Below are 50,436 nucleotides of genomic sequence, written 5' to 3'. Positions count from 1 at the left end.
CGACAACACCAAGCCCGAATCAGCCACTACAAACGACGCGGTCACACACCACCCGAAGCTGCCCACCCGTCACGACAAAGACCGTTGCAGTACTACCCCGCGGCCTCGACGGGGCTGCTCTCGTAGGCGGAGCGGGCCGTGCTGAGCAGATCGCGCCAGGACGTGACGGCCGGGCGGCGGCGCAGGAGGGCGCGGCGCTCGCGCTCGGTCATGCCGCCCCAGATGCCGAATTCGATCTTGTTGTCCAGCGCGTCGGCGAGGCACTCGGTCCGGACCGGGCAGCCGGCGCACAGGGCCTTGGCCCTGTTCTGCGCGGAACCCTGGACGAACAGCTCGTCCGGGTCGGACACGCGGCAAACGGCCTGGGCGCCCCAGTTCTCCACCCACGCCCGCACTGCCACATCAAGCTTCATCCGTGCCTCTCTTCCGCTCAATCCCCGCGGTTGACGTCGCCGTCTGATACGGGTTCCCGGGCGGAAGCGTTCAACTCCGGTCACGAGAGGCCAATTTATTTCAGCAATTGTCGGGGTCGGAGTGTGACATGACGGCACATCACGCAGCGGAACGCCCCCGCGAAGCGCCCGGCCCCGGCCGCACGGGCGGTCGGGGCCGGGCGCGCGCGGGCGCCGGTCATCCGGCCGAGGGGGCGAAGTCCGTGGACAGGGCCACCTCGCGCCAGGTGTCGATGTCGCGCGCGACCTCGGCGAGCTTGTTCTCGACGTCGGCGACGCTGGCCTTGCCCAGCGGCACACGGGTTGGCATCCGCTCCGCACCGGCGATGGTGATGATGGCAGCCGCCGCCTTCACCGGGTCGCCGTCCTGGGCGTGGTTGCTGTCGTCGGCCCAGGCGCGCATGCCGCCCGAGCTCTCCTCGTAGTCGCCGATGACCCGCTCGGTGCGGTGCAGCGAGGAGGAGTCGAGGAAGTCGGTGCGGAACGGGCCCGGCTCGACGGAGGTCGCCTGGATGCCCAGCGGGGCGAGCTCCAGTCGCAGGGCCTCGGTGACGGCCTCGACGGAGAACTTGGTCGCGCAGTACAGGCCCCAGCCCGCCCAGCCCACGAACCCGCCGACCGAGCTCAGGTTGATGATGCGTCCGGCGCGCCGCGCCCGCATGACCGGCAGCACGGCACGGGTCACCGTCAGCAGGCCGAAGACGTTGGTGTCGAAGACCGCCCGCGCCTCGGCGTCGCTGGTCTCCTCCACCGCGCCCAGCAGGCCGCGGCCCGCATTGTTGACCAGGACGTCGATGCCGCCGAACCGCTCGACGGCCGCGTCGACGGCGGCCTTCGCCTGCCCTTCGTCGTTGACGTCCAGCGGCACGGTCAGCAGGCGGTCGCCGTGCCCGGCCAGGGCGTCCCGCGGGGGGCGCGGATCGCGGGCCGTGGCCACGACGTTGTCGCCCCGGTCGAGGGCCTGCCGCGCGATCTCCAGACCGAAACCGCGGGACGTGCCGGTGATGAACCACGTGGTCATGTGAAGTGCTCCTCTGGGTACGGGGATCGGCCGGTTCACCGATCCGCACCCAGCGTGCGGCGGCCGCCGACGGGGGGCCAGAGACGCTTCGACCGTAGGAGACGCCTGCCTGGGACCGGCGTTACCAGGCAGCCGGGGAGCGTGCGCCGGGGCCGCGGGCGTGCGTCAGCGCCGCGCGGCCGCCGGGGCCGAGGACCACGTGGCCAGGAAGCGCAGCGCCTCGGCGGACGGCGTGTCCGGCTGCGCGGTGTAGACGAAGACCGTCCGGTCGGGCTCGTCCCCCAGTACAAGGCTCTGGAAGTCGAGCGTCATCGCGCCCGCGACCGGGTGCCGGAAGCTCTTGGTGCCCACCGCCCGCGTGCGCACCCGGTGGTCCGACCACCAGCGGCGGAAGTCGCGATCGGCGGCGGACAGCTCCGCGACGAGTGCGAGCAGCCGCGGGTCCCCGGGGTCGTGGGCCGTGCCCATGCGCAGATATCCCACGCACTCGCGCGCCACGTGCCGCCAGTCCGCGTACAGCTCACGGTACGAGGGGTCCAGGAACGCCAGCCGCACGAGATTGCGCTCGTCCTCCGGGAGGGCGCCGAAATCGGTCCCCAGGAGAGCCGCGCCGAGCGCGTTCCACGCCAGTACGTCCAGCCGGGGCCCCAGGAGCAGCGCGGGGAAGGCCCAGCCGTCGAGCAGGGTCCGGGTCTGCGGCCGCACGGCGGACGCGGCAGGCTGCGGCGCCGGCGCGTGGGACGCCGCGCCCGCCTCGGCGACCCGCAGCAGGTAGTCCCGCTCGTCGGGGCGCAGCCGCAGTGCCCGCGCGAGCGACTCCAGCACCGTCGTCGACACGTTGGCCGTGCGGCCCTGCTCCAGGCGCACCACGTAGTCGACGCTGACGTTCGCCAGTTGTGCCAGCTCCTCGCGCCGCAGTCCCGGCACCCTGCGGTGCCGCCCGTCGTCGGGCAGACCCGCCTCGACGGGGTGCACCCGCGCGCGGCAGGCCCGCAGGAAGTCACCCAGGGTCGGGTTCGAGGCATTGCGCTGACTCATACCTCGATTATCGGCGCTCGGCCGCGCTGCCGGAACGGGCCGCCGGGCAGGCCGGCCCGGCGGCCCGGTCTCAGAAGGCCGCGTCCGCGAGCCGGGCGACCTGGTCCGGATCGGGCGACCAGCAGTAGAGCATCACCTCGTCGGCGCCGAGGGCGGCGAACGCGGCGACGGCCTCGCGGACCGCCCGCTCCGTGGTCAGCAGGCCGGCGGCGATCCCGGCGGCGTGGCCCGTGAACGCGTAGTAGGCGCCGATGCCCGCGCGCGCCTCCTCGACCACGGCCTCCGTGCCGAGCGCGACATTGACCTGGGCCAGCAGGCGCGGGCCGCCCACCCGGCCCTGGGCCGCCCAGGCGCGCTCCACGTCCCGAAAGAGCCGGTCCATCGACCGCGGGGGCAGCCCGGCGCTGATGAAGCCGTCACCCCAGCGGGCGACGCGCTCGGTCACGGCGGCGGCGAAGCCGCCGAAGAGCACTTCGGGACCACCGGGTGTGGCCGGCGCGGGGCCGATCGGCCCGATGCCCTTGCCGTGGTCCTCGCCCGCCCAGGTGCGGCGCAGCGCCGCCATCTACGCGTCGAGCCGGCGTCCGCGGCGCTGCGGGTCGGCACCGGCGGCGAGGTAGTCGTCCTCGCGGCCGCCGACCCCGATGCCCAGGGTGAACCGGCCGCCGGAGAGTCGGTCCAGCGTGGCCGTCTGCTTGGCCAGGAGCCCGGTGGTGTGCAGCGGCGCGATGAGGACCTCGGTCTGGAGCCGGATCCGGGTCGTCGCGCCGGCCAGCAGGGCGAGGGCGACCAGCGGTTCGGGATTGCCGTACACCAGGCGGTCCAGCAGGCCGAGCGTGGTGAAAGGACCCGCGTCGGCGCGCCGCTCCCAGGACAGCAGTCGGGAGGGGTCGTCGACGGGGAGGCCGAGGCCGATCTTCATGGTGCGGTTCTCCTTCGGGAGGGCAGGTGTCACCACTGCCGCCCCTCCGAGGCCCCGCACCCGTGGCGCGTTCGTGCTCCCGCCCTGCGGCGTCGTTCCAGGGAGCATGCTGTGTGAAGTGCCCTCACCGTATCCGGGCGTGCCCGGGCCGGCCAACGGGATTTCCCCCTGGCCGGCCGGCATGGCACCGTCAGGAACGGGCCTCCTTCCAGGGGGCGCTGGTCTCGAAGTAGGTGTCGTAGAGCTCCTGGACGTCCAGCAGGGACTCCGGCGGCACCTTGCCGTAGGCGATGCGCTCCAAGTGGCGGAAGTACTCGAAGCGTTCGACACCCGGGGTGATCACGATGAGGATGTCGGCGCTGTGGCCGGGGGCGGCGGCGAAGGCGTGGGCGAGGCCGGGCGGGACGATCACGAGGTCGCCGCGCTCGGCGGTCACGACCTGTTCGCCTGACAGGAGTTGGGCGGTGCCGTCGAGCAGGTAGAAGAGCTCGGCGGAGTTGGCGTGGTGGTGCGGATTGGCCCCGTTGGCGCCGTCGGTGAGCGTGACGCGCTGGGTGGACAGCGCCCCGCCGGTGGCACTGCTGTCGGCCAACAGCCGGATGGTCGTGGGGGCGTGGCCGATGACCTCGGCATCGGCGGTGCGGACGACCACGGACTCGGTGAAGCCGGGAACGATCAAAGACACGGCCGGATCCTTTCGGCGCAGGTCGGTGGGACGACGGTCAGACGGCGAAGAGCAGGGCGGCGCTGATCAGTACGACCACGGCGGTCGCGAAGTGGATCCCGAACGCGACGGCCTTGGTGCCGCCGTTGCGGAGCACTATCAAGGTGTCACCGAGCGGCAGCAGGGCGACGACCAGCATGTACCACGCCTCGGCCTCGGCGCCCACGAAGGCCAGAAGTGCCAGGCCGAGCAGGCCGTAGGCGCCGTCGCGCAGGCCCTTGACGGTCAGGTAGGCGCCGCCGGCTGCCTCGGCCGGGACGCCGTAGCCGGCGGCCGCCGCGCGCGGGGCGAAGAGGAAGCGGCCCCCGATGAAGAGGACGAACAGGTTGAGCACGACGGCGAGCGAGTAGGCGACGGTGCTGAGCATGTTTCCCCCTGCGTGGGCTAGCGTTGCTAGGAACAAGAATGACGCTAGCAGAGCGTCGACATGAAATCTAGCGCTGCTAGAATCGAGGCCATGACCATCCGGACGCGCCGGGAGCGCGAACGTGCCGAGCGGGAAGCGCTGATCATCACGGCGGCCCGCGAACTCGCCGAGGACGAGGGCTGGGACGCGGTGACGACCCGGCGGCTCGCCGAGCGCGTCGAGTACAGCCAGCCGGTTCTGTACAGCCACTTCAAGGGCAAGGACGCCATCATGGCGGCGGTCGCGGTGGAGGGATTCGCCGACCTGGCCGAGGAGTTGCGCGCGGCCCGCGTCGCGGCGCCCGGGGCCCGCGGCGCGCTCGCCGGTGTGAGCGCGGCCTACACCGGCTTCGCCGAGCGGCGCCCGGCCCTGTACGACGCGATGTTCGGCCGGGCCGTGGACCTGCCGTTCGCCACGCCGCAGGCTCCGGCGGCCCTCCATGCCTGCTTCGGCGAACTCGCCGAGGCCGTCCGCCCGCATGCCGGACAGGACGATCCGGGCCTGCTGACGGAGACGTTCTGGGCCGCGCTGCACGGCCTGGTGACCCTCACCCGGGGCGGGCGCCTCCCCCGCGAAGGGCACGCCGACCGCCTCGCGCTCCTGCTGGCCCGGTTCACGAACTGACCGCCCCCCGTGCGCAACCGGCCGCTCCCCCGAAGGCGTCCTGCGCGGTGGGGAGCCGTGTGGGGGGCCGCATGCAGTTCATCGAGGTGACCGAGCTGGCGGGGGTGCGTTCCGCGGTCGTCCGCTTCCGCAGGCGCGGCAGTGGGCTGTCCTTCGTGCTCTTCCCGATGGTGCACCTGGGGGAACGTTCCTTCTACGACCAGGTCACCGCCCGCCTGCGCACCCTGTGCGACCTGGTGATCGCCGAGGGCATCAGGGGCGAGTCGCCCACCACGGAGGCGCTCACGCAGTCCTACCGGCGGCTGGACGGCGTCGAACGGCTCGGCCTGGTCGTGCAGGACATCGACTACGACGCGCTGGGCGTGCCGGTGGTGTGCCCGGACATGACCGGCGAGGAGTTCGAGAGCAGGTGGCGGCACGTCCCGTTCAGGGAGCGGGCCGCGGTGGCCGCCCTGGTGCCCGTCTACGCGGCGGGGATGCGGCTGCTCGGCACGCGGCGGTTCATGGCCCGGCACCTGCGCACCGAGGACCTGCTCACCGACGCCGAGGAGGCCGCCGCCGACGTCATGACGGGGATGGAGGACGTGATCCTGCACCGGCGGGACCGCCTCCTGCTGGACGCGGTGAAGGAGTTCCACCGCGCCCATGGCGGCCGCAAGGAACCGTTCACGGTCGGCATCGTCTACGGCGCCGAGCACATGCGGGCGGTGGCCCCGGCACTGGCCGACCTCGGCTACCGCACGGCCGAGTCCGAGTGGCTGACGGTGTTCGCCCTCGACCCGCCGCGCCGCCGGCCCTGACCGCCGGTCCGCCGACGCCCCGCGGCTCACGCGTCGCGTTCCCGGGCGATCAGCTCGGCCGCGCGTTCCCCGATCATCACGGACGGGGCGTACGTGTTGGCGTGCGTGATCGCGGGCATGACGGACGCGTCGGCGACGCGCAGCCCCGTGGTGCCGTGCACGCGCAGATCGGGTCCGACGACCGACTGCTCGCCGTCGCCGGCACGGCAGGTGCTCGCGGGGTGGTTGATGGAGACCGTGGACTCCTGGGCGGACCGCAGCAGTGACGCGTCGTCCGTCCTGGTGGGGAACGACGCGGGACCGATGAGCGCCCGCATGATGGGGCTCGCGCACATCTCCAGGGTCCTGCGCAGCCCTTCCACGACCACCTCGCGCTCCGCCGCCGCGGCGTAGTAGCGCGGGTCGACGAGCGGGGCGGCCGCCGGGTCCGCGGAGGCGAGCCGCACCGTGCCCCGGCTCCGCGGCGCCACGAGCGTGACCAGGCAGGAGAAGCCCGGTGTGCTGATGCCCAGCAGGTCCATGAGCATCGGGGTCAGCTCGATGTCCGGGGCCTGCGCGCCGTCCGCGTGCCGCGCCGGCGCGATGCGGGCCGGACCGTCGACCTCCCCCCGCTGTCGTCGGCGCCGCCCTTCCGCGCGCCGGACGACGAGTCTCCTTCGCTGGCGCTCCGGACGAGCCCTGCGCGGGCAGTAGTGGATCGCCGGTTCGACGTCCGGCCCGGACCGGCTCCTGGGAGCGCGGCCGGGCCTGGACGAACGGCCGGAGGTCGTCCACGTCGCCCAGGACCGGCCGGCGAGACTGCACCTCGTGGCCAGTGGCTGCGGGCTGACCACCCTGCCCTCTGCGGCGGGCCCCAGGAGCGCCAGCGCCTGCTGCCGGAACGGCTCCCGCGGCCGCCGGCCGAACCCGCGGCCCTGGACCCCGGAGCGCTGCCGGAACCGTGAAGCCGGCTACACGGGCTCCGGCGCGCTCTGCTTCTCGTCGAACGTCATCTCCGGCGGCGGGGTGCGGAACCCCCGGGTCAGCCACGCCAGGTACACCACCCCGAGGAACAGCCAGATCGCGCCGAGGGTCAGTGCCTTGCCGTCGAGGTGGAACAGCAGCCACAGGTCGATCAGCGCGCCGGCGGCGGGCACGACGGCCCAGGCGAAGGGGCTGGGGGCCTGCCCGGCGCGGCGCTTGCGCAGGTACGTCGCGATCACGCTGAGGTTGACGAAAGTGAAGGCGGTGAACGCCCCGAAGTTGATGAAGGACGTCGAGGTGGCCACGTCCAGGCGGAGCGCGACGAGCCCGACGGCACCCGTGAGCAGGACGTTGAACGCGGGCGTGAGGTAGCGGGGGTGGACGTAGCCGAAGAGCTTGCGCGGCAGGACGTTGTCGCGGCCCATCGCGAACAGCAGGCGGGAGGTGCTGGCCTGGGCGGCGACACCCGAGGCGAACTGGGCGACGACGAGTCCGGCGAGGAAGACCGAGGAGAAGAGGTCGCCGCCAATGGTCCTGGCGATCTCGAAGGCCGCCGAACTGGGGTCGTCGAAGTGGCTGCCGGGGTGGGCGAGTTGGGTGGTGTACGCCAGGGCGATGAAGATGCCGCCGCCGATGAGCGCGGTCAGCATGATGGCGCGCGGCATCGTCCTGCGGGGCTCGATCGTCTCCTCGGTGAGCGTGGTGACGGCGTCGAAACCGAGGAAGGAGTACGCCGCGACGGCCGCACCGCCGGAGATGCCGGCCAGGGTGGTGGCGCCGTTGTGGAAGGGGGTGGTGCTGAACAGGCCGCCCGCGCCGCCTGTGTGGAAGACGTGGCGCAGCGAGAGCAGCGCGAAGATGACGATGACGAGGATCTGAAAGGCCATCAGCAGGGAGTTCGCGCGGTCGGCCGCCTTGATGCCGAGCAGGTTGAGCAGGGTCGTGACGGCGATGAAGGCGATGATCCACACCCACATCGGCACCCCCGGCCACTGCGCCTGGAGGTAGGCGCCGCCGATCAGCCAGATGACCATGGGCAGGAAGAAGTAGTCCAGCAGGGTCGCCCAGCCGACGAGGAATCCGGCCCGCCCGTCGATGGAGCGCCGGACATAGGTGTAGGCGGAGCCGGCGACGGGGTGCTCCGCGGCCATCTTGCCGTAGCTGTAGGCGGTGAACAGCATGGCGACCAGCGCGAGCGCGTACGCGGTGGGCACCGCGCCGCCGGTCTTGTCGGCGACGACGCCGAAGGTGCCCAGCACGATCAGCGGCGTCATGTAGGCCAGGCCGAAGGAGACGACGGCTCTGAGCGTGAGGGTGCGGGCCAGCGCGGGCGCGGCTTGCTGGGTCATGGGTGGGCTCCGGGGGGTCAGCCGCGGCGGGCGGGAGGCCAGCTGCGCGGGTCTATGCGGCCGTCGTAGAGGGGGAGTTCGATGGGCCGGTCGGTGTCGGAGAACTGCGACCACATGCGGTTGAGCCCGGCGGTGCCGTAGGTGCGCACGCGCGTCACCTCGTCCAGGTCGAGCACATCGGTGAGGACGGCCGCGGCGCTGTCGGGCGTCCCGGTGCGGACCCGGCCCTCGGGGTCGACGACGAGGCTGCGGCCGGTGCCGACGGGGCCGGCGGTGTTGACGCTCGCGACGAAGACCTGGTTGGTGATCGCGGTGGCGCGGGCGAGGACGAGTTCCTGGTCGCGGTCGGACGTCGTGGTCATCACGGGATTGACGATCATCTCGGCGCCCATCCACGCCAGATGGCGGGCGACTTCGGGGAACCAGGCGTCGTAGCAGATGGAGAAGCCCACCCGGCCGGCCTCGGGGATGTCGAAGACCACGAACCGGTCGCCCGGGGTGTAGGGCTCGCGGGGCCGCCAGGGGAAGATCTTGCGGTACTGCGCCACGAGCCGCCCCTCCGGGGAGAAGGCGAGCGCAGTGTTGAACAGCTCGCCCTCCGGGCCGCGTTCGCAGATGCTGCCGGGCAGCAGCCACACGCCGAGGTCACCGGCGAGCTCGCCCAGCTCCCGCACCAGCCGGCCGTCCAGCGGCTCCGCGGCATCCCGCAACTGCCGCTCGCTCTCCGCCCCGCCGCCGTCCACCCCGAACAGGTGCAGTTCGGGGAAGACGAGCAACCGGGTCTGCGGGAAGCGCTCCAGCAGGGCGCCCGCCTCCGCCGCGAAGCCGGGGACGGGTGCCCCGGCGGGACGGGGCGGGGCCTGGGAAAGAGCCACGGGCAGTGGTCGGGACATGGGCTCACCTGCTTCTTCCGAGTGCAGTGGAAATTAGAGCATTCTGATCAGATAAACAAGAGTGCTCAAGGTGAGATGTTTTCCGGTACTACAGTCGGTCCCATGCCCGACACGGAGAACGACACGGCGAACGCCGCGGCGCGCGGCGCACAGGGCGACGGCGGCGCCGGACCGGCGCTCAGCACGCCCGCCCTCAGCGGCATCCGCCGGCTGTCCGCCCTGGACACCGTGCGGGCCCGGATAGCGATGGCCGTCGACCTCGGCCTGCTCGCGCCCGGTGAACGGCTGCCGCCCACCGCGGAGATCGCCGCCGCCCTGGACGTGGGTGAGATCACGGTCCGCCGCGCCCTGGTGGCCCTGTGCGACGACGGACTGCTGGAGCGCCGCCGCGGCCGCAACGGCGGCACCCTGGTCGCCGAGCACCCCGCCAGGGACGCGGTCGGCGCGGTCGGCACCTACCGCTCCGACACCGCCGCCGTCCGCCGGCTGATCGACCACCGGCTCGTCCTGGAGTGCGGCATCGCCCACCTCGCCGCCGGCCGCGCCGGCGAACCCGCGCTCCGCGAACTCGACGCCCTGGTCGACCGGATGGACCGTGCCACCGGCTGGGCGGAGTTCCACAGCTGCGACGAGCGCTTCCACCTCGCGGTGGCCGCCGCGACGGGCGTTGCCGCCGCCGTCGACCCGTACGCGGCCGTCGTCCGCGACCTCTACCGCTACTACCTGCCGTACCCGATGGCCGCCCTGCGTGCCTCCAACGAGGAGCACCGCGCACTGGTCCGCGCACTGCGCAAGGGCGACGCCGCCGCGGCGGCCGAGGTCGCCCGGCACCATGTGGAGTCCCTCCACCGGACCATGTTCATCGGCCTCGCACAGGCCGGAGACCCGGTCGCCGGGCCCTGAACGGCCGGCGTCAGCCCGCGGTGCCGTGCACGAAGCACCACCGCCACGTCTCACCCGGCTGGAACGAGCGGATCACCGGGTGCCCGGAGGCCGCGTAGTGCGCGCTGGCGTGCTTGCCGGGCGAGCTGTCGCAGCAGCCCACCCGTCCGCAGGCCAGGCACAGCCGCAGATGCACCCAGTCACGCCGGCCGTGCGCCAGGCATTCGGCGCAGCCGTCCGCCGGCGGCAGGGGCGCGATGTCCGCCGGCGCCTCGTCGAGTTCGGCACAGTCCATGCTTGCCACCCGCGTCTCACCAGGTCGACGGCCCGCCCCGGGCCCGGGGCCGGTGGCTTTCCAGGCTACGCGCACCCGCCCTGGCCCGCGGGGCGGGCGGCGTCCCGGGCGACCTCGACCACCACCCGGCCCGGGACACCACCCGCGCCCGGGCCCGGCGGCACGCGGCCCGCGGTGTCCATCACCGCGTCCGCTCCCCCGGACACCGGCGCCCTGACGCGAACGGCCCGTCCGGGGCCGCGGGATGGCCGCTTTGACAAGCATGCATACCCTGAAGGTATGGATCGACTGGAGACCCGTGAGCTGGTCTACTTCGTCGCCGTCGCCGAGGAGCTGCATTTCGGCCGTGCCGCCGAGCGGCTGGGCATCGCACAGCCGCCGCTGTCGCGCGCCATCGGCAGGCTGGAGCGGCGGGTCGGGGTGCGGCTGCTGGAACGCAGCAGCCGCCGCGTCGAGCTGACGGAAGCGGGCGCGGTGTTCCTGGAGGAGAGCCGCAGGTCGCTGGACGGCCTCGACGCACTGGTGCGCCGCACGCGGCGGGCCGCCGCACCGGCCCGCCTGGTGCTCGCGGTGCGGCCCGGCACCGCGTCGGGGCTGCTCGGTGAACTGGTGCGCGGCGGCGAGGGGCCGGCGGTCGACCTGGTCTTCACCCACAACCAGCCCGCCGCGCTGCGGGACGGCAGCGCTGACGTCGCCGTGCTGTGCGCCGGCACCGACGACCTGACCGGGCTGCGGACCGCCGACCTCACCGAGGAGGAGCCGGTCGCCCTGCTCCCGGCCGGGCACGCCCTCGCGGCGCGCGCGTTCGTGACCACGGCCGATCTGCGGCACGAGGCGGCCTACCAGGGCGAGTGCCCGGCCGCCACGCTGGACGAGATCGTCGACCGCGTGGCGCTCGGCCGCCTCGTCGCCGTGGTGGGCTCGACCGCCGCCGGACGGATCGGGCCGTCGGCCGTGGCCGTCCCGGTGGCGGACCTGGCGCCGACGCGGGTCGTCCTGGCCTGGCCCGAGCGGGTCTCCCGCCCCGACGTCGCCGACTTCGTCCGCGGTGCCCGGGCCGCCGCCGCGGCTCAGGACGTGATGCGCCCGAGGAAACCGCGCATGTAGCCGGCGATCGTGTCGAGCTGGCTCTCCAGGGCGAAGTGCCCTGCGTCGAGCAGGTGGACCTCGGCGTCGGGGAGGTCGCGGAGGAACGCGCGGGCGCCGTCCGGGCCGAAGATCTCGTCGCCCGCGCCCCACACGGCCAGCAGCGGGACCTGGCTGCTGCGGAAGTACTCCTGGACGGCCGGGTACATCTCCGCGTTCCGGGGGTAGTCCCGGAACAGCCGCAGCTGGATCTCGTCGTTGCCGGGCCGGTTCAGCAGCGCCAGGTCGTGCAGCCAGGTGTCGGGGCTGACCAGGCTCGGCTCCGGGACGCCGTTGAGGTACTGCCAGCGGGTGCCCTCCTCGCTCAGCGCGAACCGCGCCCCCTTCTCGTTCTCGGGGTTCGGATCGGCGGCGAAGGCCCAGACCGTCTTCCAGAACTCCTCGACGAAGCCCTCGGTGTACGCGTTGCCGTTCTGGCTGACGATGCCGGTGATCCGGGCGGGGGCGCGCAGCGCGAGGCGCCAGCCGATCGGGGCGCCGTAGTCCTGGACGTACAGGGCGAAGCGCTCGACGCCGAGGTGTTCCAGGAGCCCCTGCGTGATGTCGGCGAGGGCGTCGAAGGTGTACGGGAACTCGTCCGGGGACGGCATGGCGGACTGGCCGAAGCCGATGTGGTCGGGCGCGATGACCCGGTACCGGTCGGCGAGCAGCGGGATCAGGTTGCGGAACATGTGCGAGCTGGTCGGGAAGCCGTGCAGCAGCACGATCACGGGGGCCTCGCGCGGTCCGGCCTCCCGGTAGAAGACCTCCTGCCCGGCGACGGTGACGGTGAGATGACGTACGGGAACCATGATCTGACCTCCGAAGACTCTCTGTGCGGTTAGCTCCAGCCAAGCCCATGCACACTAACCTGTCAATTCGATTGATGGGGTTAGGAGTGTTTGCGTCTGGCCTTGACCCGCCCCGGTGCTTTCCAACCTGGATGACGCCTTAAGCTGGTGAGACCTCCCCGCACCGGGGGGGGACGGAAGGGAGACCGGAATGGCCGACAGCGAGTTCCTGCTCGCCCTCCTCAACAGCCGGCCGGTCGTGCACGGCGAGCAGCAGGACGCCCTGGCCGGGGACGACGCCGGTACGGCCTGGCTCCGCGACCGCGGCGGCACGGGGACCCCGGCGGAGCTCACCGCGGTGCGACGGGCCCGGCACCTGCTCGACGAGGTCGTACGCGGCGAGAGCACCGCCCAGGTCCTCGCCGAGGTACTGCGCGGCGTGCACCAGGTGCCCGCGTTCGGCACCGGCGCCCTCGACTGGGAACTCGTCGTCCCCGACGACGCCCGCCTCGCGGTGCACAGCGTCCTGGCCTGGGACGAACTGCGCCGCACCGCCCCCGGGCGCCTGCGGGCGTGCGCCAACCCGGAGTGCCGGCTCTTCCTCGTCGACCGCAGCCGCGCGAACCAGGCCCGCTGGTGCTCCATGGCCACCTGCGGCAACCGCATGAAGGCCCGCCGCCACTACGCCCGCGGCCGCGCCACGTAGGCCGCGCCGCCCAACACCGGGCCCCCCGCGACCTGTTGACCCTGGGCCGCACGCCCCGTGGCATGATGCCGCGATGGACGCTCAGCGGCGGACCCCGCCCTCGACCACGGCAGGCGACCGCGCCTCCCTCGTCGGTTTCCTCGACCACCAGCGCGAGACCCTCGCGATGAAGTGCGCCGGACTGACCGGCGACCAGCTCCGCGAGAAGGCCGTCCCACCCTCCGGGCTCTCCCTTCTCGGACTGGTGAGGCACGCCGTCGAGGTGGAACGCACCTGGTTCCGGCTCGTGTGGGGCAAGGCGGAGATCGGGCCGTACTGGGGGCCGGCGAGGAACGGCGCGCACGCCGAGTTCGATGTCGAATCCGCCGACCCCGACGAGGCGTTGGCGGCCTGGCACCGGGAGTGCGCGCACTCCCGCGCCGTCGTGGACGCCGCCGCGTCCCTGGACGAGGCCGTTCGATGGCGCGACGAGACGTTCAGCCTGCGCTACATCGTGACGCACATGATCGAGGAGTACGCGCGCCACAACGGCCACGCCGACCTGCTGAGGGAGCGCCTCGACGGCAGCACGGGCGAGTGAGCCCGCGGCCCCGCTCGGGGCGCGGCGGCTCCCGGACGCCGGGGCGTCCGGGGTCACCCGGTGAGCGGGCCGTCCCACAGCTCGTAGGTCGAGGAGTGCGGCCACCACGGCTTCCGGTTGAGGTAGGTGATCGTCAGCGTCGTGTAGCGCCGCAGATGCGGATCGCCGGGCCAGGCCACGTTGCCGGAGAGCCGCACCGTGACCGCGAACGTGTGGAAGGTCCCGGCGGCGCAGTACGGATCGCAGTCGTTGACCTCCTCGTACCCCGAGCCGACGGCCGAGTCGCGGTCCCAGCTCGTCCAGTAAAGGCCGCCGAGGCGGTCGTTGCCGTCTCCGCAGGCGAGCAGGACGTCGCCCGGGATGACCCGTGGCTGGCCGAAGCAGTTGACGAGGACGGTGGCGTACGTCGCCGCGCCGGGGGTGTTCCGCGGGCCGGCGGCGGATGCCTGCGTGGGCGCGAGTGCCATCGCGGTGGTGAGACCGGTGGCGGCGGCCGTGAACGCGAGGGTGCGGAGGAGTGGCATGGCGTTCTGCCTTCCTGGCCGCTGCCTGGTGCGGTAGCAGTCGGGTGCGAAGGTCGGCGACGGGTCCCGCCGCCGGTGGTGCGTTCGCGAGGGGGCGTGACGGGTGTGACGGCCCCCTCGGGCGGCAGTCGTACCACTGCGAACTCACGGTCCTACAGGGGGCGGCGGCTCGCAACCCGGCTCCGCCACACCCCCGTCGGCACCCTGATGACCTGCCGTTTCCCGGGCTTTGGCCCTCCCTCAGATCCCGGCCGAACCCGGTCGCGCACCGCGCACCCGCGGTCACCCGCCGTCATCGGCGGGACGCGCCCCGCACCCCGTGCTCCGCGAGCGGACCCACCGTCAGACCCGCCGCACGGCACCCGGCAACGAGTTCCGGCAGGGCGGCGAGCGCGGCCCGCCAGCTGCCGGGGGCCGAGGCGCGGTCGGAGTCGTGGAGGAGCACGGTGCCTCCCGGACCGAGGCCGGCACGTACCGTCCTCAGCACCGGGTTCAGGCCCGCCCGCGCGGCGGCGGCGCGCACCGCGCACCCGCGGTCACCCGCCGTCATCGGCGGGACGCGCCCCGCACCCCGTGCTCCGCGAGCGGACCCACCGTCAGACCCGCCGCACGGCACCCGGCGACGAGTTCCGGCAGGGCGGCGAGCGCGGCCCGCCAGCTGCCGGGGGCCGAGGCGCGGTCGGAGTCGTGGAGGAGCACGGTGCCTCCCGGGCCGAGGCCGGCGCGTACCGTCCGCAGCACGGACTCCGCGGTGGCCTCGGCCGTCCAGTCGCGGCCCCACGCCGTCCACAGCACCGGGGTCAGGCCCGCCGGCGCGGCGGCGGCGAGCCGGCCTCCGGTGAGGATGCCGTACGGGGGCCGGTACCAGCGCGGCACGATGCCGGTGGTGTCGCGGACCGCCGCCGCGGAGCGCAGCAGCGCGGCGCGGTCCCGTCCCGGGGCGGGCAGCCAGGGACGGGTGTGCGTCCAGCCGTGGACGGCGAGTTCGTGGCCTCGGCGCACGGTCTCGCGGGCGACCGCGGGATGCCGCAGCACGCTCGCGCCGAGGACGAAGAAGGTGGCCCGGACCGACAGTTCGTCGAGCGCGTCGAGGAAGCGCGGTGTGGAGCGCGGGTCGGGGCCGTCGTCGAAGGTGAGGGCGACATGGTCGGCGCGGCCGAGTCCGGCCAGCGCCGGGAAGGCCCGGCGGCGCAGCCCGGGCAGCCAGGTCGCGGCCGGGACGATGTGCGTGGCCGCGAGCAGCAGCGCGGCCGCGCCGGCCCGGCCGGCCGCCGCGCTAGTCACGGCGCGCCGTCCGCGCCGGGGCCGGCGTGCGTTCGCGCTCGGGCGTGTCCCAGCCGCCTGCGAGCGCGGGCGACCGGGAGAGCCCGACCACCCCGGCCGCCATGAGCGCGGCCCCCACGATCTCCGGGACGAGGTGGGCCCCCAGCGCTATCCGCTCCTCGAACAGCACCCACCCCAGGGCGACGCTCAGCAGCGCGTCCCCGAGGGTGAGGGCGGGCTGCGAGGCGGCGAGGGTGCCCGCCCGCAGGGTGGCCTGGAGCATGACCAGGCTGAGCAGGCCGACCGCTGCGGCGGCGTACAGCTGCCAGGCGGTGACCAGCGCGCCGAGGCCGTCCGGGATGCGTCCGGTGACGTCCTTGATCAAGGCCGCGGTGCAGGCGAAGCCGGTCGCCGTGGCGCAGCCGAGCACGACGGCCCGGGCCGCCGCCCCGCGCAGCGCGCGCCCGGCGAGCCACAGGACGGCAGCCAGCACGGCCAGCGGCGGGCCGGCGCGCAGCCAGGCGCCCGTGACGGCCGTGGGCTGCCCCTCGGAGGGCGCTGCGGCGGCCAGGAACACGGCGAGCCCGGCGGCCAGCGCGAGGAACCAGAGCCAGGTACGGCCGTCCGGGCGGTGGGAGAAGACGACGCTGCCCGCCATCAGGGTGAACAGCAGCTCGGTCGCCATCAGCGGCTGGACGACGGAGAGCCGGCCCACCGCGAGCGCGGTCGCCTGGAGCACACCGGACAGGGCGAGCGCGGCCATCCCGGCCGCCCACAGGGGGCGTCCGACCAGCCGCAGCACGGGCCGCACGATCCCGGGCCCGCCCCGCCTTCCGCCGCCGCGGCCGGGCGCGCCGTCCCGCCGCTGCTCGTCCTGCTGCAGGTTGGCCTTGCGCTGGAGCACCGAGGCCGCGCCGTTCGCGCAGGCCGCCAGCAGGGCCAGCACGATCGTCAGGACGTGCGCGTCCACGGTCTCATCCGTACTTGCCGGCCATCCGGCGGTAGACCCCGGGCAGCAGGCCGCGCACCATCACCGGCACGCGCAGCCAGCCGGGCACGTACACCTCGGCGCGGCCCCGGCGCACCGCGTCGCTCACCGCGGCCGCGACGCGCTCGGCGGGCACCGGCCGGGGCCGGGACCGCTTGTAGGCCACGCCCCGGTGGGCGAAGAAGGGCGTGTCCACCACGCCCGGGATCACGTGGGTGACCCGTACCCCGCTGCCCGCGAGTTCGTACCGCAGCGACTCCGCGAAGGTGCCGAGGGCCGACTTGGCCGCCGAGTAGACCGCCTCCTCGCGCACGCCGACGGTCCCGGCGAAGGAGCCGATCATCACGATGTGCCCGCTGCGCCGCGCCAGCATGCCGGGCAGCGCGCGCCGGACGAGTTCCATGGCGGCCAGCACGTCCACGTGGAAGACCCGCTCGACCGCGTTCTGCGGCATCGACACGAACGGCCCGGCCCAGCCGATGCCGGCGCCGACCACGAGGAGGTCCATGTGGCCGGTGGCGAGCAGGGCGTCGCGCACCAGCCGCTCGGGGCTCCCGGGGTCCTCCAGGTCGGCCCGCAGGGCGGTGGCCGCGGTGCGCTCCGCGACGGCACCGAGCCGTTCCCGGTCGCGGCCGCTGACCAGCAGGCGCCATCCGTCGGCCGCGAGGCGGTCGGCGACGGCGGCGCCGATGCCCGACGACGCCCCGGTCACCAGCGCGACGGGGGCCGGCGCGCCGGGCGGCACCGGCCTGCCGGACAGAGCGCGTTCGGCGCTGATCGCTTTGGACGGGTGAGTGGTCATGGGCGTCGCTTTCTGTCGCTGCCGCGGACGCGGGGCAGATGGCGCTCCGTTTCCCCGGAACGTGTCCCTCCGGTCTCAGTAAAGCGCCCGAACGCCACCCCGGCTCTGCGAGCTTCACCGCCGGAGCGGTGTTTGCCGCGGCGGCACTTCGGATACTCCGATACATCGACGAAATCCGCAGTTCCGCGGAGGTGATCCGGTGACCGGTGCCGACATGCCGCACCGACCCCATGAGGAACCCGCGCGCCCCCGGGTCCTCGTGATCAGCGCGTCCATGGGCGCGGGCCACGACGCGGTCGCCCGCGAACTCGGCGCGCGGCTCGCGGACCGCGGCGCGCACACGGTCCGGACCGACGTCCTCGACCTGCTGCCGGCACACACGGGCGCGGCCCTGCGCTCCTTCTACCGCGCCTCGATCCTGCACCTGCCGCTGCTCTACGCGGGGATCCACACCGCCTTCCTGCGGTCCGGAACGGGGCAGCTGCCGGGCCCGGGCGGGCTGGCGGCGCTCGCGGAGGGGCGCCTGTCGGAGGTGGTCGGGCGCGAGCGGCCGGACCTCGTCGTCCCTGTCTTCCACCTCGCGGCGCAGCTCACGGGCGGGATGCGGGCGAAGGGCTCGCTGCGTGTGCCCAGCGCGGTGGTCGTGACGGACTTCGACGTCCACCGGCAGTGGCTGCACCCCGGCAACGACCTCTACTGCTGCCTGACCGGGGACGCCGCGCGCACCGTGCGGAAGGCCACCGGACGGCCCGCCGCGGCGACCGGCGCCCTGGTGGCGTCCCGTTTCCTGGCCCCGGCCCCCGGTGCGGAGCGGTGGCGGCGCACCTTCGCGTCCCGGGCGCCCGGGCGGCCGGTCGTGCTGCTGGCGGCGGGCGCCTGGGGCGCGGGCACCCAGCTGGCCGGCACCGCCCGGCTGCTGGCGGGGGCCGGCTACCTGCCGGTGGCGATGTGCGGGGGCAACGCGCGGCTGCGGGCCCGCCTCGCGCGGGTCGCGGGCACCGTCGCGCTCGGCTGGGAGGACGACGTCCCGGGCCTGATGGCCGCGGCAGACGCCCTGGTGGACAACGCGGCCGGGCAGACGGCGCTGGAGGCCCTGGCGATGGGGCTGCCGGTGATCGGCCACCGGCCCATCCCGGGCCACGGCAAGGCGGGGGTGCGGCGGATGGCCGCACTCGGGCTGACCCGCTGGGCTCCCGACCCCTGGTCGCTCGTCGACGCCCTGGACCGGGTCGCCGATCCCGGCGGCCCCCGTGTCCGCGGTGCCGCGGCGGCGGAGCTGTTCGCCAGGGACACCACCGACCTGCTGTTCTCCGTTTGTTCACGTGTTCCGGCGACACTCAGTGGGGCCGAGTAGCTGCGCCCGGAGCCTCGTCCTCCGTAGCATCAGCGCATGGCCACCCTCTGGGAACTCATGAACGACTGCATTCCCAACGATCACGCACGGCAAGTGACCTCGCGGTACTACCTCGACGAGGCCATGACCGCCAAGGACGCACCCGACCGGGTCGTGGATCTCGGCTGCGGTCGGGGCACCTCGGCCGGGGTGTTCCGCAAGCACGACCCGAAGGTGCGGTGGGTGGGCGTCGACATCAGCGGCTCGCCCGAGGCGCAGCAGCGCGCGGCGAGCCGGGACCCGATCGTCTACTACGACGGCATCCGGCTGCCCTTCCGCTCGGGCACGATCCCGCTGGTCTACTCGCACCAGGTCTTCGAGCACGTCTCGCACCCGCGCGAACTGCTCGCGGAGATCGGCCGGGTGATGGAGCCGGGCGGCGTGTTCATCGGCAGCACCTCGCAGTTCGAGCCCTACCACTCCTTCAGCCTGTGGAACTACACGCCGTACGGCTTCCGCGTCCTGGTCGAGGAGGCCGGGCTCGCCCTGGAGGAGATCCGGCCGTCGCTGGACGGGGTCGCGCTGATCATGCGGGCGTACCACGGCCGGCCGCCGGAGTACTCGCGGTACTTCCAGGAGGCGTCGCCGCTCAACTCGGAGATCGACGCCTGGGGGAAGACGACGAAGCGCCGCACCGCCCTGGTGAACCTGCGCAAGCTCACCTACTGCGGGCAGTTCGCCTTCCGCGTGCGCAAGCCCGAGGTCACGGCCGCCGGCTGAACCGCGACCACCACCGCGGTCGGGGCCCGGGCGCCGGGAGACGGAGTCCGAGCCCCACCGCGTACGCGACGAGGCTGTCCTCGGGACCGTTGACGAAGCGCTTCATCACCCGCTGGACCGGCCACACGACCGAGCCGTCCGGCAACCGGAGCGCGACGTTCACCTCGCCCCGCGGATCGTCGTCGTCGGCCTCCCACGTGCCTCCGGCGGCGCGGCGGACGGTCTCGCCGACGTAGGCCCCCAGGGCGAAGAGGACCGCTCCAAGGCGCTCCGCGAGCGGGCCGCCCGCGACGGCGCTGCCCCCGTCGCTGTTCGCGGTCATGAACCGCTCGACCTCGATCAGGCTCGCCGGCGTGAAGTCGGCGCGGTAGCCGTCACCGCGCAGGGCCCGCGCCACCCATGCGGCCTGCACCGGCAGGTCCACTAGGAGCGGGGTGTCCGGCCCGGTGCCGGAGTCGTCCGTGGTCTTCCCCATGAGGCCTCCCCCTCCGCGGTACTCAGGGTCCGCACCGTATCCGCCGCCACCGACAGCGCGGCCCTGCCGGTCGGCCGCCGCCGATGTCACATTCCGGCGCGGCTGTCCCGTCGTATCCGTGTGGGACCTTCCGCGGCCGGATGCCGCGGACCCCGATCAGGGGTGACACGGGAAGGGCGAGGACATGCGCATCGCGGTGGCAGGCGGGACCGGCTGGGTCGGCCGGAAGGTCGTGGAGGCCGTCCGGGCGGCGGGGGACGTGCCCGTGGTGCTGGCACGCTCGACAGGCGTCGACCTCACCACGGGGGCGGGGCTGGACGCGGCACTGGACGGCTGCGCGACGGTGATCGACGTCAGCAACGTGGTGACCACCGGCAGGCGGAAGTCGGTGGCCTTCTTCGACGCCGCCACGACCCGCCTGCTGACCGCGGGCGCCCGCGCCGGGGTCGCCCACCACATCGCGCTGTCGATCGTCGGCTGCGACCGGGTCGGGCTCGGCTACTACATGGGCAAGCGGCGCCAGGAGGAACTGGTCCGGTCCGCGGCCGTGCCGCACACGGTCCTGCGGGCCACGCAGTTCCACGAGTTCGCCGCCCAGATGCTGGTGCGCCGGGGCCCGGTGGTGGCGGCGCCGCGGATGCGCAGTCAGCCGATCGCCGCACGCGAGGTCGCCGACGCGCTCGTGACGCTGGCCGGCGCCGCCCCCGCTGGCCTGGCGCCCGACCTCGCGGGACCGGAAGTGCTGGAGATGGACGACATGGTGCGCCGGCTGGCGAGGGCCCGCGGCGACCGCCGGCTCCTCGTCCCCGTCCGGCTGCCGGGGGCCGCGGGCCGGGCGCTCACCGGAGGGGCGCTGCTGCCCGCGGCGGACGGCCCCCGGGGACGGCAGACCTTCACGGACTGGCTGACCACACCGGACGCCCGGGCGGAGGGCCGGTGAACAGCCGGGCGGCGGAGCTGTCGGTGGCGTACAACGCGGCCCGGCCGCGGCTGGTGCGGGTCGCGTACGCGGTGCTCGGCAGCCGGGCCGAGGCCGAGGACGCGGTCTCCGACTGCTGGCTGCGGCTGGTCGCGGCCGACGCCCGCACCCGCGTGGAGGACGTGGAGGCCTGGTCGACCGTGGCGGTGGCCCGCGTCGCGTTGGACGTGCTGCGTTCCGCGCGGGTCCGGCGCGAGCTGTACCTCGGGCCGTGGCTGCCCGAACCCCTGGTCGAGGCGGGGCCGTTCGAGGGGGACCCGGCCGACCGGGTCACCCTCGACGACACCATCAGCTACGCGCTGATGGTCGTGCTGGAGTCGCTGAGCCCGGCGGAACGGACGGCCTGGGTGCTGCACGACGTGTTCGGCATGCCGTTCACGGAGGTCGCGCGGACCGTGGGCCGGACCCCGGCAGCGGTGCGCCAACTGGCCGTCCGCGCCCGCCGGCACGTCGGCGAGCGGGCGCCGCGCGCGGAGGTGGGGGCCGCCGAGCACGCGGCCGTGGTGACGCGGTTCCTGGACGCGGCCGTCGGGGGCGACCTCGGCGGCCTGCTCCGGGCCCTCGACCCGGACGTCGTCCTGACCACCGACGGCGGCGGCCAGGTGTCGGCGGCGCTGCGCCCGGTGCACGGGGCGGACCGGGTGGCCCGGTTCCTGCAGGGTGTGGCGGCGAAGACGCAGCCGCACGAGCGGATCGGGGTCATCGCCGTCAACGGCGCGCTGGGGATCGGGGTGTTCGACGGTGAACAGCTCACCACGGTCGTGTCGTTCACGGTGGCCGAGGGGCGCGTCGTCCGCGTCGACGTCGTCCGCGCCCCGGACAAGCTGCCGCCCGTGTGCCCCTCCTGACCGGGGGCGGCCTGCGGCTTCGACGAACGGAGAGACCCCCATGACGCTCACGCTGCGCCGCGCCCTGCTGGCGCTGCTCGCCTTCGCCGGCGGGTACACCGGGATCTGGGCCTGTGCCGCCCCGCGGCACTGGTACGCGAACTTCCCCGGCTTCGGGCGCCATTGGCTGCCGCCCCTCGGACCGTACAACCAGCACTTGATCGTGGACGCGGGCGCCATGTTCGTCGCGCTGACCGCGATCGCCCTGCTCGCCCTCGCCCGCGCGCGCGACGACGGGACGGTCCGCACCACCGCCACCGCGTGGCTGGTGTTCAATGTGCTGCACACCGTCTTCCACATGACGCACCTGCACATGTACGGCACGCTCGACAAGGCCCTCAACGCCGCCGGCCTCACCGCCGTGCTGGTCGCGTCCCTGGCCCTGCTGCTGCCGGTGCCCCGCGGCGCCGTACCCGCCCGGCCGCGGACGGGAACAGGGCCCACAGCGGCCGACCGCACCGGCTGACCCCGCGACCGCGCGGATGCCGGGTCACCACGCGGGAACACGGCCCGGCACCGCACCTTCGGGCCCACGGTTCGCTCACCGTGCACGGCACGCTCGGCAGGCCCTCAACGCCGCCTGCTCGTCCGTGTCCCCCGCCTTGCCGCTGCCCGTACCCCGCACCCCTGCGCCCGCCCGGCCGGAAGCCGGGACGAGGCCCGCGGCGGCGGACCGCGCGGGTGCCGGGTCACGACGGGGGACCACGGCCCGGCACCCGCTTCTTCGAGCCTCACCGGCACGCCGCGATTCATGCGTCGCCCCGTGTCATTCCGGGCGCACGGCGCCTTCCGGGACCCCCGCTTGCCTCCTGGGCGCGGGTTCGACATAAGGTAAGGCTCGCCTAATGATTCACAGGCGCACCACAGCTACAGGAGCCTCCACATGTCTCTTCGGCACCGCGGTACCGCCGCAGTCGCCCTGGCCGTCGCCGCCGCACTGTCCCTCGCGGCGTGCGGCAGCGATTCCTCCTCGAACGGGAAGGAGGGCAGCGCCGCCGCGTCCGCGACGGCCGGTTCGGGGTCGAAGGACTCGAAGTCGGTCGCGCAGGGCGGTCAGGACTTCGCCGACGCCGCCGAGAAGACGGCCGCGCTCGGCACCGACGCCAAGCCCGGCCAGTGGCCGCGCACGATCAAGCACGCGATGGGCAGCACCGAGCTCACCGCGCAGCCCAAGCGCGTGGTCGTGCTCGACGTGGGCGAGCTCGATAACGTTGTCTCCCTCGGGATCAAGCCGGTCGGCCTCGCCCCCACGGAGGGTTCGCCGGAGCTGCCGTCGTACCTGAAGAAGGACGCGGGCACGCCGAAGAACATCGGCACCATCAACAGCCTCAACCTGGAGGCCATCGCCGCGCTCAAGCCGGACCTGATCCTGGGCAGCCAGCTGCGTGCCGCCGCCTCGTACGACGAGCTGTCGAAGATCGCGCCGACCGTCTTCTCGATCCGGCCGGGCTTCACCTGGAAGCAGAACTACCTCCTCAACGCCGCCGCGCTCGACAAGACCGCGCAGGCGCAGGCGAACCTCGCCGCGTACGAGAAGCGCGCCAAGGACTTCGGCGCCCGGCTCGGCGCGCACAAGCCGACCGTCTCGATGGTCCGCTACATGCCCGAGGGCAAGATCCGGCTGTACGCGAACGACTCCTTCATCGGCACGATCCTCAAGGACGTCGGCATCCCGCGCCCGAAGAACCAGGACATCGAGGACCTGGCGGCCGAGATCAGCGCCGAGAACATCGACCAGGCGGACGCCGACTGGATCTTCACCGGTGTCTACGGCGACCCGAAGGCCACCGACAAGTCCAAGGCCCAGGGCAACCCGCTGTGGAAGAACCTCAAGGCGGTCAAGGACGGCCACGCCTTCGACGTGGCCGACGAGACCTGGTACCTGGGGCTCGGCGTGACCGCCGCCAACGCGGTGCTGGACGACCTCCAGACGCACCTGACGGCCTGACGGTCTGCCGGTCTGCCGGTCCGACGAAGAGAGAGTGAGCGCGGCGCATGTCGCCACCCACCCGCCGCCGTGCCGCCTGGCTGCTGGCCGGCGTGCTGATGCTGCTGACCGCCGTCCTGCTGAGCCTCGCCGTGGGCAGCCGCCAGATCGCCCCGGGCGAGGTGGTCCAGGCCCTGGTGCACGGCGGCACGAGCAACGACGCCCAGGTGGTGCGGTCGTTGCGGCTGCCCCGCACGGTCATCGGGGTCCTGGCGGGCGCCGCGCTCGCCCTCGCCGGGACGGTCATGCAGGGCATCACCCGCAACCCGATCGCCGAGCCGGGCATCCTGGGCGTCAGCCAGGGCGCGTCGGTGGGTGTGGTGTGCGCGATCGCCTTCTGCGGGGTGCACACCCTGAACGGCTATGTGTGGTTCGCGTTCACGGGCGCCGCGCTGGCGGCGGTGGGGGTGTACGCCGTCGCCAGCGGGGGGCGCGGTGGCGCCTCACCGGTCAAACTCGCCCTCGCCGGTGCCGCGATGAACGCCTTCCTCGCCTCCCTGGTCTCCGGGATCGTCACGACGAACGCCCGGGCCCTGGACGAGTTCCGCTTCTGGCAGGTGGGCTCCATCAGCGGGCGCGGCAGCGAGATCATCGGCCAGATCTGGCCGTTCCTGCTGGCCGGCGTGGTGCTGGTGGCGGCCATGGCCCGCGGTCTCGACGCCCTCGCGCTCGGCGACGACGCCGCCAAGGGCCTCGGCCACAACGTGGGCCTGCTGCGCGTCCTCGGCGCGCTGGGCGCGACGGTGCTGACGGGCGCCGCGGTGGCCGCGGTCGGCCCGATCGCCTTCACCGGTCTCGCCGTTCCGCACATCGCCCGTGCCCTGGTCGGCACCGCGCACCGCTGGGTCCTGCCGCTGGCCGCGCTGCTCGGACCGGTGATGATCCTCGGTTCCGACGTGATCGGCCGCATCGTCTTCCCGCCCTCGGAGGTGCCGGTGGCCGTCATGACCGCCCTGATCGGCGTGCCGTTCCTGATCGCGCTCGTGCGGCGCAGGGCGGTGGTGGCGGCATGAGCCTCGACGCCCCTCGGGCGACCGGCACTTCGGCCCGCTCCTCCGTCCGCCCGGCCGGCTACGCCGTCGTCCGCGGCGGACGCGCCAGCTTCCTCGTGCACCGCCGCGCGGTCGTGGTCGCGTCAGTGCTCGCCGTGCTGCTGTCCTGCGCGGTGGTGGCGTACCTGTGCGTGGGCGAGGCCTTCGTCTCCCCCGCGCAGGTCGTCCGCGTCCTGCTCGGGCGACCCAGCCCCGACGAACTGGTGGTGGGCACCTTGCGCCTGCCGCGGCTGGTCGTCGGGCTGCTGGCGGGGGCCGCGTTCGGTGTGGCGGGGGCGCTGGTGCAGACCGTCGCACGCAACCCGCTGGCCAGCCCCGACGTCATCGGCGTCACGCACGGCGCGGGCGCGGCCACCGTCGCCGCCATGAGCTTCAACGCCGTCGCGTACGACGTGCTGCCGTATGTCTCCGTCGCGGGCGGCCTGTCGGCGGCGCTGATCGTCTACGTCTTCGCCTGGCGGCGCGGTCTGCACTCCTCGCGGTTCGTGCTGGTGGGCATCGGGGTGTCCGTCGCGCTCGGCTCGCTGACGCAGTTGTTCCTCACCAAGGGCGACTACTTGGTGGCCCAGCAGGCCAAGGTCTGGCTGACCGGCTCGCTCAACGGCCGCGGCTACGAGGAGGCCGGGCCGCTCGGGCTCGTCCTGCTGATCGGCGTCCCCGCGGCGCTGTGGGCGGCGCGGGTCCAGCGCGGCGCGTCCTTCGACGACGACACCGCGACCGCGCTCGGCGTGCGCCTGGACCGGGTCCGCCTCGGCCTGACCGCGCTCGGCGTGGTCCTGGCGTCGGTGGCGACGGGCGCGGCGGGACCGGTCGACTTCGTCGCGCTGCTCGCCCCGCAGATCGCCCGCCGGCTCACGCGCACGGCCCAGATCCCGCTGCTGTCCTCGGCGTTGAGCGGCGCCCTGGTCGTCGTGGTCGCGGACCTGCTGGCCCGCCGTCTGTTCTCCCCGATCGAGCTGCCGGTCGGCGTGCTCACCGCCGCGGTGGGCGCCCCGTACCTGATGTGGCTCATCGTCCGCACCCGCAGCCGTTCCGGAGGCACCTCGTCATGAGCCCTACGCCCACCAGTCGCCTCGCGGCGCAGGACCTCACCCTGGCGTACGAGGACCGCACCGTCGTCGAGGGCCTGGACCTGGAGATCCCGGACGGCCGGGTCACGGTCGTCGTCGGGCCCAACGCCTGCGGAAAGTCGACCCTGCTGCGGGCCCTGGGCCGGCTCCTCAAGCCGCGCCGCGGCACGGTGCTGCTGGACGGCACCGAACTCGCCCGCGTCCCCGGCCGGCAGATCGCCCGGACCATCGGTGTGCTGCCGCAGTCCCCCACCCCGCCGGACGGCATCACGGTCGCCGATCTCGTCGCCCGCGGCCGCCAGCCGCACCAGCGGTGGTGGCAGCAGTGGTCGGAGGCCGACGAGCGGGCCGTCGCCGACGCCTTGGAGCGCACGGACACCGCCGACCTCGCCGACCGCCCCGTGGACGAGCTCTCCGGCGGCCAGCGGCAGCGGGTGTGGATCGCCATGGCCCTGGCCCAGGACACCGACCTGCTGCTCCTCGACGAGCCCACGACCTATCTGGACATCGCCCACCAGGTCGAGGTGCTCGACCTGGTCCGCCGGCTCAACCACGAACGCGGCCGGACCGTCGTCGCCGTGCTCCACGACCTCAACCAGGCCGCCCGCTACGCCGACCACCTGGTCGCCATGAAGGCCGGCCGCATCGTCGCCCAGGGCCCTCCGGAGGACATCGTCACCGCCGAACTGGTCCAGGACGTCTTCGGCCTCGCCTCCGTCGTCGTCCCCGACCCCGTCACGGGAGGGCCGCTGGTCGTCCCCACCCGCGCCTGGCAGCCCGCGCCGCCGCAGGGGACCCGGGCCGGCTGATCGCGCCCCGGCCCGTCACGACCCGCCGCCGCCCAGCCGCAGTTCGCGGCCCGGCCAGCGGGAGCGCAGGCGGCGGTCGTGGGTGGCGACGACAACGGCGCCGGGGCCCGCGCCAAGTGCCTCCTCCAACTCGTCGCACAGCCGGGGCGAGAGGTGGTTGGTGGGCTCGTCCAGCAGGAGGAGTTCCGGCGGGTCGGCGACGAGCAGCGCCAGTGCCAGGCGGCGCCGCTGGCCCACGGAGAGGTGGGCGACCGGCTTGCCGAGTTCGGCCTCGGCGAGCAGGCCGAGCGAGAGCAGGGGCACGGCCTCGGCGCGCTCGGGGCCGAGAGCCGCGTCGTAGGTCTCCGCGGCCGTGCGGTCCGGCCGCGCGAAGGCCGTGTCCTGGGTGAGCAGCCCGACGCGCAGGCCGCCGCGCCGCCGGACGGTGCCCGAGCCGGCGACCGTCCGGCCCGCGAGTACGGCCAGCAGGGTCGACTTGCCCGCGCCGTTGGCACCGGTGACCAGCAGACGGTCGTGCGCCGCGACGTCGAGGAGCGCGAGGCGGAGGCGGCCGGGCACATGGAGGTCGCGCAGTACGACCAGCGGTCCTCCGGCGGAGGAGGGCACGGCGAGGCCGCCGGTGCGCAGCCGCAGCGGCTCCGGCGGGGGGCCGGTCCGCTCGCGCTCCAGCCGGTCCAGACGGCGGGCGGCGTCGCGGACGCGCCGGGAGACCTGGTTCTGCACGCGGCCCGCGCGGTGGCCGTACCCCATCTTCTCGTTGTCGCGTTTGACGTGGTCGTGGGCGACCTGGTGCGCGGTCACGGCGACCTGGCCGCGCAGGGCGGCGATCTCGGCCTGCTGCTCGGCGAACCGGCGCTGCCGGCGCTCCCGTTCGGCGTTCCGGTGGGCCAGGTAGGCGCTGTAGGTGCCGCCGAAACGGATGGGGCCGCCGGGCGCGGGGTCGAGGTCGATCAGGTCGGTGCAGACGGCGTCGAGGAAGGCCCGGTCGTGACTGGCCAGCACCACCGCCCCCGGCAGTGCGCGCAGTTGCTCCTCCAGGAAGGCGGCCCCGGCGTCGTCCAAGTGGTTGGTCGGCTCGTCGAGCAGCAGCGCCGGAGGCCTCCTGACCAGCAGTGCGGCCAGGGCCAGCCGGCCGCGGCCGCCGCCGGACAGATGGGCGAGGGGCAGGTCCCGCGGGACGTCGCCGAGGCCGAGTCCGGCGAGGACGATCCACGCACGCCGGTCGGCGTCCCAGCTCTCGCGGTCCTGGGCGGCCTCCAGCCGCCCGGCGTACGCGTCCAGCAGGGCGCCGTGGGCGGGGTCGTCCGCGGGGGTGCCGGCCAGCGCACGGGTGAGGCGGTCGAGTTCGGCCAGGTCCTCGCGGGCCTCGCGCAGCGCGTCGTCGAGCACGTCGGCGACGGTCGCCGTCGCCGCGAAGGGCAGTTCCTGCCGCAGGAAGCCGAGGCCGGGCGGGCGGACGACGGTGCCGGCGTCGGGTTCCTCCACCCCTGCGAGGAGCCTGAGCAGGGTCGACTTGCCGGAGCCGTTCTCGCCGATGAGGCCGATCCGGCGGCCCGGCGGGGCGGTCAGGGAGACACCGTCGAGGACGCGCCGCGTCCCGAGGACGCGGACGAGGTCGTGGGCGGACAGGGCGTGTTCGGGCATGCGGACCACCGGGAGGGAGGAGAAAGGGGGCGCCCGGCCCCGGCCGTGGCACGGCGGTGCCACGGCCGGGAAGGGCAGTGGGCAGGAGCAGGAAGCGGGGGGTGCGCGCGGGCTACGGCCGCACGGGCCCGGTCTCCGTGAGCCGCCCGTCCGCCAGGCGCAGCCAGCGGTCCGCGCCGATCGCGGTCAGGAACCGCACGTCGTGGCTGACCACGACGAAGGCACCTTCGTAGGCGTTCAGGGCGCTCTCCAACTGCCCCACGCTGACCAGGTCGAGGTTGTTGGTGGGCTCGTCCAGCAGCAGCAGATGAGGGGCGGGTTCCGCGCACAGGACGCAGGCCAGGGTGGCGCGCAGCCGTTCGCCCCCGGACAGCACCCGCACCGGCAGGTGGGCGCGCGTGCCGCGGAAGAGGAAGCGCGCCAGCAGGTTCATCCGGTCCGCCTCGGGCATCGCGGGCGCGGCGTCCGCCAGGCTCTCGGCCACCGTGCGGTCGGGGTCCAGCAGGTCGAGGCGTTGCGACAGGTACGCGACACGACCGTCGGCATGCCTGACGCGCGCGCCGTCCGCGGCACCGAGCTCGCCGCCGACCAGGCGCAGCAGCGTCGACTTCCCGGCGCCGTTGGGGCCGGTCAGCGCGATCCGTTCCGGGCCCCGGATCGTCAGGTCGGCCCCCTCGCCCGCGAAGATCTCCCGCCCGCCGTGGCGGACCCGCATCCGCTCACCGGTGAAGAGCGTGCGCCCGGCCGGTACACGGGTGTCGGGCAGTTCCAGCGCGATCCTCGTGTCGTCGCGCAGGGCGCGGCCCGCCTCGTCCAGCCGGGCCTTGGCCTCGCTGACCCGGGCGGTGTGGGTCTCGTTCGCCTTGCCCGCGGACTCCTGGGCGCGCCGCTTGAGCGTCCCGGCGAAGATCTTCGGCAGTCCCGCGCTGTCGAGGGAACGCGCGGCGGCACCGGCCCGGCGGGCGGCCCGCTCCCGGGACTGCTGCAACTCCCGCTTCTCCCGCTTGAGTTCCTGTTCCGCGCTGCGGATGTTCCGCTCGGCCGCCTGCTGCTCGGCGCGCACGGCCTCCTCGTACTGCGTGTAGTCGCCGCCGTGGAAGCGGATCTCCCCCCGGTCGAGTTCGGCCACCCGGTCGACCCGGTCCAGCAGTGCGCGGTCGTGGCTGACCAGCAGCAGGCAGCCCCGCCACTCGTCGAGGACGGTGTGCAGGGTGCGCCGGGCGTCCAGGTCGAGGTTGTTGGTGGGTTCGTCCAGCAGCAGGACGTCGGGGCGCCTCAGCAGTTGCGCCGCCAGGCCCAGCGTGACGGCCTGCCCGCCGCTGAGCGTGTGCAGGCGCCGGTCGAGGGCGACATCCCCGAGGCCGAGCCGGTCGAGTTCGGCGCGGCTGCGGTCCTCGATGTCCCAGTCGTCGCCGATGGTGGTGAAGTGCCGCTCGCCCGCGTCCCCGGACTCGATGGCGTCGATCGCGCGGATCACGTCGGCGACGCCGAGGACCTCGGCCACGGTCAGGTCGCCGGTCAGCGGCAGGGACTGCGGGAAGTAGCCGAGCGTCCCGTCCACGGTGACGGAGCCGCCGCGGGGCCGCAGTTCCCCCGCGATCAGTTTGAGGAGCGTGCTCTTGCCGGCGCCGTTCGGCGCGACCAGGCCCGTGCGGCCGGAGCCGACGGTGAAGGACAGGCCCTCGAAGACAGGGGTGTCGTCAGGCCAGGAGAAGGACAGGTGGGAACAGACGATGTACGCGTCGGACATGGGTGAGCCCTCGGGAGAACGCCGCGGGCACGCCGGAGCGGCCCTGCGGAAAAGGAAGCGGGAAGGAATGACGAAGGGGCCACGGCGGCTGCGCCTTCTGCGCGCCTGCCGATGGCCGAGGACACCCGGTATCACCCGGAGATGTCGTCGTCACCCGCCACGTACGGACTCCCTTGGTCTGCTGATCCGCTTCCGATCTGCTTCGCGGACGTTCGCGGGCCAGCGTAGCAGCCGGTCCGGAAACGGGCCCGCCGTTATCGTCGCGCCGACGGGCCGCCGTCGAACGCGGCCACGGCCTCGAACAGGCGCAGTCCCTGCTCCACGACGTCCTCGCGGGACAGCGGAAGCGTGCCGTCGGCCCAGTTCAGGAGGATCTGTTGGACGCCGCCCACGATCGCCAGGGCCATGACGCCTGTGTGCGTCCCGGGACCCGGCGGGTCCTCCAGGAGCAGCTCCTCCACCATGCGGGCCAGATTCCACATCCCCCGTCGCCGCTCGTTCGCGGCCAGCGGACCGGCCGCGAGGGACTCGACGAGCTTGACCCGTCCCTTGCGGGGGTCGTCGGCCACGCCCGCGGCCAGCACCCGCAGCATGCCGCGGGCCCGCTCCCGGCGTGTTCCGGGACCGGTGGCGGCGGCGCGGCACCCCGCGGCCTCCTCGTCCTGGATCTCGGCCAGGACGGCGGCCATCAAGGCGTCCAGGGAGGGGAAGCTCTCGCCGAAATAGCGGTCCTGCAGTCCGCTGCGGCGCAGCACGGCGCGGATGGACGTGCCGGGGTACCCCTGGGTGTGGAACAGCTCCAGTCCGGCGTCCATCAGCCGCCGGCGCCGGGCCGCGGCGCGTTCCCCGGCGGTCATTCCGTCGTACGTTCGCATACCACCAGATCCCTCCGGCCCATCCTAGCCAGGGGTCCCTTTTCGGGCTCAGCGGATCGGGGAGACCCTCAGTACCCGCCGAACGCCATGTGACGAGTGGGCCTCGTGGTCTGCGGGATACACGCTGACGGTGCCGTCGGGAAGGTGGCGGCCGACGATGTGGTAGTAGTCGGTCCGGTTCCGTTCGCCGAGGACCGGGTTCGGCTCCTCGTGGCTGCCCTGCGGGTAGTAGGGGAAGCACGTCGCCCACGGCACCGGGATCATGGTGCCGCGGTCACCGAGGAACGGCTTGGCGCCCTGCCGGTCCGCCGGGAGCCGCCCGGCACGACGGCGCGTGCCCTGCCAGACCAGGTACTGGGGGACGGTGATGGAGCCGATGTGCCGTCCGTCCGGTCGATGCGTCTCGGCGTCCTCCTTCTGAAGGTCCTTCAGCTGCCATTCCGCGCCTATGCCGCGGTACTTCAGTCCTCTCCCCGCTGGTTCGGGCCCATCGGAATCGTCCAGGACGAAGCCGATCAGCCAGTCGGCGTCCTGGCCGTCGTCGTGCCTGGCGGCAAGGCGCGCCCGCTCGGCCTCGACGGCGACGGAGTGGACAGCGGGCCGGCCCGTCGCCCTGGAGGCCCAGTCGGCGATCCGCTGCTGGAGGGAGGGCTGAGGCGGCGGTGGATCGTACGGGTACCGGTAGGGGCCCAGGGGAACCCTGTCGGTGATCCCGGCCCACTCGACCGCGTCGATCAAGGCGAGAAACCGCAGCCATCCACCCAGACTGCGGACGCTCGGAGTCATGACCAGATCATCCCGGCAGCCGGCTCCGGCCCGTCGGACGAGCCAGGCCCTGGCCTCGGGCTGCACAAGCGCGTCGAGGGCCGCGCGGTCCGGCATGCCGTGAACGGGGAATCCCATGCTGCGCAGGACTGCGGCGCAGGCCTCGTACTGCCGGTCGACGCGCTCGTCGTAGGCATGTCCGCGCTTCGCCACCGTTACCCCCCTGCTGACGGAACTCCCGCCCCGCCCCCCGACGCCGGATCTCAATCCTTCCCTGCGCGGCCGGGTATGTATGCCGGTCCGGCGGCAGCACCGAGCAGGCGGATCGGCATCGCCCGGGGGCCATCAGACGGCACGTGCCCCCACACGGGGCTCGCAGGGGCTGCCTGCGCTGTCGGGACTGTCGGGGCGGTCCAGATACACCCACCCCAGCGGGTTCCAGCGCAGACGGTGCACCTCGACGGCGTCGATCGCGGCATTCGCGCGCGCCGCGCACTCGTACGCCGCGGTGGCGCGGCACGCCGCGATGTCCACGGCGTCCTGCGCGTCGGCCGCCTCGCCGCCGACGACGTAGTAGTGGCAGCCCGCGGCACCGTGCGGCGTGCTGAAGCGGAAGCCCACCAGCCATCGGTCCCCGTGCGCGGCCGATCCGGCCCGGTCCTTCGGTGCGATGGTGGCGAACATGGGTGCTGCGCTCCTTGGTCACGTGGTCGCGGGGTGGCCGCTCCGGGCCGCTCGATGTCCAGTTCAACAGCACGAGGGGCCCGGAGCATCGCGTTCTTGCTGGTCTCGCTATGCCTGGGAACGGCAGTACCACCCTCGGCGGGCGGGGCCGCGGCCCCGCCCGCGCCGGGCGGTCAGTCCCCGGCCCGCACCGTCGTCCGCGGCACGTTGTACCCGTCCACCCGCAGGGCCGGCCGGCCCGAGGGCAGGGCGTGCTCCGGCCAGGACAGGGTGAGGGTGCGCGACTCGCCGGGCAGCAGCCACAGGTAGTTGTCGCCGTACAGGGTCGGCAGCACGCGTTCGCCGCTGCCGGCGTCCAGGAGCGACAACCGCACCATGGCCGCCACCGACCCGCCCCGGTTGGTGACCGTGGCGGTCGTCCCGCGGCGCTCACCGGACCGGGTGACCTTGCCGACAGTGGCGGTGACCCGGGTGCTGTGCGCGGAGTTGAGCGCCCGCATGGCGGACGGCTCGCGGTAGCGCCAGTAGGTGTTCTCCGACAGCACGGTGCCGCCGCGCTCCATCCGCAGCCGCAGCAGGTGGAAGTCCGGCAGGCCGTCCTCCCACCCGGCGGTGAACGCCTCGGTCGTGCCCGAGGAGGCGACGTCGAGGGTCGTGCGCAGGGTCTTCCCGAGCCGGCGGCCCTCGAGGTCGAGGAGCTGCGCCGTGACCGTGACCCCCTTCAGCGCGCGCGGGGTGTGGTTGACCGCGACGACCTGCCAGGAGCCGGGGACGGCCTGGACGTGGACCGCCTCGCAGGCGGAACGGGCGCCGTAGTAGGTGCCGTTGACGTCGAAGTCGTAGTCGTAGGTCTGCCACACCGTGCTGTGCCACGCCGGGTGCGACATCCACAGCAGCAGGCCGCTGGCGTTGTCCCAGAGGTTGGCGTTCCACGCCTCGAACATCGCGCGGGTGTTCTCGTAGTTGACGAACTGCGCCTTGCGCGTGAAGTCGTCGAGGTCGCGGGCCGTGTCGAGGCGGGCCTCGATGGCGGCCTGGTAGTTCTGCGGGGCCTGGTTCCCGCGGGTGCTCCAGTCGTGGTAGTACCAGGCGCCGCCGGCCGGCCACTCGGGCTCGGAGCCGACGAGGTTGCGCATGCTCTCGGCGGTGGACACCACGGGCATGCCGATCTCGGTGTGGAAGCCGAAGTCGCCGCTGCCGTAGGTGGACGCGGAGAAGTAGCGGTTGGGGTCGACCCAGCCGTAGGGGCCGCCGCCGGTGACGATGCCGCCCGCGGAGTTGTTCTGGTAGAGGATGCCGGGCGCCTCGTCGTGGACGGCGTCGCGCATGCCGTCGTCGATCGCCGCGGGCGGGTTGCCCTCATTGGCGCCGCACCAGACGACGACACTGGGGTGGATGCGGTAGCGCAGCACCGTGTCACGGGCGAGGGAGTTGAACGCGTCGTGGTTCGGCGGGTCCATGGCCCACGCGTTGGGGAAGTCGTTCCACACCAGCAGGCCGAACTCGTCGCAACCGGCGTAGAACTCCTCGCGGTTGCTGCTGGCGACCCAGTTGCGGATCATCGTGAAGTTCATGTCGCGGTGCATGCGCAGCGCCGCGTCCATGCGCTCGGCCGGCATGCGGCGCAGCAGTTCGTCCCAGCCCCAGTTGCCGCCGCGGCAGAAGACGCGGACGCCGTTCACGCTGATCTTCAGCGGGTCCGGGGTGTTGTCCACGGACGTCACGTCGGTCCAGGAGTCGCCGTCGTCGGAGACCTGGACGGTGAACGTCTTCGGGTAGGCCGACTCCCAGACCACGGCGACCCGGTCGAAGGGGACCGAGGAGCCCAGGTCGACCTGGATCCACTGGTTGTCCTCGTAACTCGAGGACCAGCGGCTGCCGGGGTCGCCGTCGGTGGCGTTGGAGGCGGGGTTCGAGGAGTCCTCGGTGGAGGCGGTGGTCCTCTTGCGCAGGGCCAGGTCGGTGCCGGGTGCCGCGCTGTCGACCACGGACAGCGTCCACAGCGAGTTGCCCCAGCTGGTGGCCCGCGCACCGCACTGGAGGCGCACGTAACGCGCGGTGCGGGCGTCGAACTCGACGTTCTGGAGGCTGGCCGAGCCGCTCTGGAACGGCAGCGGGACCGCGCCGTTGTCGACGGACTCCGCGTCGGTCCAGGAGTCGCCGTCGTCGGAGAGCTGGACCACGAAGGTCTTGGCGTAGGCCCGCTCCCAGGTCAGGTCGACCCGGTCGAAGGAGACCGAGGAGCCCAGGTCCACCTGGATCCAGTGGTCGTCCTCGAACGCCGAGGACCAGCGGGTGCCGGCGTCCCCGTCGGTGACGTTCCCCGGCGCGTTGCCCGGGTCGTCGACGGAGGAGGCGGAGGCGTCCTTGTGCAGTGCGAGGTCCACGTCGGGGACGGAGCTGTCGACCACCGACAGGGTCCACAGCGAGGAGCCCCAGCCGGTCGCCCGGGTCAGGCAGCGCACCCGCACGTAGCGGGCCTTGCGGCGGCCGAGGTCGACGGACTGCGTGTAGGAGTCGCTGCCGGAGGTGAAGCGCAGCGGGATGTCGTAGTCGTAGCCGAACTGGCGTATGCCGAAGCGGGTGCCGCGGCGGTCGCTCTCCGCGCCGCCGACCGTCGCCACCAGCGTCAGGTCGTGCAGCGCGGGGCTGCCGTAGCCGTTCGGCCACCACAGCTCCGGGTCGCGCAGCCGCAGCCGCGGGTCGGTGGCGGGGGTGAACACGACGTCGGTGCTCTTGCCTGCGGGCACGGTGACGGTCCGGGACACCCGCACCCCGCAGAGCGAGGCGCTGACGGTGACGCTCCGGTCGGTGGTGTCGGCGTTGCGCACCGGGACGGTGATCGTCAGCTCGGCGGTCCGGGTGTCCGGCAGGTCGGGCAGGACGGTGTCGACCCGGGGGTCGCCGAGGACGGCGTGGCCGGTGGAGCGCAGCCGTACGTGGTTCCAGATGCCCGCGGCCCGGTCGCGCACGGCCGGCATCCAGTCCCAGCCCGAGGAGGCCAGGTACGTCGGCGAGTTGCGGTTCATCATCGTGGCGCCGGCGTCCACGAAGGCCAGGCCCGCCTCGCCCTTGTCACCGGGGCTGCCGGGGAGGGGCATCGGGGTGATGCGCACGGCGAGCGCCTGCTCGCCGCCGGCCGCCAGGTGGGCGGTGATGTCGGTGGCGGACCGGGCGAAGGGGAACTCCATGCTCGCCACCGAGGCGCCGTTGAGCCAGATGTCCGCCTTGTGGTTGATGCCGTCGAACTCCAGCCAGATGTGCCGGCCGGCGCCCGTGCGCAGCGACCGCGGCAGGCGGAACTCGCGCCGGTACCACCAGGCGTGCCGGGACAGCGCCTCGGGGACGTGCAGGTTGTTGAAGCCGGTGACCGGGTCGGGCAGCTTGCCCTGCTCGACCAGCGAGCCCAGGACCGTGCCGGGCACGGTGGCGGGCAGCCAGCGGCTGGTGTCGACGTCGGCGCGGGAGAGGTCGGCGCCCTCGGCTCCGGCCCAGTCGTCCATGGTGAGCGTCCAGCCGGACTCCAGCGGCACGGTCCCGTCGGCGGCGGCCTGCAGCTCGGGCGCCTTGTGGTCGTGCACGCCCCAGTCGGTCCAGCCGGTGGCCTCCGGGCGGTGGCCGCGGGCCCGGCCGTGCACCTCGAAGCCGTTGAGGCCCAGCGGGTTGGCGTTGGAGCGCTTGTGCACGGTCAGCCGGACCCAGCGGGCGGTGACGGCCCGGGCGAGGGCGATGTCGACGACGCCGCCAGTGCCGGAGTCCGTCCGGTGGACCGCCGTCCAGGTGCGGTGGTCGCGGGAGGTCTCGACGACGAAGTCCACGGCGCAACTGGACAGGATCTCCTGGCCGGTGGTGCTGTCGCGGGGGTTGCCGCTGTTGGACGGGACGAAGGGCGGGTCGCCGGCCGTGGCCTCGAAGGTGAGGCGGATGGCGGTGACCTCGCAGTCGCCCTCCAGGTCGACCGAGATCCACTGGGGGTCGCCGGCCGCCGCGCGCCAGCCGCTGCCGCGTACGCCGACGGCGTTCAGGCGGTCCACCGCGAACTCGCCCGGCGTCGGCGCGTAGTCGGTGGACGACACCGCGACCGGGCGGTGGGCCGCCAGGTCGCCGGCGGCGCTGCCGCCGCCCGTCACGGCCTGCTCGGCGGCACGGGCGGTGCCGGGGAGCGCGACGCCGATACCCAGGCTCGCGAGCAGTGTGGTGCCGGTGGTGACGACCGACCGGCGGGAGGGGTGGGACGCGTGAGTCGACATACGCAAATGGTCCAATCCGGGCACCCGGTGACGGGTTGGTAGACGACCCGGTCCGCTCGGGCCGCCTGACAACGTTGCCATCTGACAACGTTGCCATAGGCTGTAATCCCCCGGGGCCGCTGTCAAGGGGTACGGCACGAACGCTGCCCGCGGGCGATCCGGCGGGAGCGTCCGGCCAAGCGGCGCGAGGCCGTTGAGCCGCCTCGTCTCTGTGGCCGAAAACCGACGCCCCGCCGGGACGACCCACGTACCCGCCGACGTCCGGACGCCACCGCGCACGCCTCCCCCGCGCACTCCGCCGACACCGCCCGACTCGCGGCCATGGCAGTGCGTTCACCGATCCCACCTGCTGCTCTTGCCGCCAATGAGGGCTCCCGGGGGCCGGCTTCACCCGCCCCGGCGCCCGGCTCCCCCGCCGCAGCGGCTCGCGCGGAGCACGGCACGTCGGCGACACGCTCCTCGCACCGACGATTTTCGGCCACACGTGATCACGATCAGAGACCGCGTCCGGGCCGGAAACGTGGGCGTTCGGCGCGTCGCGGTGTCCGGAGAAGGGAGCCCGCGGAAACCAAGGCACCGGCGCCGGAGCCGACCGATTCCGAAGGTTCGGGAAAACCCCTTGCCCAATGGTCAAGAAACGTTGACCATTGGGCACATGCCAACGGACGATCTTCCCGAGACCTTCCACGTCACCTCCGACGAACAGCTACGCGCTGTCTCCAGCCTCACGCGCCACCGGATCATGGCCGTGCTCCGCTTCGAGCCCGCGACGATCACGCAGATCGCCGAGCGAGTGGGCCTCGCCAAGGGGAGTTCGAGTTACCACGTACGGCTGCTGGAGCGGGCCGGCCTCGTGAAGGTGGTACGAACGCGCAAGGTCCGGGGGGTCACCGAGCGGTACTACGCGATGGCCGCGCGATCGATCGTGCTGCCGGATCCGGGCGAGGGAGGGCCGGATGTGCTGATGCGGCACGCGGTGGCGGACCTGGAGGCGGCTCCGGTGGACGGCGAGCGGCACGTACGGATGGCGCATCTACGGCTCACGGAGGAGCAGTTCACGGAGCTGGGGGCGCGGTTGCAGGCACTGGCGGACGAGTACCGGGAGCTGTCCGATCCGTCGCTGCCGGACGCGTCACTCGCCTTCGCGCTCTTCCGTCCGGCGCCGCTCGGGCAGGTCGAAGGAGGCGCCGAGTGAGGGCGGGAACCAAGGAGTTGCCGACCGGCTTCGGGCGGCTGTGGACGGCGCAGACGGTGTCCGCATTTGGTGACGGGATATCACATGCGGCGCTGCCACTGCTCGCTCTGACGCTGACGCGGGATCCCATGGCGCTGGCCGTCGTCACGGCCTCCGGAACGCTCCCGTGGCTGCTCTTCGGGGTGCTCGGCGGTGCGCTGGTGGACCGCTGGGACCGTCGGCGCACGATGTGGGTCATGGACGCGGCGCGTGCGGTGCTGCTCGCCGTACCGGCCGCAGCAGCCGCGCTCGACATGCTGGGCATTCCGCTGCTCGCGGCCGTCGCCTTCCTGCTGGGCATCGGCGGGCTCTTCTTCGACACGGCCGCCACGGCGTATCTGCCGGATCTGCTCGGCCGCGACCCCGCGGTCCTGGAGCGGGCCAACTCCCGTCTGCGCGGGGCCCAGACCGCCATGTCCGGCTTCGCCGGGCCGCCCGCGGGCAGTGCGCTGCTCGTGCTCGGGCGGGCCGTTCCCCTGCTGGCCGACGCGGTGTCGTTCGCGCTCTCCGCACTGCTCGTACGGTCGCTTCCCGCCCTGCCCCGGCCCGTGCCGGAGGTTCACGCATCCCTGCTGCGGCAGGCCCGGGCCGGGGCCTCGTACGTGTTCCGGGACCGGCTGCTGCTCGGGCTCGCGCTGCGTCCGGCGGTCGGGAACATCGCCTTCCTCGCCGTGGAGACCGTACTCGCCCTCTTCGCGCACGAACGGCTCGGCATCGGCGCCCTGGGTTTCGGCCTGCTCCTCACGGCCGAGGCAACCGGCGGTCTGCTCGGCGCCGGCATCGCCTCCTTCCTCGGCCGGCGACTGGGCACCGGCGCCGCGCTCACCTGCACGGCCGCAGTCGAAGGACTCGCCATCGCGGCCCTTGCCGCCGCCCCGGACCCGTACGTCGCCGGCCTCGCGCTCGCCGTCTGCGGAGCGGGCATGGGCGCCACGATGGTGCTCGGCCCGTCCCTCCGGCAGGCGATCGTGCCCGCCGACCTGATGGGGCGAGTCGCCTCCACCTCCCGCATGCTCGCCATGTGCGCCGCCCCGTTCGGCGCGTTCCTCGGCGGCTGGCTGGCCACCGCCTACGACGTACGCACCCCGCTCTACGCCGCCGCCGGCCTCCTCCTCACCATGACCGCCGTCACGTCGACCATGACCGGCAACCGCAGGGTCGAGGCGGCGCTGCGTGCGGCCGCCCCGGCCCACGATCCGGACGACCGGGCGTCCCGGGACACCGTGCGGGAGGGGGCCGTCTGAGGGCTCCGCGAGATCGTGGAGCCAGTGCCGGGCCCCGGCGGGGCTCGGTGCGGCGCCGTCCGTCCCGCGGTACTCGGCAGCCCGCTACGGCGGATCGCACGCGCGAGCCGGCGACGGGACCGTGAGCCGCCGGTCGAACCGACGACAGCAGGTGCCGTCGACCGGACGATGGGGAGCACGCCGGTGCGGCAGGACACCGCCGCGCACCGTGCCGCGAGCGCAATGGCGCTCGCTGGACGCCACGGCCTCGGCACCGCCCCCAGCCGTCAGCCCGACGAGCGCGAGGCTCCCGCCGAGGTCGTGTCCGGCAGTTCCTCGACCGCCATCGACCCGCCCGCTTCGACCCCGGGGGACGGCACGCGGCGGAACGCGGTCCGCAGCGCGCTGACGGCGGGCTCCGTCCAACGGGCGGCCAGGGGGCCGGCGATGACCAGGATCAGGACGTACGCGGTGGCCAGCGGGCCGATCCGGGGCTGACTGGCGACAGCCAGGCCCGCGATGACGATCGAGAACTCGCCGCGGGCCACGAGAGTGCCGCCGGCCCGCAACCGGCCCCGGGTGTGGATGCCGGCCCGGCGCGCCGCGTACCAGCCCGTCATGATCTTGGTGACCGTGGTCACGGCGGCCAGCGCGAGCGCCGGCAGCAGCACCGGCGGGATGGCGGACGGGTCGGTGGACAGGCCGAAGAACACGAAGAAGACGGCGGCGAACAGGTCGCGCAGCGGCATCAGCAGCCGGCTGGCGCCCTCGGCCGCCTCCCCGGACAGCGCGATGCCTACGAGGAACGCGCCGACGGCGGCGGAGACCTGGAGCTTCTGCGCGAACCCCGCGACGACCAGGGCCAGTCCGAAGACGACGAGCAGCAGCATCTCCGGGTTCTCCGAGGAGACCGCCTTGCTCAGCAGGCGTCCGTGGCGCAGTGCCAGGAAGAGTACGGCGCCCACGGTGCCCATGGCGATGGCGAGGGCGAGTCCGCCGGCGGCCAGGCCGATGCCGGCGAGCAGGGTGGTGAGCAGCGGGAGGTAGACCGCCATGGCCAGGTCCTCGATGACGAGGACGCCGAGGATCACGGGGGTCTCGCGGTTGCCGAGCCGTCCGAGGTCGGTCAGCACCTTGGCGATGACGCCCGAGGAGGAGATCCAGGTGACGCCGGCGAGCGCGACGGCCGCCACCGGGCCCCAGCCCAGCAGCAGCGCCGCGGCGGCGCCGGGCACGGCGTTGAGGGCGAAGTCGACCAGGCCCGAGGGGTACTGCGTGCGCAGGCTGGTGACGAGTTCGGAGGCGCTGTACTCCAGGCCGAGCAGCAGCAGGAGCAGGATCACCCCGATCTCCGCGCCCACGGCGGTGAAGTCCTCGCTGGCGTCCAGCGGCAGCAGGCCGCCGTGCCCGAACGCGAGCCCCGCCAGCAGGTACAGGGGTATGGGCGAGAGCCCGAGGCGTCCGGCGAAGCGCCCGATGAGCCCCAGTCCGAGGATGACGGCGCCGAGTTCGATGAGGAGTTCGGTGGTGTCGTGCATCCTCACTCCCCCGCCACGATCGCGGCGAGCGCGTCCACGCCCTCGCGGGTGCCGACGACGACCAGTGTGTCGCCGATCGCCAGCCGGAAGTCCGGCCCCGGGGAGGGGTGGGCGCTCGTCCTGCGCATGACGGCGACGATGGAGGCGCCGGTGCGGGTCCGCGCGCGAGTGTCGCCGAGCAGCCGCCCGGCGTACGGGGAGCGGGAGTTGACCGGGATCTGCTCGGTGACGAGGCCGATTCCCTCGGTGTGCACGGCCTCCAGCGGGGTGGGGTCGAGGAGCCGGGCCAGCACGGCGGCCTCGTCGCCCTCCAGCGGTATCGACAACTGGCACGAATCGGGGTCCTCGGCGCCGTAGAAGCCCAGGAAGCGCCGGCCGTCCTGGTGGACCACCACCGAGAGGTGCCGTCCCGCGCGGGTGGTGACGTCGTACTGCGTTCCGACGCCGGGAAGGGTCGTCCGCCGAGTTCCCACTCTTGCCTCCCAGGGGGTGTCCCATGGTGTCGATGCATGGCCGAACGGGTGGCGCAGCCCTCGAGGTCCCGGCCCCTCGACACGGGTACCACTGCGGCAGGCCTGGCCACCAGCGCGTTTTACCCTATCATTACGCTTCAGCGGGGCGGATCCATTCCCGCCGGCACCCCGCGCCACGGGACGGCGCGGGGCACCGGCGGGGCCGCACGGATCAGGCCATCGGCCGGACGGGGACGTCGACTCGGGAGGCGTCCCCGCCGCGCAGGCTGTCGCGGGCACCGAGGACCGCCTCGTGCGGCACACCGAGCGGGACGGCGCTGACCTCGGTCAGCCGCGTGTACTGCTCCGGGCTCAGCCGGACCGCCAGGGCGCCGAGGTAGTCGTCCAGCTGGGCGGTGTTGCGCGGGCCGATGATGGGCAGGAACGGCGTCGCCGCCCGCGCCGAGCGCTCGCGCACCCAGGCCACGGCCACCTGGGCGGGCGTCGCACCGGTCTCCCGCGCGATGTCCAGCACCGTGTCGACGACGGCGGTCTTCTGGTCGGAACTCTCGGTGTGCACCAGCACCTTGAGGTCGCTCAGCCGGCCCTGCGTACCGCGGCGGTACTTGCCCGTCAGCAGCCCGCCGCCGAGCGGCGACCACAAGGCAGCGCCCAGACCCAGGCTTTCGGCCATCGGCAGCAGTTCGCGGTCGGCGCTGCGCTCGACGAGGCTGTATTCGATCTGGACGCCCGCGACGGGGGCCCAGTTCCGCGCGTCCGCGAGAGCGGCGGCGTGGGATATCCGCCACGCCGGGAAGTTGGAGAGCCCCGCGTGCAGGATCTTGCCGGACCGCACCAGGTCGTCGATGCCGCGCAGGATCTCCTCGATCGGCGTCAGGTCGTCCGGGAAGTGGACCCAGTACAGGTCGATGTAGTCGGTGCCGAGGCGCTTCAGACTGGCCTCCACCGAATGGATCATGTTCTTGCGGCTGTTGCCGGTCTTGGAGATGTCCTTCCGGGCCGTGTACCCGTTGCTGAACTTGCTGGCCAGCACGAAGTGGTCGCGGTCCGCGGTGAGGAAGCTTCCCAGGATCTCCTCGGACTCGCCGAACTGGTAGGAGTCGGCGGTGTCCAGGAAGGTGCCGCCGGCCTCGGCGAACCGGTCGAACATGCGGCGGGACTCCTCGATGTCGGCCCCGGCGCCCCAGCTGGTGCCGAAGTTGCCGGTGCCGAGGGCGTACTCCGAGACGCGCAGTCCGGTGCGGTGTCCGAAGGTCGTGTAACGCAAGGGGATCTCCTTGGATGTGGGGGGGGGTGGGACGAGCTGTCTGCGGTGGGGGTGGGAGGCTCAGCCGGCCGCGGCGCCTGCCCGGCGGCGCGGTGTGATGCCGAGCGCGGCGAGCGCGCTCAGGGCGACGAGCGCGGCCGAGGTCCACCACGCGTGGGCGAAGGTGTGCGCGGCCTGGCCGGAGGCCCCCGCCGCGAGGAGGACAACGAGGACGCTGACGCCGATCACGTTCCCGACCTGGCCGGCCATGGTGACGACGGCGCTGCCGGTGGCGGCCTTGTCCTTGGGCAGTTCGGCGGTGGCCGAGGAGATCAGGGTCGGCAGGGCCAGGCCGACACCGACGCCCGCGACGAGCCAGCCGGGCAGGATGTCGGTGGCGTAGTGGAGTTGCCCGCCCGTGGCCAGGGCGAGCAGCCCGGCCCCGACGGCGACGAGTGCGGCGCCCAGTGCCGCCACCGCACCGACCGGCAGGCGCCGTGCGAACCGCCGACCGGCGGCGGAGGCACCGAACACCATCGCGGGGCCGGGGGCGACACCGAGGCCGGTCTCGATGGCCGACCAGTGCCATTCCTGCTGCAACCACAGGGTGAGGCCGAGCAGTTGGACGGCGAAGGCGGTGTAGAACAGCAGCGTCGCGACGCCGGCCCAGGCGAACACCGGGTTCCGCAGCAGCCGCAGGTCGACGGCGGGGACGGGATGCCGCGCGGAGCGCAGCAGGCACAGCGCGAGTGCCACCGCGGCCACCACGAAGCTGCCGACCGTCGGCGCCGCGCCCCAGCCCCACGCCGGCGCCTGGACCAGCCCGAGGGCCAGGGAGCCGATCGCGACGGCCAGCAGGGCGCCGCCGAGCAGGTCGGGCATCCGGGCGTCGCGGGTCTGCCGCCCGCGGGGCAGCAGGCGAGCGGCGAGGACCAGCGCGGCGACGCCGATCGGCAGATTGAGCAGGAAGATCCACTGCCAGGCGGCCTGGACCAGCAGTCCGCCGACCATGGGCCCCGCCGCGGCCGCCAGTGAGCCGCTGGCGGCCCAGATCTGGATGTACCGGGTGAGCTTGGCGGGCGGGGCCGTGGTGAGGACGAGGCCCAGGCTTGCCGGGGTGAGCACGGCGGCACCGGCCGCCTGGAGGAAGCGGAAGGCGACGAGGACCCACAGGTCGCCGCTCGCCGCGGCGCCCAGGCTGGCCGCGGTGAACACGCCCAGGCCGAGCAGGAATCCGGTCCTGCCGCCGAAGCGGTCGGTCAGGCGGCCGGCGGGGACCAGGAGGGCGGCGTACACGATCGCGTAGCCGTTGAGGATCCAGCTCAGCTTCGACAGCGAGGTCTCGCCGACGCCCTGGCCGATGGGCGCGAGCGCCACATTGACGACGAAGGCGTCGAGTCCGGACAGGAACACCGAGGTGGCCAGGACGGCGAGGACGAGGCCCGGGTGCACCGGACGGCGCGCGGGCGTGCGGGGGCCGGAGGGCGATGCCTGTGCCGGGCCGGTGCGACCGGCGGGCGTCGCGTTCGGGGGTGAGGCGGTCATGGACGAGGTCTCCAACGGAGTGACGAAGTGCGGGGACGTCCCGATCGGGCGCGCCGCCGGCGGGACGCCTCCTGCGGGGAGAGGGGTCCCGCGGGAGGGTCCGGCCGGCGGCCGATTAAAGAACACCGATCGGTGTACTTAAGAGCGACCGTAACAGGGATTTCCGCTTAAGTAAAACGATCGGTACCCTGGGGGCATGAGCATCACCGACCCTTCGCCCGTACGCCGGCGCCGCGGCCGAGGCGCCCGGGAGCGGATCCTCAAGGCGGCCGCCGAGCTGTTCACCGCCCAGGGCATCAACGCCACCGGCATGGAACAGCTCACGACGGCCGCCGAGGTGTCCAAACGCACGCTCTACCAGCACTTCAGCGGCAAGGACGAGCTCGTCCACGCCTGCCTGCGGGAGATGGAGGACGGACTGCTGCCCCCGCAGGTCCCCCCGGAGATGACCCCGGAGGAAGCCCGCGACCGGCTGCTCGCCGTCCTCTCCTGGCCTCCCCCGGACCCCTCGGCGCCGCTGCGCGGCTGCCCGTTCCTCAACGCCGCGGTCGAGGTCCCCGACCCCGATCACCCGGTGCACCGGCTCGCCGCGTCCTTCAAGACCGAGTTCGCCCGGCGCCTGGCCGGCCTCGCCCGGCGCGCCGGCGCCCGTGATCCGGAACTGCTCGGCGAGCAGTTCGCCCTGCTGTACGACGGCGCCGTCTCCCGCAGCACGGCGCTCAACGCCCCCGGCAGCGGCGCGGTGGCCCGCTCGATCGCCACGGCCCTGCTGGACGCCGCGCTCGTCCCGGACGCCCGGCCGGCGGGCTGACCCCCGCTAGTCCGCGCGGCGGTGGTCCGCCAGCAGTTCGCGCGCGGCGCGCGCGCCCGAGGCCAGGGCGCCCTGGAGCGAGCCCGTTGCGCGGTGGTCGCCGCACACGTAGCGGCCGGGGGTCACGCGGCTGCCGCGGCTGAGCGGGTGCGGCGGCGGCATCGCGGGGAGGGCGCCGGGCACCGTGCAGGCGCGCAGCGGCTCCCAGGCGCCCGTGTCGGTCCCGTACACCTCGGCCAGCGCCTCCCGCACCGCGGCCTCCTCCTCCGGGCGCGGGACGCCGAGGACGGAGGTCGACACCAGCGCGCGGCCGTCCGCGGACAGCCCGGGCTGGACCTCGGTGAGGACCACCGTGTTCAGGAACCGCCGCCGCGCGTCGACCAGGAGCGTGGGCTCCGCCAGCGGTGAACGGTCGGCCGCGTGGTACAGCGTCGTCACGGTGCGTGTGCCGGGCACCGTGAGCCCCGGAAGCAGGCGTGCGGCGGTCTCCGGCCCGGTCGCCACGACGACGGACGGCGCCGCCGTCTCCGTCCCGTCGTCCAGCAGGACGCCGTACGCCGTCAGTTCGCGCACCGGCGCGTTCGTGCGGACGACGCCCTCGGGCAGCAGCCCGGCGAGCTGCGCGGGCACCGCGCCGATGCCCTCGGCCGGGAGGCAGAGGGTGCCGCGCAGCATGCTGCGCCACACCAGGTGGAAGAAGCGGCTGGAGGTCTCCAGCTCGTCCTCCAGGAAGACGCCCGACAGGAACGGCCGGAAGAAGGACTCGACGATGTCCCCGGAGAACCCGGCCGCGGCGAGCGCGGTGAGCGTCGTGGTGTCCGCGCCGCGGCGGAGGACCCGGGCGGGCAGCAGCATGTCGCGGGCGCTCAGCACGCCGAGCGCGGCCAGGTCGCGCGCCGGGGCCAGACGGCCCGGCAGCAGGCCGGCGGCCTCCCGCGGGCGGCGGGTCGGGTCGGTGAACAGCAGCCGCCCGCGGTCGGTGTGCACCGCCACCCCGGGCGTGAACGCGCGCAGCCGCAGGTCGCGCAGCCGCAGCCGGCGCCGCACCTGCGGGTAGGAGGTGTTGAAGACCTGGAAGCCGCGGTCCAGCAGGAAGCCGAGGTGGCGGTCGGTCCGCATCCGGCCGCCGACGCGGTCGGAGGCCTCCAGGACGCGCACCGACAGGCCCGCCGCGCTCAGGTCGGCCGCACACGCCAGTCCGGCGGCCCCGGCACCGACCACGATCACGTCACACCGGCCGCCGTGCTCGCGAGCCATCGATCGCCGCCCTCTCCACGACCGCCGCCGCAGGACGGACCCCGCGTCGCACGGTGCCGATCACCCTACGTGCGCTCCCACCGGCGTCCGGGCGCGGCGCGCCGCGCCCGTCACAGCCGCAGGGTGACCAGGGCGACGTCGTCGTCGGTGTCCGCACCGTCCTCCGCGCGCAGGTCGCGCAGCAGGGCGTCGGCCAGGTCCTCCGGGCCGAGGTCGCGGTGCCGGACGATGCTGTCGGTGAGACGCCGCAGCCCGACGTCGATGTCCTCGCCGCGGCGCTCGATCAGGCCGTCGGTGTACAGGACGAGGATGGCCCCGGGCGAGTAGCCCACGGTGGCCTGGGCCCGGTTCGCCTCGTACGTCCAGGCGCCGAGCGGGGGGTCGGCGTTCTCGTCCAGGAAGACCGCGGTCTCGCTGCCCGCGTCGAGCAGGGCGGGCGGCGGATGGCCGGCCCTGCTGTACGTGATGGTGCCACGGGCGCGGTCGATGACGGTCTGGACGGCGGTGGTGGCGAGCGCCCCCTCGACGGTGATGGCGTACCGGGCCAGGGTCTTCAGGGCCGGCCCCGGCTGGCCGAAGGCGCGGACGGCGGCGCTGAGCGCGCTGCGCAGCTGGCCCATGACGCCCGCGGCCTCCAGGCCGTGCCCGACGACGTCCCCGACGGCGACCGCGAGCCGGTTGCGTTCCAGCCCGATCAGGTCGTACCAGTCGCCGCACACGTTCAGCGAGCCGGTGGCGGGCCGGTAGCGGACGGCGGCGAAGTCGTACTGGTCGTGGACCACGGTGGGCAGCATCGAGCGCTGCAGCGTGACCGCGATGGCGCGCTCGCGGGCGTGCGCCTCGCGCAGCCGCTCGTTGAGCTCCTCCAGTTCCTGCGCCCTGACCAGCAGCCCGGCGGTCGCCAGCACGTCGCTGCTGAGCCCGCCGCCCTCGGAGTCCAGGCCGTGGCCGGAGCGGACCAGGGCGGTCACGTCGTCCAGGCGGGCGATGACCATGCCGACCTCGCCGTCGGGACCGACGACGGGGATGTGGACGGGGCTCCAGTAGCGCACGCCGTCGTCTCCGGGGTGGCTGCGGACGGCGTCGTACCGGATCGGGCCGATGACGTCCTGCTCACCGGTGGCCACGGCGCGCTGCGCCGAGGCGCTCATGCGCTGCACGTCGTTGTCCGCCTCGATGGGGAACGCCTCGACGGCCGGCGTTCCGCGCACCTGTTCCCGTTCGAGACCGAAGGTCCGCAGGAACGAGTCGTTGGCGTCCGCGATCACGAGGTCCGGGGTGAGCAGCAGCACAGGAACGGGAAAGGCCAGGAACACCGACTCGTAGTCGATCTTCCCGCCCGGTCCCCCTCCGGATCCGGATCCGCGGCTCACCCTTTGATGTCTACCTCGCCCGGACGGCCTCCGCCCGTTGGCGGCGGTCCGGCACCGCCCGGGTGGCGGCGGTGCGGACCGCCTGTCCGGGGTGCGGGGCCCGGCGCGCGCCGGGCCCCGCGGGGGTCACAGGCGCTTCGGGACGTCGATCCGGTCGATGTCGGGGGCGTAGCCGGAGCCGCTGTCGAAGGTGATGGTGTTGGCGCCGGCCCTGAGGCTCAGGGGGATGCTCACGGTCTCGGCCGTCCCCCAGTCGCCGGTGGACGCGAACGCGTACGTGGTGGCGCCGCCGCCGTTCACGGAGACCTGCGCGGAGCGCGGGTCTCCGCTGACGTAGGCGACCTTCACCGAGTAGATGCCGGCCTTCGGGACGACCACGTCGTTGAAGCGCAGCGCGCCGCCGAGGTAGAGGTTGCCGACCTTGCGGGAGCCGGAGCAGGCGCCGCAGTCGGCGACCGAGGCACCGCCGCCGAGGGTGTTGCCCGCGGCCTCGGCCTCGTACCCGGTCGTCGCCTGCGCCGGCCCGTGCGGGGTGACGGTGAACAGACGGGAGCCGTGCGCGGGCAGGGTCGCGGTGATCTTGTCCGCACGGCTGCCGAGGTCCTGGTGGCTCCACAGGTCGCGCACCGAGCCGCGGCCGGAGAAGCCGAGGGCGGCCCAGTCGGCGGTGACGTCGGCGGGGGTGTCGCCGAGGTTGAACAGGGCGACGGTCCGGCTGCCGTCGGCGTTCCTGGCGGCCCACACCTGCTGGTCGCCGGCCGGGGTGACCGGGCGGGCGGGCGGGGTACTGGACTGGTCGACGGCGATGACCTCGCGGTTGGTCAGCAGCGAGGTGCCGTAGGCGTCGAGGCGAGTGAGGTCGTCACCCGTGAACAGCGGCGACTTGGCGATGGCCCACAGCGTCATGTAGGTCTGCCGCTCGGCCTTGGTGAGGCCGTCCATCCCGCCGTTGCCGACGTCCAGGGAGTCCAGGTCGTTCCAGCCGCCGGGGCCGCCGTGCCGGCTCCAGGCCGCGGCGTCGGCGAAGCGGTCGTCGACGGAGTTCTCCCAGCTGACCAGGGTGTCGCAGTAGCACTCGACGTCGGTGTCGATCCGCCAGCCGTTGGAGTACTTCTTCCAGTCGGCGATGTGGCCGATGTCGAGCGACCAGGAGAGTTCCAGGTGGATGGGGCGGCCGGTGGCGGCGACGGCCTTCTGCCAGGCGGCGATGTCGGCGACATTGTCGTAGTTGTCGCCGCTCTTGAAGGAACCGGGGCCGACGCCGTCGATCTTGAGGAAGTCGTACCCCCAGTCGGCGATCAGCCGGGCCTGCGAGTCGATGTACTTCTGGGCGCAGGGCCGGGAGAAGTCGATCTTGTACGAGCTGTCCCAGCCGTTGGTGGTGCGCAGGTCGCCGTAGACGATGTCGCCGGTGGTGCAGCCGGGGGCGTTCCAGACCGGGACCTTGCCGTCGCCGTAGCCCTCCTTCTCCAGCCCGACCGGCAGGTAGATGCCGGCCTTCAGGCCCTTGGCGTGGATGTGGTCGGCGACCGGCTTCATGCCGCGGGGGAAGCGCACCGGGTCCGCGGTCTGCCGGCCGTTGGCGTCGAACTCGGGCTTCCAGTCCTTGTCGCGCCACCATCCGGCGTCGATGTTGATGTAGCTGTAGCCGTACTTCTTGAGCTTGGCGGCCATGGCGTCGGTCTGCTGGAGCACCTTCTGCTCGGTGAGCCAGCTGTAGTCGCCGTCCGGGTTGAGCCCGGGGTACTTGGAGGACTGCATGCTCCAGCTCGACCAGCCCATGTAGGGCTTGGCCGCGACCGGTGCCTTCGTGACGGCCGGCGTCTCCGGCGCGGCGGCGCGGGCAGCGGGCACGGTGGCGGACACAGCGGCGGTGAGCGCCAGGACGAGCAGCGTGCGGGCGGTGCCCGAGGGCAGGACGGAGTGCGAGGGTGACCGCATGGGTCGGCCTCCTGGGGTTGGGGGGAACGGCGGGGCGGATGCCGCGGTGGCGTCAGCCCTTGCCGGAGCCGATGGTCAGGCCGCTGATGAACTGCCGCTGGAGGGCGAAGTACACCAGCAGGGTGGGGACGGCCGTCATCAGGGCGCCGGCGGCGATGAGGTTGGGGTTGGTGAAGTACTGGCCCTGGAGATTGGCCAGGGCCGAGGTGATGGGCCGCTTGTCGCCGGTCTCGATGAGCGCGAGCGGCCAGAAGAAGTCGTTGTAGATCCAGATCGACTCCAGCGTGGCCAGCGCGGCGAAGGCCGGCCGGCACAGCGGCAGGATGATCTGGAAGAACTGCCGCCACACCGGGGCGCCGTCGACGAGGGCCGCCTCGGAGATCTCGTGCGGGATCGTCTTCATGTAGTTGCTGAGCACGAAGGTGCAGAACCCGCACTGGTACGCGATGTGGATGGCGATGATGCCCCACACGGAGTTGTAGAGCAGCAGCGAGTCGCTCATCCAGGGCGGCAGCGGGATCAGCAGGTAGAGCCGGTAGAGCGGGGTGATCAGCACCTGGGCGGGCAGCAGGTTGCCCGCGGTGAAGAGCATGAGCAGGACGATGTTCCACCGGAAGTCGAAGCGCGAGACGAAGAACGCGACGGCCGCGGAGAACAGCAGGGTCCCCAGCACCGAGGGCACGGTGATGAGCACCGAGTTCCAGAAGAAGTGCGGCATGCCCGACTGGGTCCAGGCGTCGGTGTAGTTGCCCAGGCTGATCCCGTGCGGCCAGGACAGATAGCCGTGCCGGGCCGTGTCCTCGTACGGGCGCAGCGAGGTGTAGACCGCCCACAGCAGCGGCAGCAGCCACAGCAGGGCGATGCCGCCCAGCAGCAGGTGACGGCCCGTCTGGCGCGGCGGGCGCGAGACGGCGGCGCGCGGCACCGGCCCGCGCTCGACGCGTTGCCCGGCCGGGGCCTGCGCGGTGGCGGTGCTGGTCACTGGGCCTCCTTGCGGAAGTTCTGTACGAGGAAGGTCCCGATGGCGGCCAGGGAGACGATGAGCAGCACGACGGCCAGCGCGGAGCCGTAACCGATGTGGCTGGACTCGCCGATGATGTTGTCGGTGATCAGGAGGGACAGCAGTTCCATCCCGGGCTTGCTGCCGACGCCGCCGCCGAGCACGTACACCACGTCGAAGGCGCGCAGCGACTCCATGACGGTGACGACCAGGATGATGACGTTGACCGGCCGCAGCGCCGGGAAGACCACCTTGAGGAAGGTCTGCCGGCCGTTGGCGCCGTCGAGGGCCGCGGCCTCCTTCAAAG

The 50,436-nt window shown here is 73.6% G+C and carries 48 protein-coding genes and 2 pseudogenes (1 of these 50 running past the window's edge); 18 read left to right on the top strand and 32 right to left on the bottom strand.

The window, feature by feature from the left end; all coding sequences use genetic code 11:
• Positions 1 to 92: 92 nt before the first annotated feature.
• The 6 genes and pseudogenes from ACIP9H_RS24455 to ACIP9H_RS24430 form a co-directional block, all read right to left on the bottom strand.
• Complete coding sequence (locus tag ACIP9H_RS24455) at positions 93 to 413, bottom strand: WhiB family transcriptional regulator (protein ID WP_401585890.1); 321 nt, start codon at positions 411 to 413, stop codon at positions 93 to 95.
• Positions 414 to 630: 217 nt separating this feature from the next.
• On the bottom strand, positions 631 to 1,473 hold the full coding sequence (locus ACIP9H_RS24450; protein ID WP_401585892.1) for an oxidoreductase: 843 nt from the start codon (positions 1,471 to 1,473) through the stop codon (positions 631 to 633).
• A 165-nt stretch (positions 1,474 to 1,638) separates the two neighbouring features.
• Entirely contained in the window at positions 1,639 to 2,511 is an 873-nt protein-coding gene (locus ACIP9H_RS24445; protein WP_401585894.1) for a helix-turn-helix domain-containing protein, read from the bottom strand.
• A gap of 70 nt (positions 2,512 to 2,581) precedes the next feature.
• Positions 2,582 to 3,433, bottom strand: a pseudogene (locus ACIP9H_RS24440) (LLM class flavin-dependent oxidoreductase).
• Positions 3,434 to 3,623: 190 nt separating this feature from the next.
• Positions 3,624 to 4,118 carry a cupin domain-containing protein gene (locus ACIP9H_RS24435; protein WP_401585897.1) on the bottom strand — a complete coding sequence of 165 codons (495 nt, stop codon included), beginning with the start codon at positions 4,116 to 4,118 and terminating at the stop codon, positions 3,624 to 3,626.
• 37 nt (positions 4,119 to 4,155) lie between these two features.
• Positions 4,156 to 4,524 carry a DUF4267 domain-containing protein gene (locus ACIP9H_RS24430; RefSeq protein WP_401960786.1) on the bottom strand — a complete coding sequence of 123 codons (369 nt, stop codon included), beginning with the start codon at positions 4,522 to 4,524 and terminating at the stop codon, positions 4,156 to 4,158.
• Positions 4,525 to 4,614: 90 nt separating this feature from the next.
• On the opposite strand from ACIP9H_RS24430, the gene ACIP9H_RS24425 reads away from it, so the two are divergent.
• Both ACIP9H_RS24425 and ACIP9H_RS24420 read left to right on the top strand, forming a co-directional pair.
• Positions 4,615 to 5,187, top strand: a complete 573-nt coding sequence (locus ACIP9H_RS24425) for a TetR/AcrR family transcriptional regulator (RefSeq protein WP_401585899.1) — start codon at positions 4,615 to 4,617, stop codon at positions 5,185 to 5,187.
• 71 nt (positions 5,188 to 5,258) lie between these two features.
• Positions 5,259 to 5,987, top strand: coding sequence for a hypothetical protein (locus ACIP9H_RS24420; RefSeq protein WP_401960783.1), 729 nt, complete (start codon positions 5,259 to 5,261; stop codon positions 5,985 to 5,987).
• A gap of 26 nt (positions 5,988 to 6,013) precedes the next feature.
• Here the strand turns inward: ACIP9H_RS24420 and ACIP9H_RS24415 are convergent, their stop codons facing one another.
• From ACIP9H_RS24415 to ACIP9H_RS24405, 3 genes are all read right to left on the bottom strand, one after another.
• Positions 6,014 to 6,820: a GMC oxidoreductase gene (locus tag ACIP9H_RS24415; protein ID WP_401960780.1), complete on the bottom strand. Its 807-nt coding sequence runs from the start codon at positions 6,818 to 6,820 to the stop codon at positions 6,014 to 6,016.
• 117 nt (positions 6,821 to 6,937) lie between these two features.
• Positions 6,938 to 8,299 (bottom strand): APC family permease, encoded by a 1,362-nt coding sequence (locus ACIP9H_RS24410; protein WP_401585907.1) that lies wholly within the window; start codon positions 8,297 to 8,299, stop codon positions 6,938 to 6,940.
• A gap of 17 nt (positions 8,300 to 8,316) precedes the next feature.
• On the bottom strand, positions 8,317 to 9,192 hold the full coding sequence (locus tag ACIP9H_RS24405) for a carbon-nitrogen hydrolase family protein (RefSeq protein WP_401585910.1): 876 nt from the start codon (positions 9,190 to 9,192) through the stop codon (positions 8,317 to 8,319).
• Positions 9,193 to 9,294: 102 nt separating this feature from the next.
• Here ACIP9H_RS24405 and ACIP9H_RS24400 point away from each other — a divergent pair, with 102 nt between their 5' ends.
• Positions 9,295 to 10,095, top strand: a complete 801-nt coding sequence (locus tag ACIP9H_RS24400; RefSeq protein WP_401585913.1) for a FadR/GntR family transcriptional regulator — start codon at positions 9,295 to 9,297, stop codon at positions 10,093 to 10,095.
• A 10-nt stretch (positions 10,096 to 10,105) separates the two neighbouring features.
• Here ACIP9H_RS24400 and ACIP9H_RS24395 read toward each other — a convergent pair whose 3' ends face one another.
• Positions 10,106 to 10,369, bottom strand: a complete 264-nt coding sequence (locus ACIP9H_RS24395) for a UBP-type zinc finger domain-containing protein (RefSeq protein ID WP_401960776.1) — start codon at positions 10,367 to 10,369, stop codon at positions 10,106 to 10,108.
• A 279-nt stretch (positions 10,370 to 10,648) separates the two neighbouring features.
• On the opposite strand from ACIP9H_RS24395, the gene ACIP9H_RS24390 reads away from it, so the two are divergent.
• Positions 10,649 to 11,476 carry a LysR family transcriptional regulator gene (locus ACIP9H_RS24390; protein WP_401960774.1) on the top strand — a complete coding sequence of 276 codons (828 nt, stop codon included), beginning with the start codon at positions 10,649 to 10,651 and terminating at the stop codon, positions 11,474 to 11,476.
• Here ACIP9H_RS24390 and ACIP9H_RS24385 read toward each other — a convergent pair.
• A complete protein-coding gene (locus ACIP9H_RS24385; RefSeq protein WP_401960771.1) occupies positions 11,440 to 12,306 on the bottom strand; it encodes an alpha/beta fold hydrolase in 867 nt (288 codons plus the stop codon). The two genes, ACIP9H_RS24390 and ACIP9H_RS24385, sit on opposite strands and share 37 nt — an antisense overlap.
• A gap of 190 nt (positions 12,307 to 12,496) precedes the next feature.
• Between ACIP9H_RS24385 and ACIP9H_RS24380 the strand changes: the two genes are divergently transcribed.
• Together ACIP9H_RS24380 and ACIP9H_RS24375 are read left to right on the top strand one after the other, a co-directional pair.
• Positions 12,497 to 12,991 (top strand): CGNR zinc finger domain-containing protein, encoded by a 495-nt coding sequence (locus ACIP9H_RS24380; RefSeq protein ID WP_401585925.1) that lies wholly within the window; start codon positions 12,497 to 12,499, stop codon positions 12,989 to 12,991.
• A gap of 73 nt (positions 12,992 to 13,064) precedes the next feature.
• Positions 13,065 to 13,571: a DinB family protein gene (locus tag ACIP9H_RS24375; RefSeq protein ID WP_401585928.1), complete on the top strand. Its 507-nt coding sequence runs from the start codon at positions 13,065 to 13,067 to the stop codon at positions 13,569 to 13,571.
• Positions 13,572 to 13,624: 53 nt separating this feature from the next.
• Here the strand turns inward: ACIP9H_RS24375 and ACIP9H_RS24370 are convergent, their stop codons facing one another.
• The 5 genes and pseudogenes from ACIP9H_RS24370 to ACIP9H_RS24350 all read right to left on the bottom strand — a co-directional run bounded on the left by ACIP9H_RS24370 (position 13,625) and on the right by ACIP9H_RS24350 (position 17,148).
• A complete protein-coding gene (locus ACIP9H_RS24370) occupies positions 13,625 to 14,095 on the bottom strand; it encodes a hypothetical protein (RefSeq protein ID WP_401585930.1) in 471 nt (156 codons plus the stop codon).
• 292 nt (positions 14,096 to 14,387) lie between these two features.
• Positions 14,388 to 14,549, bottom strand: a pseudogene (locus ACIP9H_RS24365) (polysaccharide deacetylase family protein); the annotation flags it as partial.
• A gap of 92 nt (positions 14,550 to 14,641) precedes the next feature.
• The gene (locus ACIP9H_RS24360) at positions 14,642 to 15,379 is read right to left on the bottom strand and encodes a polysaccharide deacetylase family protein (protein ID WP_401960767.1); all 738 of its coding nucleotides are present in this window, start codon (positions 15,377 to 15,379) and stop codon (positions 14,642 to 14,644) included.
• Positions 15,372 to 16,328 (bottom strand): DMT family transporter, encoded by a 957-nt coding sequence (locus ACIP9H_RS24355; RefSeq protein WP_401585935.1) that lies wholly within the window; start codon positions 16,326 to 16,328, stop codon positions 15,372 to 15,374. The genes ACIP9H_RS24360 and ACIP9H_RS24355 overlap by 8 nt, the downstream gene beginning before the upstream one ends.
• 4 nt (positions 16,329 to 16,332) lie before the next feature.
• Entirely contained in the window at positions 16,333 to 17,148 is an 816-nt protein-coding gene (locus ACIP9H_RS24350) for an SDR family NAD(P)-dependent oxidoreductase (RefSeq protein WP_401585938.1), read from the bottom strand.
• Positions 17,149 to 17,347: 199 nt separating this feature from the next.
• Here ACIP9H_RS24350 and ACIP9H_RS24345 point away from each other — a divergent pair, with 199 nt between their 5' ends.
• Positions 17,348 to 18,502 (top strand): galactosyldiacylglycerol synthase, encoded by a 1,155-nt coding sequence (locus ACIP9H_RS24345; protein ID WP_401960763.1) that lies wholly within the window; start codon positions 17,348 to 17,350, stop codon positions 18,500 to 18,502.
• Positions 18,503 to 18,538: 36 nt separating this feature from the next.
• The gene (locus tag ACIP9H_RS24340) at positions 18,539 to 19,261 is read left to right on the top strand and encodes a class I SAM-dependent methyltransferase (RefSeq protein ID WP_401585943.1); all 723 of its coding nucleotides are present in this window, start codon (positions 18,539 to 18,541) and stop codon (positions 19,259 to 19,261) included.
• Here ACIP9H_RS24340 and ACIP9H_RS24335 read toward each other — a convergent pair.
• On the bottom strand, positions 19,245 to 19,736 hold the full coding sequence (locus tag ACIP9H_RS24335) for a hypothetical protein (RefSeq protein ID WP_401585946.1): 492 nt from the start codon (positions 19,734 to 19,736) through the stop codon (positions 19,245 to 19,247). The two genes, ACIP9H_RS24340 and ACIP9H_RS24335, sit on opposite strands and share 17 nt — an antisense overlap.
• Positions 19,737 to 19,920: 184 nt before the next feature.
• Here ACIP9H_RS24335 and ACIP9H_RS24330 point away from each other — a divergent pair, with 184 nt between their 5' ends.
• The 7 genes from ACIP9H_RS24330 (at position 19,921) to ACIP9H_RS24300 (ending at position 26,520) form a co-directional block, all read left to right on the top strand.
• Positions 19,921 to 20,676 carry an SDR family oxidoreductase gene (locus ACIP9H_RS24330; protein WP_401960760.1) on the top strand — a complete coding sequence of 252 codons (756 nt, stop codon included), beginning with the start codon at positions 19,921 to 19,923 and terminating at the stop codon, positions 20,674 to 20,676.
• Positions 20,673 to 21,563: an RNA polymerase sigma factor SigJ gene (gene sigJ, locus ACIP9H_RS24325; RefSeq protein ID WP_401585951.1), complete on the top strand. Its 891-nt coding sequence runs from the start codon at positions 20,673 to 20,675 to the stop codon at positions 21,561 to 21,563. Before ACIP9H_RS24330 ends, sigJ begins: the two co-directional genes overlap by 4 nt.
• A gap of 40 nt (positions 21,564 to 21,603) precedes the next feature.
• Positions 21,604 to 22,068, top strand: coding sequence for a hypothetical protein (locus ACIP9H_RS24320; RefSeq protein ID WP_401585953.1), 465 nt, complete (start codon positions 21,604 to 21,606; stop codon positions 22,066 to 22,068).
• A 417-nt stretch (positions 22,069 to 22,485) separates the two neighbouring features.
• Positions 22,486 to 23,550: an ABC transporter substrate-binding protein gene (locus tag ACIP9H_RS24315; protein ID WP_401585955.1), complete on the top strand. Its 1,065-nt coding sequence runs from the start codon at positions 22,486 to 22,488 to the stop codon at positions 23,548 to 23,550.
• A 47-nt stretch (positions 23,551 to 23,597) separates the two neighbouring features.
• A complete protein-coding gene (locus ACIP9H_RS24310; RefSeq protein WP_401960756.1) occupies positions 23,598 to 24,602 on the top strand; it encodes a FecCD family ABC transporter permease in 1,005 nt (334 codons plus the stop codon).
• The gene (locus tag ACIP9H_RS24305) at positions 24,599 to 25,693 is read left to right on the top strand and encodes a FecCD family ABC transporter permease (protein ID WP_401960753.1); all 1,095 of its coding nucleotides are present in this window, start codon (positions 24,599 to 24,601) and stop codon (positions 25,691 to 25,693) included. Before ACIP9H_RS24310 ends, ACIP9H_RS24305 begins: the two co-directional genes overlap by 4 nt.
• Entirely contained in the window at positions 25,690 to 26,520 is an 831-nt protein-coding gene (locus ACIP9H_RS24300; protein WP_401585963.1) for an ABC transporter ATP-binding protein, read from the top strand. Before ACIP9H_RS24305 ends, ACIP9H_RS24300 begins: the two co-directional genes overlap by 4 nt.
• A 15-nt stretch (positions 26,521 to 26,535) precedes the next feature.
• On the opposite strand, the gene ACIP9H_RS24295 is transcribed toward ACIP9H_RS24300, so the two are convergent.
• From ACIP9H_RS24295 to ACIP9H_RS24270, 6 genes are all read right to left on the bottom strand, one after another.
• Positions 26,536 to 28,164 carry an ABC-F family ATP-binding cassette domain-containing protein gene (locus tag ACIP9H_RS24295; RefSeq protein ID WP_401960751.1) on the bottom strand — a complete coding sequence of 543 codons (1,629 nt, stop codon included), beginning with the start codon at positions 28,162 to 28,164 and terminating at the stop codon, positions 26,536 to 26,538.
• Positions 28,165 to 28,276: 112 nt separating this feature from the next.
• On the bottom strand, positions 28,277 to 29,914 hold the full coding sequence (locus ACIP9H_RS24290) for an ABC-F family ATP-binding cassette domain-containing protein (RefSeq protein WP_401960749.1): 1,638 nt from the start codon (positions 29,912 to 29,914) through the stop codon (positions 28,277 to 28,279).
• 254 nt (positions 29,915 to 30,168) lie between these two features.
• Positions 30,169 to 30,789: a TetR/AcrR family transcriptional regulator gene (locus ACIP9H_RS24285; RefSeq protein ID WP_401585970.1), complete on the bottom strand. Its 621-nt coding sequence runs from the start codon at positions 30,787 to 30,789 to the stop codon at positions 30,169 to 30,171.
• 48 nt (positions 30,790 to 30,837) lie between these two features.
• Positions 30,838 to 31,767, bottom strand: a complete 930-nt coding sequence (locus ACIP9H_RS24280; RefSeq protein ID WP_401960747.1) for a hypothetical protein — start codon at positions 31,765 to 31,767, stop codon at positions 30,838 to 30,840.
• A 132-nt stretch (positions 31,768 to 31,899) separates the two neighbouring features.
• Positions 31,900 to 32,238, bottom strand: a complete 339-nt coding sequence (locus tag ACIP9H_RS24275) for a hypothetical protein (protein ID WP_401585975.1) — start codon at positions 32,236 to 32,238, stop codon at positions 31,900 to 31,902.
• Between the two features lie 173 nt (positions 32,239 to 32,411).
• Positions 32,412 to 36,488, bottom strand: coding sequence for a discoidin domain-containing protein (locus ACIP9H_RS24270; RefSeq protein WP_401960745.1), 4,077 nt, complete (start codon positions 36,486 to 36,488; stop codon positions 32,412 to 32,414).
• A gap of 655 nt (positions 36,489 to 37,143) precedes the next feature.
• On the opposite strand from ACIP9H_RS24270, the gene ACIP9H_RS24265 reads away from it, so the two are divergent.
• Both ACIP9H_RS24265 and ACIP9H_RS24260 read left to right on the top strand, forming a co-directional pair.
• On the top strand, positions 37,144 to 37,683 hold the full coding sequence (locus ACIP9H_RS24265) for an ArsR/SmtB family transcription factor (RefSeq protein ID WP_401585980.1): 540 nt from the start codon (positions 37,144 to 37,146) through the stop codon (positions 37,681 to 37,683).
• Between the two features lie 17 nt (positions 37,684 to 37,700).
• Positions 37,701 to 38,966 (top strand): MFS transporter, encoded by a 1,266-nt coding sequence (locus ACIP9H_RS24260; protein ID WP_401960797.1) that lies wholly within the window; start codon positions 37,701 to 37,703, stop codon positions 38,964 to 38,966.
• Between the two features lie 266 nt (positions 38,967 to 39,232).
• Here the strand turns inward: ACIP9H_RS24260 and ACIP9H_RS24255 are convergent, their stop codons facing one another.
• The 4 genes from ACIP9H_RS24255 to ACIP9H_RS24240 form a co-directional block, all read right to left on the bottom strand.
• Positions 39,233 to 40,483: a cation:proton antiporter gene (locus tag ACIP9H_RS24255; protein ID WP_401960743.1), complete on the bottom strand. Its 1,251-nt coding sequence runs from the start codon at positions 40,481 to 40,483 to the stop codon at positions 39,233 to 39,235.
• 2 nt (positions 40,484 to 40,485) lie between these two features.
• Positions 40,486 to 40,956, bottom strand: a complete 471-nt coding sequence (locus tag ACIP9H_RS24250) for a TrkA C-terminal domain-containing protein (protein ID WP_319659598.1) — start codon at positions 40,954 to 40,956, stop codon at positions 40,486 to 40,488.
• Between the two features lie 211 nt (positions 40,957 to 41,167).
• A complete protein-coding gene (locus tag ACIP9H_RS24245) occupies positions 41,168 to 42,223 on the bottom strand; it encodes an aldo/keto reductase (RefSeq protein WP_401960740.1) in 1,056 nt (351 codons plus the stop codon).
• Positions 42,224 to 42,283: 60 nt separating this feature from the next.
• Positions 42,284 to 43,747 (bottom strand): MFS transporter, encoded by a 1,464-nt coding sequence (locus tag ACIP9H_RS24240; protein WP_401585988.1) that lies wholly within the window; start codon positions 43,745 to 43,747, stop codon positions 42,284 to 42,286.
• A 196-nt stretch (positions 43,748 to 43,943) separates the two neighbouring features.
• On the opposite strand from ACIP9H_RS24240, the gene ACIP9H_RS24235 reads away from it, so the two are divergent.
• A complete protein-coding gene (locus tag ACIP9H_RS24235) occupies positions 43,944 to 44,558 on the top strand; it encodes a TetR/AcrR family transcriptional regulator (RefSeq protein WP_401585990.1) in 615 nt (204 codons plus the stop codon).
• 6 nt (positions 44,559 to 44,564) lie between these two features.
• Here the strand turns inward: ACIP9H_RS24235 and ACIP9H_RS24230 are convergent, their stop codons facing one another.
• From ACIP9H_RS24230 to ACIP9H_RS24210, 5 genes are all read right to left on the bottom strand, one after another.
• Positions 44,565 to 45,815 carry an NAD(P)/FAD-dependent oxidoreductase gene (locus ACIP9H_RS24230; RefSeq protein WP_401960737.1) on the bottom strand — a complete coding sequence of 417 codons (1,251 nt, stop codon included), beginning with the start codon at positions 45,813 to 45,815 and terminating at the stop codon, positions 44,565 to 44,567.
• Between the two features lie 110 nt (positions 45,816 to 45,925).
• Positions 45,926 to 47,188 carry a PP2C family protein-serine/threonine phosphatase gene (locus ACIP9H_RS24225; RefSeq protein WP_401585995.1) on the bottom strand — a complete coding sequence of 421 codons (1,263 nt, stop codon included), beginning with the start codon at positions 47,186 to 47,188 and terminating at the stop codon, positions 45,926 to 45,928.
• Between the two features lie 126 nt (positions 47,189 to 47,314).
• On the bottom strand, positions 47,315 to 49,129 hold the full coding sequence (locus ACIP9H_RS24220; protein ID WP_401960736.1) for an alpha-galactosidase D: 1,815 nt from the start codon (positions 49,127 to 49,129) through the stop codon (positions 47,315 to 47,317).
• A gap of 52 nt (positions 49,130 to 49,181) precedes the next feature.
• Complete coding sequence (locus ACIP9H_RS24215) at positions 49,182 to 50,111, bottom strand: carbohydrate ABC transporter permease (protein ID WP_401586000.1); 930 nt, start codon at positions 50,109 to 50,111, stop codon at positions 49,182 to 49,184.
• Positions 50,108 to 50,436, bottom strand: the end of a protein-coding gene (locus ACIP9H_RS24210; protein ID WP_401586003.1) for a carbohydrate ABC transporter permease. 628 nt of this gene lie beyond the right edge of the window; 329 of the gene's 957 nt are visible here — the last part of the coding sequence; the start codon falls outside the window, past its right edge — the gene reads right to left on this strand; the stop codon is at positions 50,108 to 50,110. The genes ACIP9H_RS24215 and ACIP9H_RS24210 overlap by 4 nt, the downstream gene beginning before the upstream one ends.

This window comes from Streptomyces sp. NPDC088732 (assembly GCF_044751205.1).
GTDB lineage: Bacteria > Actinomycetota > Actinomycetes > Streptomycetales > Streptomycetaceae > Actinacidiphila.
This window is presented reverse-complemented; position numbering and strand designations above follow the sequence as displayed.

Bases quoted from the DNA above. Each gene is read 5' to 3' on its own strand.
- ACIP9H_RS24455 (WP_401585890.1), bottom strand. From the start codon at position 413: ATGAAGCTTGATGTGGCAGTGCGGGCGTGGGTGGAGAACTGGGGCGCC.
- ACIP9H_RS24450 (WP_401585892.1), bottom strand. From the start codon at position 1,473: ATGACCACGTGGTTCATCACCGGCACGTCCCGCGGTTTCGGTCTGGAG.
- ACIP9H_RS24445 (WP_401585894.1), bottom strand. From the start codon at position 2,511: ATGAGTCAGCGCAATGCCTCGAACCCGACCCTGGGTGACTTCCTGCGG.
- ACIP9H_RS24430 (WP_401960786.1), bottom strand. From the start codon at position 4,524: ATGCTCAGCACCGTCGCCTACTCGCTCGCCGTCGTGCTCAACCTGTTC.
- ACIP9H_RS24425 (WP_401585899.1), top strand. From the start codon at position 4,615: ATGACCATCCGGACGCGCCGGGAGCGCGAACGTGCCGAGCGGGAAGCG.
- ACIP9H_RS24420 (WP_401960783.1), top strand. From the start codon at position 5,259: ATGCAGTTCATCGAGGTGACCGAGCTGGCGGGGGTGCGTTCCGCGGTC.
- ACIP9H_RS24410 (WP_401585907.1), bottom strand. From the start codon at position 8,299: ATGACCCAGCAAGCCGCGCCCGCGCTGGCCCGCACCCTCACGCTCAGA.
- ACIP9H_RS24405 (WP_401585910.1), bottom strand. From the start codon at position 9,192: ATGTCCCGACCACTGCCCGTGGCTCTTTCCCAGGCCCCGCCCCGTCCC.
- ACIP9H_RS24400 (WP_401585913.1), top strand. From the start codon at position 9,295: ATGCCCGACACGGAGAACGACACGGCGAACGCCGCGGCGCGCGGCGCA.
- ACIP9H_RS24395 (WP_401960776.1), bottom strand. From the start codon at position 10,369: ATGGACTGTGCCGAACTCGACGAGGCGCCGGCGGACATCGCGCCCCTG.
- ACIP9H_RS24390 (WP_401960774.1), top strand. From the start codon at position 10,649: ATGGATCGACTGGAGACCCGTGAGCTGGTCTACTTCGTCGCCGTCGCC.
- ACIP9H_RS24385 (WP_401960771.1), bottom strand. From the start codon at position 12,306: ATGGTTCCCGTACGTCATCTCACCGTCACCGTCGCCGGGCAGGAGGTC.
- ACIP9H_RS24380 (WP_401585925.1), top strand. From the start codon at position 12,497: ATGGCCGACAGCGAGTTCCTGCTCGCCCTCCTCAACAGCCGGCCGGTC.
- ACIP9H_RS24375 (WP_401585928.1), top strand. From the start codon at position 13,065: ATGGACGCTCAGCGGCGGACCCCGCCCTCGACCACGGCAGGCGACCGC.
- ACIP9H_RS24370 (WP_401585930.1), bottom strand. From the start codon at position 14,095: ATGCCACTCCTCCGCACCCTCGCGTTCACGGCCGCCGCCACCGGTCTC.
- ACIP9H_RS24350 (WP_401585938.1), bottom strand. From the start codon at position 17,148: ATGACCACTCACCCGTCCAAAGCGATCAGCGCCGAACGCGCTCTGTCC.
- ACIP9H_RS24340 (WP_401585943.1), top strand. From the start codon at position 18,539: ATGGCCACCCTCTGGGAACTCATGAACGACTGCATTCCCAACGATCAC.
- ACIP9H_RS24335 (WP_401585946.1), bottom strand. From the start codon at position 19,736: ATGGGGAAGACCACGGACGACTCCGGCACCGGGCCGGACACCCCGCTC.
- ACIP9H_RS24330 (WP_401960760.1), top strand. From the start codon at position 19,921: ATGCGCATCGCGGTGGCAGGCGGGACCGGCTGGGTCGGCCGGAAGGTC.
- ACIP9H_RS24320 (WP_401585953.1), top strand. From the start codon at position 21,604: ATGACGCTCACGCTGCGCCGCGCCCTGCTGGCGCTGCTCGCCTTCGCC.
- ACIP9H_RS24315 (WP_401585955.1), top strand. From the start codon at position 22,486: ATGTCTCTTCGGCACCGCGGTACCGCCGCAGTCGCCCTGGCCGTCGCC.
- ACIP9H_RS24310 (WP_401960756.1), top strand. From the start codon at position 23,598: ATGTCGCCACCCACCCGCCGCCGTGCCGCCTGGCTGCTGGCCGGCGTG.
- ACIP9H_RS24305 (WP_401960753.1), top strand. From the start codon at position 24,599: ATGAGCCTCGACGCCCCTCGGGCGACCGGCACTTCGGCCCGCTCCTCC.
- ACIP9H_RS24300 (WP_401585963.1), top strand. From the start codon at position 25,690: ATGAGCCCTACGCCCACCAGTCGCCTCGCGGCGCAGGACCTCACCCTG.
- ACIP9H_RS24295 (WP_401960751.1), bottom strand. From the start codon at position 28,164: ATGCCCGAACACGCCCTGTCCGCCCACGACCTCGTCCGCGTCCTCGGG.
- ACIP9H_RS24290 (WP_401960749.1), bottom strand. From the start codon at position 29,914: ATGTCCGACGCGTACATCGTCTGTTCCCACCTGTCCTTCTCCTGGCCT.
- ACIP9H_RS24285 (WP_401585970.1), bottom strand. From the start codon at position 30,789: ATGCGAACGTACGACGGAATGACCGCCGGGGAACGCGCCGCGGCCCGG.
- ACIP9H_RS24275 (WP_401585975.1), bottom strand. From the start codon at position 32,238: ATGTTCGCCACCATCGCACCGAAGGACCGGGCCGGATCGGCCGCGCAC.
- ACIP9H_RS24270 (WP_401960745.1), bottom strand. From the start codon at position 36,488: ATGTCGACTCACGCGTCCCACCCCTCCCGCCGGTCGGTCGTCACCACC.
- ACIP9H_RS24265 (WP_401585980.1), top strand. From the start codon at position 37,144: ATGCCAACGGACGATCTTCCCGAGACCTTCCACGTCACCTCCGACGAA.
- ACIP9H_RS24255 (WP_401960743.1), bottom strand. From the start codon at position 40,483: ATGCACGACACCACCGAACTCCTCATCGAACTCGGCGCCGTCATCCTC.
- ACIP9H_RS24240 (WP_401585988.1), bottom strand. From the start codon at position 43,747: ATGACCGCCTCACCCCCGAACGCGACGCCCGCCGGTCGCACCGGCCCG.
- ACIP9H_RS24235 (WP_401585990.1), top strand. From the start codon at position 43,944: ATGAGCATCACCGACCCTTCGCCCGTACGCCGGCGCCGCGGCCGAGGC.
- ACIP9H_RS24230 (WP_401960737.1), bottom strand. From the start codon at position 45,815: ATGGCTCGCGAGCACGGCGGCCGGTGTGACGTGATCGTGGTCGGTGCC.
- ACIP9H_RS24220 (WP_401960736.1), bottom strand. From the start codon at position 49,129: ATGCGGTCACCCTCGCACTCCGTCCTGCCCTCGGGCACCGCCCGCACG.